Here is a 56,990-nt window from a genome sequence, read left to right on the forward strand (position 1 = left end):
CGGCTGACGGCGCTCTTCGGCTGACGGCGCTCTTCGGCTGACGGCGCTCTTCGGCTGACGGCGCTCTTCGGCTGACGGCGCTCTTCGGCTGACGGCGCTCTTCGGCTGACGGCGCCGTTCGACTGACGGCGGGCCGCCCGCTGACGCGGGCGGGTTCGCCGCCGGCCGTGACCAGTGGCGGATCAGGCCGGTGGCGGATCAGGCCAGGACGGCAATGGTGACCGCGACGACCACGATCAGCGGGATGACCGTCATGAGGATCAGAATCCACCAGGCGATCGGGTGGCCGAAGTTCAGCGACACCCCGCCCGCCTTGTTCGGCACGAAGACGCGCTTGTCGCGAGGGTTGTTGTAGAGCTTCACAGCAGCGTCGGCAGGTGTCGTTCGACCACCGGCATGACGTCCGCCACCGTCACCGGGCGGCCCAGCTCCGCGCTCAGCGACGTGACGCCCGCGTCGCGGATGCCGCAGGGGACGAAGCGGTCGAAGTTCGAGAGGTCGCAGTCGCAGTTGATCGCGAAGCCGTGCTGGGTCACGCCGCGGGCGACCCGGATGCCGATCGCCGCCACCTTGCGGTCGGGACCGCGGTCGTCGGCACGGACCCAGGCGCCGCTGCGGCCTTCGACACGGTCGACGGTCACGCCGAATTCCGCGCACACGTCGATGAGCATCTGCTCGATGCGGCGGACGTACGCGACGACGTCGACCGGGTCGTGGAGCTTGACGATCGGGTAGCCGACGAGCTGCCCCGGGCCGTGCCAGGTGATCTTGCCGCCGCGGTCCACGTCGACGACGGGGGTGCCGTCCATCGGCCGGTCCATCGGTTCGGTGCGCTTGCCGGCCGTGAAGACGCTGGGGTGCTCGAGCAGCAGGATCGTGTCGGGGCGCTCACCGGCCACGACGGCGTCGTGCAGCCGGCGCTGCTCGTCCCAGGCCTCGCGGTAGTCGACCAGGCCCGGGCGCAGGACCTGCAGCATGGAAGTCGTCACGAAGCCCAGCGTATCCCTCTAGTCGAAGGGGCGGCGGGGGCCGTCGTGCCCCTGGCCGCGTACGGGCCTCGGGTCGACGCCGGGCCGGACTTTCCACACCAGCACGTCGTCGACGCGCTCACCGGGCCCGAACAGATCGGTCATGTTGCGGACCAGCGACTCGTGGAAGAGCATGCCCTGCGAGCCGGTGATGCGGTCCGGGAGGAAGATGGCCCGGACCTTCCAGTACGCGAGGTCGCTGCGCACCTTGTAGCGCTCGGAGTTGTCGATGTCGTAGACGTACCCGGTGAACCCGGCCCTGCCCCACATGAACGTGGTGAACCGTCCGGGCGCACCGATGCGGCCTTTGCCGTTCTTGCCTCCCGGTCCCAGGAAGTAGCCCTCCGGGAGCCGGAACTGCTTGCCGCTGCGGGCCAGCGTGTACGCCTGCCAGCGCTGGCCGTCCGGGGCCGAGGCGGAGGCGGTCGGGAGGGCGGTGATGACGCCGCCGTTGCGGACGTACTGCTTCCAGGTGCCGTCGGCGATGAACCGGGGCTCCGGCGCGCGTTCGACGGTCAGCACCGGGGTCGGGATGAGCGGTACGAGCGCCAGCGCGAACGCCGCCCCCCACAGCAGGCGGCGGCGGGTCGGGGCCGGACGGGTCAGCGCGCGGTCGGCGAGCAGTGCCACGGTCGTACCGATCACGCCGGCGACCACGAGGGCGAGCCGGCCCGCCAGCGCCGAGTCGAAGAGCGGGACGTGGGTCAGCGGCGCGTACAGCAGAGGGACGTCGTACTCCTTGGTGAACCAGTTGAACCGCGGGCCGAGGGAGAGCAGCGTGAACAGCAGGCCGACGACCGTGAGGGCCCGCATCAGGGCCTTGCGGGCCGGGTCGGCCCGCCACCACAGCAGGACCGTGCCGACGACCACGAGCACCAGCAGTGGGAGACCGAAGAACGACGCGCCCTCGCTCTGGTTGGCCGCGAGGTCGCCGCGGCTCAGGCCCAGGAGGGCGCCGACCGAACGGTACGGGTAGAACAGGTACGCGGCCGCGTCCTCGACGTAGTTGCGCTGGATGAAACCGGTGCCCTTGAAGGAGCCGGGCCCGGCGAAGTGCATGTACAGCGGGTACGCGAGCAGGGTGCCCGCCACCGCCGCGCAGACGCCCAGCGCGGCGAAGGTGGTGGCCGCCGCCCGCCGTGCCATCGGCCAGGTGCCCCGGCCGGCGCTCCACGTCACCACGAAGACCGTGATGGCGAGCGCGGTGAAGAACAGCAGCTCGGCGGCGACGGAGAAGCCGATCGCGAGGAGCGCGCCGAGGACCGTACCGTTCAGCAGCCAGCGCCGGGAGGTGCGCAGCCGCAGCACCCACCAGAGGATCGCCGGGGCGACCCAGCCGGCCGTCCAGTTGAGATGGCCGTTGGCGTGCGAGATCCAGCCCGGGGCGAAACCGCAGAAGAGGCCCCCCAGAACGGCCGCCGCGCGGTGCTGCACCGCGTACCGGTGGAAGAGCAGGTACCACGCGAAGGCCGAGCCGGCGAGGTTGATCGTGAGGATCACGACGTAGCTGACCTGCGGGCCGGCCAGGTAGGTCAGGGGCGCGAAGAGGACCGCGAGCACGGTGATGGAGGTGTTGGCCGCAAGGTTCACGCCGTGCGGAGCGTTGAGCAGATCGGTGTAGAACGGGTCGGCGCCCGTACGCAGGACGTGCACGCCGTAGCCGAGCAGCCATTCGAAGAACGCGTGGTCGCCCTCGTTGTAGGCGACCGTACGCCCGAACGGGTCCGCCCACAGCCCGGAGGTGACCCAGTAGCCCATGCCGAGGCAGAGCAGCGCGACCAGCGTGTGCCGGAGCCATCCGTGACGGCGACTCGCCCGGCCGGCCGAGTCCTGTGGTTCGGCGACGGCGAGGGGAGCTGTTGTCGTTGCTACGGCCACCGGGCGAAGTTAGCAGTGCCGCGCGAACCGCGGGGACGCCGGCATCACGAACCCTGGGGATGCAGCGCCACCGGGTCCACGCCGGGCCGGATGCGCCACAGCAGCACCCCGCCGACGTGTTGCGGCTCGCCGAGCAGGTCTCGCGCGGTGGTCTCCACGGCCGAACGGAAGAGCGTGGTGTGCGAGCCGGTGATCTCCTCCGGCAGGAAGACGGCCTCCACCTTCCAGTAGGCGAGGTCCTCGCGGGCCTTCTTGCGGTCGAAGTCGTCGATCGGGACGACGGTGCCGTAGAAGGCGGCCTGGAAGAACAGCCAGTCGGTGGTGCGGCCCTCCGCCCCGATGCGCCCGGTGCCGTTCGGGCCGCCGGGACCGAGGAAATACCCGCCGGGGATGCGGAACTGCTTGCCGGCGCGGGCCATCGTGTACGCCTGCCAGCGCTGACCGTCGGGCGTGTCGGTGGTGGCGATCGGCAGCGCGGTCATCACCCCGTCGTCGCTCACGTAGTCGCGCCAGATCCCGTCGGCGATGAACGGCGGCTCCGGGGCCCGCGTCCGGGTCAGCACCGGCAGCGGGATCAGTGGTACGAGCGCCACGGCCAGCCCCGTCACCCAGGCGGCCCGGGCGGGAAACCGTGGCAGCGGCTCGCTGAGCAGCCGGTCGGCGAGGAGGGCGAGCAGGATGCCGATCACCGCGGCGACCACCAGGGCGAAGCGGGCGGGCAGCGCGGAGTCGAACAGCGGAAGGTGCCGCAGTGCCGCGTACGGAAGATTGATGCTGGTCTCGTCCTTGAAGATCTTGAGATGCGGTCCCCAGGAGAGCACCAGGAAGACCACGCCCACCGCGGAGAGCGCGGCCAGGGTCGCACGCCGGCCGGGTGCCGCGCGCCGCCAGAGCGTCACCACGGCCACGACCACCAGGATCATCAACGGTACGCCGAAATACGACGTCTCCTCGGTCGCGTTGGGGGCCAGCTTGCTGCCCAGCCCCAGCCACCCCGCCACGGACCGGTTCGGATACTCGAAGTACGCCGCCACGTCCTCGGCGTAGTGGAACTGGTTGAAGCCCGTACCGGTGAACGTCCGCGGGCCGGCGAAATGCATGTAGAGCGGGTACGCCAGCAGCAGCCCCGCCTGCACGGCGGTCACGGCGAGGGCGGCCAGCACCCGCGGCGCCGCGGCGCGGGCCTCGGCGCGCATCGCCGGCGCCAGCGACCGGACGAGCAGGAAGACGCCGCTGGCGAGCGCGGTGAAGAACAGGCCCTCGGCCGCGATGGAGAAGCCCACGGCGACCAGCAGCCCGAGGATCACCCCGTGCAGCAGCCACCGGCCGGGCTCGCGCAGCCGCAGCACCCACCAGAGCACCACCGGCGCGACCCAGCCGGCGGTCCAGTTGAGGTGCCCGTTCGCGTGCGAGATGAAGCCGGGGGCGAAGCCGCAGAAGAGCCCGCCCATCGCGGCCGCGACGGTGTGCCGGACCAGGAAGCGGCGCAGGAACAGATACCAGGCGAAGGCCGAACCGGCGAGGTTGAGGGTCAGGATCGTCGCGAAGCTGACCGGCGGCCCGGCCAGGAAGGTCAGCGGGGCGAACAGCGTCGTGTACACGGTGACGGAGGTGTTCGCGGCGAGATTGACGCCGAGCGGGGCGTTGAGCATCCACGTGTAGAACGGGTCGGCGCCGTGCCCGAGCGTGTAGACGCCGTAGCCGAGCAGCCACTCGAAGAACGCCTGGTCGCCGAGGTTCTCGGTGAGGCCGCGGCCGGCCGGGTCCAGCCACAGACCGCTGGTCACGTACGTGGCGAGGGCCAGCGCGGCGACGGCCACGGCGACATGCGGGCGCCAGGCCGCGGAGCCGCGGCGGGCCGGTGACGTTGCCGGCGGCTCGGCGGACTCGGACGGGGCTGCGGCGACGACGGACACCAGCGGCAGGTTAGCAAGGATCACCCAGCAGCGGCCGTCCCTCCCGGCGCGCGGGCCCGGCAGGGCTTCGTCAGGCGGCTGCGGGTGACTGGTCGTCGATCGCCGCCCGCAGGGCCGACTCGACGTCGGGGTGGGTGAAGGTGAAGCCGGCCCGGTTCAGCACCCCGGGCAGGACGCGCTGACTGCGCAGGGCCTCGTGGGCGAACTCGCCGAGCGCCACCTGCAGCGCGATGCCGGGCACCTGGAGCAGCGCCGGGCGGTGCAGCACCTTGCCGAGGGCCTGGGTGAGAGCGGCGTTCGTGACCGGCCGCGGCCCGACGATGTTGACCGGGCCCGCGAGGTCGTCGCGGGCGAGCAGGAACTCGGCGGCGTCCAGCCAGTCGGTGAGCGCGATCCACGGCACCCACTGCTTGCCGCCGCCCAGCTTGGCGCCGGCGCCGAGGCGGAAGAGCGGCATCTGGGGCTTGAGGAGACCGCCGTTCGCGTCGAGCGGCAGGCCGGTGCGGAGCAGCACCACGCGGGTGCCGGCGTCCTCGGCGGGGCGGGCGGCGGCCTCCCAGACCCGGCACACGTCGGCCAGGAAGCCGGTGCCCGCCGGGGCCTCCTCGGTGACCTCGCGGTCGCCGGTGTCGCCGTACCAGCCGACCGCGGAGGACTGGAGCAGGACCTCGGGGCGGTCCTCGGCCGGCAGCTGCCGGATCGCGCGGGCGATCGTGCCGGTGCTGTCCACCCGGCTGCTGCGGATGAGGCTCTTGTATCGGGCGGTCCAGCGCTTGTCGCCCACCCCCGCGCCGGCCAGGTTGATCACGGCGTCGGCGGAGACCAGCGTGGCCGGGTCGAGCTGCCCGGCGGACGGATTCCAGGTGATCTCGTCGGGGGCCTCGGCGGGCCGCCGGACGAGCCGGGTGACGTCGTGCCCGCCACCGCGCAGCCGCTCGGCGAGGGTGGTGCCCAGAAAACCCGACGCGCCGGCCATGACGATCCGCATGGGTCCATCATTCCCGACGGTGAACCGGCTCAAAACAGAAGAAGGGGCGCCGGAGCGCCCCTTCTTTGTGATCTTCCGCCTAGGCGTGCAGGCCGAGGTCGCCCTCGAACTGGCCGGCCTCCAGGCGCTCCTTGATCGTCACCAGGAAGCGGGCGGCGTCGGCGCCGTCCACGATCCGGTGGTCGTAGCTGAGCGCCAGGTACACCATCGAGCGCGGCACGATCAGTTCGCCCAGGTTGGGGTCGTCGACGACCACGGCGCGCTTGACCACCGCGCCGGTGCCGAGGATGCCGACCTGCGGCTGGTTGATGATCGGCGTGTCGAAGAGCGCACCGCGGCTGCCCGTGTTGGTCAGCGTGAAGGTGCCGCCCGACAGCTCGTCCGGGCTGATCTTGTTGTTGCGGGTCCGCTCCGCCACGTCGGCGATCCGCTTGGCCAGGCCGGCCAGGCTGAGGTCACCGGCGTCCCGCAGGACCGGCACGACCAGGCCCTTGGGCGTGTCCACCGCGATGCCCAGGTGCTCGCCGTCGTGGTACGTGACGGTGCCGGCCTCCTGGTCGATCGAGGAGTTGACCACCGGGTGCTGGCGCAGCGCCTCGACCGCGGCCAGGGCGAAGAACGGCAGGAAGGACAGCTTGACGCCGTGCTTCGTCTGGAAGTCCGCCTTGGCGCGGTTGCGCAGCTGGGCGATCTTCGTGACGTCCACCTCGACGACCGTGGTGAGCTGCGCCGAGATCTGCAGCGACTCCACCATGCGGCGGGCGATGGTCGCGCGGATGCGGGTCAGCTTCTCCGTGCGGCCGCGCAGCGGGCTGGCGGCGGGCTTCGGCGCGGGCGCCGCCTCCTGGGCCGCGGGAGCCTGCTGCTGGGCCGGAGCGGCCTTGGCGGCGGCGGCCTTGTCGGCGGCCTCGATGACGTCCTGCTTACGGATGCGGCCACCGACCCCGGTGCCGGTGATCGACCCGAGGTCGACACCCTTCTCCGCGGCGAGCTTGCGGACCAGCGGCGTCACGTAACCGGCGTCACCGGCGCCGTTGCCCTGCACCGTCTCGGCGGCGGGCGCGGCGGCCTGCGCCGGTGCGGGCTCGGCGGCGCGCTCGGCGGCCGACGGGTCCTTCGCCGTCTCGGCCTCGGGTGCCGGGTCCGCGTACGAGCCGCCGGGCTCGACCGACGGTGCCGGCTTGGACTCGATCCGGGGCTCCGGTGCCTGCTGCGGCGCCGGAGCGGACTCCTGCTTCGGGGCCTGCTGCTGCGGAGCCTCCTGCTGCTGCGGAGCCTCCTGCTGCTGCGGGGCCTCCTGCTTCGGTGCCGGGGACGACGCCGGGGCGCTACCCGGGGTGCCGATGATCGCCAGGTCGGCGCCGACGTCCGCGGTCTCGTCCTCCTGGACCTTGATCTCCAGGACCGTGCCGGCGACCGGCGACGGGATCTCGGTGTCCACCTTGTCGGTGGAGACCTCGAGCAGCGGCTCGTCGACCTCGATCGTCTCGCCGACCTGCTTGAGCCAGCGGGTGACCGTGCCCTCGGTGACGCTCTCGCCCAGGGCCGGCATCTTCACGGCCGTGCCCTCACCGCCCGTGGCCTCCCCGGTCTGCGGCGCGGGCGCCTCCTCCTCGACCGGCTTCTCGGTCGAGGGGGTGGTCAGCGCGGCCGGCTCGGGGTCGGGCTGCTGTTCCGGCGCCGGCGGCTGCTCGGCGGAGGTCTGCGGGGCGGAAGCCTGCTCGGCGGGCGCCGGTGCGGAGGAGTCCGCCTCCTCGCCGTCGCCCGCGATCACCGCGAGCTCGCTGCCGACGTCGGCCGTCTCGTCCTCGCCGACGACGATGCGTGAGAGCACACCGGCGGCCGGGGACGGGATCTCGGTGTCGACCTTGTCGGTGGAGACCTCGAGCAGCGGCTCGTCGGCCTCGACCCGCTCGCCCTCCTGCTTGAGCCAGCGGGTGACGGTGCCCTCGGTGACGCTCTCACCCAGCCGCGGCATGGTGACCGATACCGGCATGTCTTCGAACTCCTTGATGGCGTGGATCGGGACTTAGGCGTGTGCGTGGAGGGGCTTGCCCGCGAGCGCCAGGAAGGCCTCGCCGAGCGCCTCGTTCTGCGTCGGGTGGGCGTGCACCAGCTGGGCCACCTCCGCCGGGAAGGCCTCCCAGTTGTAGATGAGCTGGGCCTCGCCGACGAGCTCGCCCATCCGGGCGCCGACCATGTGCACGCCGACGACCGGGCCGTCCTCGACCCGTACCAGCTTCACGAAGCCCTGGGTCTTGAGGATCTGGCTCTTGCCGTTGCCGCCCAGGTTGTAGTTGTACGTCGAGACCTTGTCGGCGCCGTACTGCTCCTTGGCCTTGGCCTCGGTGAGGCCGACCGAGGCGACCTCGGGGTCGGAGTACGTGACGCGGGGGATGCCGGCCTCGTCGATGACCGCCGGGCGCAGGCCCGCGATCTCCTCGGCCACGAAGATGCCCTGCTGGAAGCCGCGGTGCGCGAGCTGGAGGCCGGGAACGATGTCGCCGACCGCGTAGATGTTGCCGACGCCGGTGTGCAGCCGCTCGTTGGTGATCACGAAGCCGCGGTCCAGGGTGACGCCCTGCTCCTCGTAGCCCAGGCCCTGGGTCGTCGGGCCGCGCCCGACCGCCACGAGCAGCACCTCGGCCTCGACGGTCTCGCCGCCGGCGATGGTGGCGCGCACGCCGTTCTCGGTGTGCTCGACCTTCTCGAACGGCTTGCCGACCTTGAAGTTGATCTTCCGCTTGCGGAACGCCCGCTCGACCGCCTTGGAGACCTCCTCGTCCTCGGCGGCGACGAGCCGGGGCAGCGCCTCCAGGATCGTCACGTCCGCGCCGAAGGACTTCCACACGCTGGCGAACTCGACGCCGATGACGCCGCCGCCCAGCACGATCGCCGAGCTCGGCACCCGGTCGAGCTTCAGGGCGTGCTCACTGGTCAGCACCCGCTTGCCGTCGACCTCCAGGCCGGGCAGGGAGCGCGAGTAGGAGCCGGTGGCCAGGATGACGTTGCGGCCGGTGTAGCGCTGCCCGTCGACCTCGACGGTGTCCTTGGCGACCAGCTTGCCGGCGCCCTGCACGACCGTGATCTTGTCCTGCTTGAGCAGGCCCTGCAGGCCCTTGTACAGCCGGGCGACGACCCCGTCCTTGTACGCGTTGACGCCGGCCATGTCGATGCCGACCAGGTCCGCCTTGACGCCGAACTGCTCGCTCTCGCGGGTCTGGTCGGCCAGCTCGGCGGCGTGCAGCAGCGCCTTCGTCGGGATGCACCCGCGGTGCAGGCAGGTGCCGCCCAGCTCCGCCTTGTCGATCAGTGCCACCGAGAGGTTCAGCTCGGCCGCGCGCAGGGCGGCCGCGTACCCGCCGCTGCCCGCGCCGAGGATCACGATGTCGAAGGTTCCGCCAGGCTGGCTCACGTCTACTCCCAGATCGCCTTTAGGCCAGAGATCTGCCGTCGCCACATGGGTCACATGGTGGAAACGGTCACAGCTGTCCAGCTCATCTTGTCACTTCAGGAACCGATGGATGCAGCCAGGTGCCCAACGACACGTGCGCGCCAAGTACCCTTGCGGCAACTTACCCGAAGGAGTTCCCCGGTGGCCTGGTTCCGGCGGCGCAGGGAGCAGCCCCGCACGAGCGGACGCGCCACTGATCGAGCCGACCTCGAGCATCTCGCCGAGTTCGTCCGGTCGCGCCGCGGCGTGGAGGCCTTCATCGAGCCTCGCACCACGGTGACGGAGACGACGATCCTGCTCATCGCGCACGACGGTGAATGGACCCGCCGGCGCATCGAGTCACCCGAGGCCGCCCGGCGCTTCGCCCACCAGCTGGCGATGCCGATCTACGACATCCGGCTCATGGGCTACCCGCAACGTATGCGCGACTACAACGCCCGCCAGAAGCGCCGCCCCGCCTGAGACCCGGCCGGCGGCGGCGTGATCGGGCCGGGACGGCAGGTGCGTGGCGTGTGCCACGCGAGCCTGCCGTGCCCGTACCCATGAAAGATCTCAGCCGTTGGCCGCGACGTCGTCGATCAGGGTGAGGAGGGTACGGACCGGGACGCCCGTGCCGCCCTTCGTCCAGTAACCCGTCGCCTCGCCGGTGTGGTACGACGGCCCGGCGATGTCGATGTGGGCCCACTCGACGCCCTCGGCGACGAACTCGCGCAGGAACACGCCGCCCTGGAGCATGTGCCCGGCGCGGTCCATGCTCGCGTTGACCTGGCTGATGTCGGCGATCTCCGACTCCATGCCCTTGCGGACGTCGTCCGGCAGCGGCATCGGCCACGCCGGCTCGCCGACCGCCTCGCCCGCCGCCTTGACCCGCTCGCAGGTCTCCGGGGTGCCCATGACGCCGGCGATGCGCTTGCCCAGCGCGACCACCTGGCCGCCGGTCAGCGTGGAGGTCTCGAAGACGTAGTCGGTGCCGTCGGCGCAGGCGCGGGCGATCGCGTCGCCGAGCACCATGCGGCCCTCGGCGTCGGTGTTGAGGACCTCGACCCGCTTGCCGTTGAACATCGTGATGACGTCGCCCGGGCGGTACGCGGTGCCCGACGGCATGTTCTCCGCCATGGCGAGGTAGCCGGTGACCGCGACCGGCGGCTTGAGGGCGGCGACCGCCAGCAGCGTGGCACCGACCGCGGCGGCGCCGGCCATGTCGGACTTCATCTCCCACATGCCGGCGGTCGGCTTGATGCTGATGCCGCCGGTGTCGAAGGTGATGCCCTTGCCCACCAGCGCGACCCGCTTCGGGTTCTCGACGCCCTCAGGCGTGTAGCTGAGCTTCACCAGCCGCGGCGGCGCCTCGGAGCCCTGGCCGACCGCCACGATGCCGCCGTAGCCGCCCGCCTTGAGCTGGTCGAAGTCGAGCACCTCGACCTGCAGGCCCGTGCCCTCGGCGGCCGCGGCGACCGCGTCGGCGAAGGCCGGGGGCCGCAGGTCGTTCGGCGCGGTGTTGACCCAGTCGCGGGTCAGGCGGACGGCATTGGCGACGGCCTCGGCGCGGGCGACCTCGGTCCGCGCGGCGGCGTCGGCCGCGTCCGGCACGACGACCTGCAGGGCCTTGACCGGGTCGCGGCGGGTCGGCTGGGGCTTGGTCTTGTAACCGGCGAAACGGTACGAGCCCAGCAGCGCACCCTCGAGGATGCCGCGCAGCGCCCCCGGGGCGTCGGCGTCGTCGGGCACCGGCAGGGCCAGCGCCACCGTCTCGCTGCCGGCGAGGGCGCGGACGGCGGCGCCGGTGCCGCGGCGCAGGGTCTCGGTGGCCGGTGCGGAACCGGACGGCTCGTCGCCGAGACCGACCGCGACGATCAGCGGCGCCGCGACGGTGCCGAGCGTGGCCAGCTTGGTGACCTCGCCGGGCGCGCCGGTCGCACCCAGCAGGGCCAGCGTCGCGGTCAGCTTGCCGTCGAAGGCGGCGGCGATGCTCTCCGCGCCGGCGGCCGGCAGCAGCGTGCCGCCCTCGTCCGGCTGGCTGTGCAGGCCGATGACGAGCGCATCGGCGGCCAGCTCGGCGGGGTCGCTGTCGACCAGGCTCAAAGAGGGGGCGGGGTGGGTCACTCGGGCTCTCCGCGACGGCTGGGGCCGGAGCTCCTTCGTGGGCGGCTCCGACGGCGTGGTCCGTCCGGCGCGGGTCGCGCCGGACGACGGTGGTGTCCCGCCGATGCTAACCACATGCAAGGTCACGGGTAAGTTGCCACTCATGTCCACCGACACCACGCCCCTGCTCCGTTCGCCCCTGCACGAGCGTCACCTCGCTCTGGGCGCCAAGTTCGCCGCCTTCGGCGGCTGGGAGATGCCGCTGGAGTACGCGGGAGGCGGTGTCCTGCGCGAACATGCCGCCGTCCGTGAGGCCGTGGGCGTCTTCGACGTGTCCCACCTCGGCAAGGCGCGGGTGACCGGGCCCGGCGCGGCGGACTTCGTCAACTCCTGCCTCACCAACGACCTGGGGCGCATCGCGCCGGGCAAGGCGCAGTACACGCTCTGCTGCGACGACGCGACCGGCGGGGTGGTCGACGACCTGATCGCGTACCTGATCGGGCCGGACGAGGTCTTCCTCATCCCGAACGCCGCCAACACCGCCGAGGTCGTGCGCCGCCTGGCCGCCGCGGCTCCTTCGGGCGTCACCGTCACCGACGAGCATCGCGGGTACGCCGTCCTCGCGGTGCAGGGCCCGCAGTCGGCCGAGATCGTCAAGGCGCTGGGGCTGCCGGTCGAGCACGGGTACATGTCGTTCTCCACGGCGAGCCTCGACGGGGCCGACCTGATCGTCTGCCGCACCGGGTACACCGGCGAGCACGGCTACGAGCTCGTGGTGCCGTGGGACGACGCGACGCGGGTGTGGGACGCGCTGGTCGCGGCGGGGGTGCGGCCGTGCGGGCTGGGTGCTCGCGACACGCTGCGTACCGAGATGGGTTATCCGCTGCACGGCCAGGAGCTCTCCCTGGAGATCACCCCGGTGCAGGCCCGGTCCGGCTGGGCGGTCGGCTGGTCGAAGCCGGCGTTCTGGGGCCGCGAGGCGCTGCTCGCCGAGAAGGCTTCCGGCCCCCGGCGGTCGCTGCGCGGCCTGGAGCTCACGGGCCGCGGCATCCCGCGGGGCCACATGCAGGTGTACGCGGGCGGCACGCTCGTCGGCGAGACGACCAGCGGCACGTTCTCGCCCACGAAGAAGGTCGGCATCGCGCTGGCCCTGCTGGACACCGCCGCCGAGCTCGCCGACGGCGACCTGGTGGAGGTCGACATCCGCGGCCGGCGTACCGAGGCCCGCGTGGTGAAGCCGCCGTTCGTGCAGACCTCCGTCCGCTGACATGGCCGTCACCTGGGCCGACCTGCGCGAGTGGGTCCTCGCCTTGCCCGGCGGCCAGGAGGCGTACGTCGAGAACTGGGGCGACTGGACGCTGCGCTGCGGTGCCAAGATGTTCGTGGTCGGCAGGCCGGACGCGTCCACCTGCACGGTGAAGGCGTCCAAGGAGGACCAGGCCGAGCTGATCGGCGCCGCCCCGGACGTCTACTCGGCGGCGCCGTACGTCGGCCGCTTCGGCTGGGTCAAGGTGGAGCTGGCCGCGGCGGACCCGGAGGAGCTGCGGCAGGTCGTGGTGGAGGCGTGGCGGCGTACGGCCCCGAAGAAGCTCCTGAAGGAGTACGACTCAGCTCAGGGCCAGGGCGACCAGGGCTAGGGTCGTCGCGAGTTCGGTCGTCGCGCCGAGCACGTCGCCGGTGACGCCGCCGAAGCGCCGCACCGCGTGGCGCAGCAGCAGGAGCACGACCACGACGACGCCGGCGACCGTGGCCGGGCCCGCCCACGGCCGGCCCGGCACCGCGGCGATCGCCCCGGCCGCCACCGCTGCGGTCAGCGCCGCCACCAGGGGAGTGGGCACCGTGGAGGCGACGAGGGCGCCGAGGCCGCCCGGACGCGCGGCCGGGATCCCGCGGCGGCAGGCCAGGGTGACGCCCAGCCGTCCGGTGGCCCACGCGGCGGCGATCGCCCACGGGCCCACCCGCGCCACCGCGGCCGTTTGCAGCAGCAGAGTCAGCGTGATCGCGGCGACGCCGAACGGCCCGATGTCCGGCTTTTTCATGATTTCGAGGGCGGCATCGCCGGACCGGTACGACCCCAGCGCGTCGACCGTGTCGGCCAGCCCGTCGAGGTGCAGGCCCCGGGTGAGCAGGACACCGGCGGCCACCGTGATCGCGGCGCTGAGCAGCCCGGAGGGCAGCAGCTCGTGAACGCCCGTGAGCGCCAGGCCGAGCAGGGCGCCGACGAGCGGGGCGAGGCTCATGGCCACGACGGCGGCCCGGCGGTCGATCCGCCCGGCGCGTACGGGCAGGACGGTGAAGGTGGTCAGGGCCAGGCGAAGCCCGTCAAGCACTGGCGGGGCCGGGGCCGCGCGGGTCGGGCTCGGCGAACGCGGCGTCCCCCGTGTCGTCCAGGCCGGCGTCGCCCGGGGCGGTCAGCAGGGCGGGGTGCACCGGCAGGGCCCCGGCCAGGGCGATCGCCGAGCGCAGCAGCGGCAGCGCGGCCAGGGCGTTCGCGCCCTCGCCGAGGTCGAGGCCGAGGTCGAGCACCGGGGTGAGGCCCAGCACGTCCGCGCCCTGCCGGACCAGCTGCAGGCGGCCCGCGTCGGCGAGCAGGCACCAGTGCCGGCTCTGCGAGGACAGGTCGCGGGCCACCAGCCCGGCCGCGATGCCCAGCGGACCGTCGAGGAACACCGGCATCCGCCGGGCCGCCGCACCGAGCAGCGCGCCGGCCGCCACGGCCAGATCCGCGCCGCCGACCTGGGCCAGGACGTCCTTGGGGCCGCGCGGCTCCTGGCGGATGCGGTGCATGGCGTCACGGACGGCCGCGCAGCGCCGCATCCACGCGTCGTCGTCGTAGCGGGCGCCGGGAACCAGCACGCGGGGCAGCGTCGCGACGGGTTCAGCGCCGGTGGTCGAAGCCATGACGGCCGTCGCGGCGGCCTCCGTACCGGTGCCGCACGCCCCGATGACCAGCGCCTCGCGGCCGTCCTCGGCGGCGGCCGCGGCGAGCTCCCAGCCCTGCCGCAGCGCCGCGTCGACGGTCGCGGCGTCCAGGACGGGACCGTCCTCCATGGCACCGGACGGCGGGACGCGCACGACCGTGACGTCGGCGTCCGCGGTGGCCGCCAGCCGGGCCAGCGCGCCCTCCCCGGCCTCGGCCTCGGCGGCCCGCCGGTCGGCCTCGGCGGGATCCGTCCCGGCCGCGGCGCCGCCGGCGTGCCGGCCGTCGATCAGCAGGACGCGTACGGGACCCCACGGCCGCGGCGTGGCGGTGCCCTGGGTGGCGGCGGCGAACTCGACCGCCTCGAGCAGCGCGCCGATGCCACCGCCGGGCAGGTCCAGGCGTTCCAGCCGGTCCCGGGCGTCGGGCCCGGCGTCGCTGTCGGGCAGCGGCAGGTCCATGCCGGCCTCGATGGCCGTGCCGGGGTCGACGGCCTCGAACGTCGCGGTGGAACCGGACGAGGCCGTCAGGGGAGCAGCAGCCGCGGCAGTGGTGACACGGGCCGCCGGAGCGGTCGTGGCCGGGGGCGGGGTGGCTGCCGCCATCGCGTCGTGCGAGGTGCTGACCTCCTCCGCCTTCAGCCAGGTGGGCCGGCCGGCGACCACGAAGGCCACGCGGTCGCACGCGTCGGCCAGGGCCTGGTTGGCCGTGCCGAGCGCGTCCGCGAACGCGCGGCCCACCGGCGTCGCCGGCACCAGGGACAGACCGACCTCGGGGCTGACCACGACGAGCCGCGCGGCGCAGGCACGGACCGCGTCGGCCAGGGCAGCCACCGTCGCCACGTCGTCGTTGGGCTGGTTCGCCGGGTCGAGCAGGGTGGCCACCCAGCCGCCCAGATCGTCGACGAGCAGCGTCTCGTCGGGCTTCGCCTCGGCCAGCAGGCCGGCGAGGCGGCCCGGGTCGGCGCCCGTCTCCTCGGTGGTCCAGGACTGCGGCCGGCGCCGCTGGTGCGCCTCGATCCGCCCGCGCCACTCGGGGTCGTCCTCGCCACCGGCGGAGGTGGCGACGTACCGCACCGAGGGCGCGCCGGCCACCAGGGACTCGGCGAACTCGGACTTGCCGGACCGGATCCCGCCGAGCACCAGGACCGAACTCCACCCGTCAGCAGACATGCCCCGTACCTTAGATCCGACCCCGGTGATCATGCGGCCCGACCCGGCCGGCTTCGGCGTGGATCGATCGGTTCGCGCGCGCCCACGCGGGCGGGAGCGCATGAACACCGTAGGGTGGGACGCAAACACAGTCGGACACCGAGGAGGGCGACCGCATGCCGTGGAGTTGGCGGTACGAGGGCGTCGACGGGCAGCCCGTGGCCGGGCCGGCCGAGACGTTCAGCAGCCAGGCAGACGCCGAGTCGTGGATCGGCCAGGCGTGGCGTGAGCTGGCCGCCGCCGGGGTCACCCAGGTCACCCTGGTCGAGGACGACCGGGTCGACTACAAGATGAGTCTGCTGCCGGCCGAGTGAGCAGCTTCCAGGTCAGCCGCGGCACGCCGCGCAGCGCCTTCGTGCCGAGCCCGGTCTTCATCGGCATCCTGGCGCTCGTGGCGGTCAGCGCCTGGATGACGTGGACCGGCTACGGCAACGTCCGGGTCGACGTCTTCCTGCTGGTCATCTCCGGCTGGGTGCTGTCGCTCTGCCTGCACGAGTACGCGCACGCCCTCGTCGCCTACTTCTCGGGCGACCGCGGCGTCGCGGACCGTGGCTACCTGCGGCTGAACCCGCTCAAGTACACCCACCCGCTGCTGTCCATCGTGCTTCCGCTGGTCGCCGTCGTCCTGGGCGGCATCGGCCTGCCGGGCGGCGCGGTCTGGGTGGATCACGCGTACGTGCGCAGCAAGCTGAAGCAATCCCTGATCAGCGCGGCCGGCCCGGCCACCAACGTGCTGTTCGCCCTGCTGCTCGCGGCGCCGTTCGCGCTCGGGGCGGGTGACGACGCGCTGGTCTTCACCGGCGCCGGCGTGACGCTGGGGCCGCACGGCTCCTTCTGGCTCGCGCTGGCGGCGCTCGGGTTCCTGCAGGTCACCGCCAGCCTGCTCAACCTCCTGCCGGTGCCCGGCCTGGACGGCGGCAACACCCTGCGGCCCTGGCTGAATCAGGCGTACCAGCGCGCGTACGACCTGTTCGCGCCGTACGGCTTCATGCTGCTGTTCGTGCTGCTCTGGCAGTCCCGCGTCAACGTGTGGTTCTTCGACGCCGTGGGCTGGCTGGCCTCGCTGATCGGGATGCCGGAGGACCTCGGCCGGCTCGGCATCGAGTACATGCGCTTCTGGAGCACCTGACCGGTCCGGCCGGCCGGAGCCGGCCGGACACCGAGATCAGGGACGGCGGGCCGGGCTGACCGTCTTCGCCGGGTCGCGCTCGGCGATGCCGCCGATCACCTCGTCGATCGCCTTCAGGAGATCCGCGTCGAGGCGCACCCCGGACGCCTTGGCATTGTCGTAGACCTGCTCCGGGCGCGACGCCCCGACGATCGCCGCCGAGACGTTCGGGTTCTGCAGCACCCAGGCGACCGCGAGCTGCGCCATCGACAGCCCGGCCTGGTCGGCGAGCGGCTTGAGCCGCTGCACCGCGCCGAGCACCTCGTCGGTCATCAGGCGCTGGATGAACTGGGCGCCGGACTTCTCGTCGGTGGCCCGCGAGCCCGCCGGGGGCTGCTTGCCCGGTTCGTACTTGCCGGTCAGCACGCCCTGCGCGATCGGCGAGAACACCACCTGGCCGAGGCCCAGCTCCTCGCACGCCGGCACCACCTCGGCCTCGATCACCCGCCACAGCATCGAGTACTGCGGCTGGTTCGACACCAGCTGGATCTTCAGGTCCTGGGCCAGCTCCCAGCCCGCCCGGATCTCCGACGCCGTCCACTCGGACACCCCGATGTAGAGCGCCTTGCCGGAGTGCACGATGTCGGCGAACGCCTGCATCGTCTCCTCGAGCGGCGTCGAGTAGTCGTAGCGGTGAGCCTGGTAGAGGTCCACGTAGTCCAGCTGCAGCCGGCGCAGCGAACCGTTGATCGACTCCATGATGTGCTTGCGGGACAGGCTGCGGTCGTTCGGGCCGGGCCCGGTCGGCCAGAAGACCTTCGTGAAGATCTCCAGCCCCTCCCGCCGCTCACCCTTCAGGGCGCGGCCGAGAACCTCCTCGGCGCGGGTGCCCGCGTACACGTCCGCGGTGTCGAAGGTGGTGATGCCCACGTCGAGCGCGGCCCGCACGCACGCGGCGGCGGCCTCCTCCTCGACCTGGGAACCGTGGGTGATCCAGTTGCCGTACGCGATCTCGCTGATGAGAAGGCCGGAACGGCCGAGGTGACGGAACTCCATGTCCGCGACCCTACCCGCGAGCTACAGAACCGGCCGGGTGTCCGAGAGGAGGCGGTCGATCTCACGCACCACGTCACCGGGCTTCGCGTACGCCACGTCGACGATCGGCTCGCCGTTGCGGTCCAGGGCACCCCAGCGACCCTGGTCGTCCCGGATCACGTACGCCACCGGATGGATGAGCACCTCGGCGTGCACCGGCGGAACGAGCAGCCGGCCCGTACGGTCGACGACCCCGAACCGCCCGGCCGCGTCCACCACCGCGAGCCCCTCCTCGGTGAACCCGTCGACGGCCCCGCCGGCGGTCAGCACCGTGGCCAACCCCCGGTACTTGAGCTGCACCACGACCCGCCCGTGCCGATCGAGGGCACCCCAGCCACCGCGCCGCACGGCCGCCACACCCCGCCGGAACGGCCGCACCTCGTCGAACCCGCCCGGCACGATCACCCGGTTGTGCCAGTCGACGGCGAACCACCCGCCGGCCGGATCCCGCGACACCCACGCCAGCCCGTCCGAGAACGGCATCACCTGCAGGTACGCCGACGAGTCGTCGAGCAGCCGCGCCCCACGCTCGTCGATCAGCTCCCACGCGGTGGCGTCGGGACGGCGGACCCAGGCGGCGCCCTCCTGGAACGGCTGGGCCTCGGCGTACACCTCGCCGATCACCACGTCGCCGTTGCTGTCGGCGTACCCGAGAAGACCGGTGTCATGGTCCCGAGCCGGCTGCGGCGGACGGCTCTGCTGAAGAATCTCCTCCCGCGTCCGCGGATAGGGCCCCCACCCGGTCTCCTGAACCCGCGCCATCACGGCATCGAGCGCCGCCTCCGTGCGAGCCACAAGATCGGGATCCTCGACCCGCCGCAACTCCAGCGCCAGCTCGAAGTGATTGCACGCCTCGAGATACCGCCCCTGCTCATAACAGGACGTCCCGGCGAGCACATGCATCTCGGCCCGCAGCCGCCCGGGCAGCTCGACGGAGTTCGCCTCCTCGTACAGCCGGTCGGCCTCGGCATAATCGCCCCGCCACTGCTGCACATGCGCCAGCCTCGCCTGCACGATGGCGATCCGCCGCAGCTCCCCGGTCGCCTCGGCATGCCGCAACGCCTCCCGGCCGTCGGCGAGGGCCCGGCCGTACTCACCGAGCACCCGGCTCACCACGGCACGCACACTGAGCAGGCGGGCCCGGACGGCGTCGCGCTCGGCGTACTCCAGCTTGTCGGTCAGCCGGTCCCGGACGGCCCGCAGCTGCTCCGGGTCGTCGGCGGTCTCCCGCAGGGTGACCGGATCAACCTTCCACGGGTACGCGGCAAGCACCTGCTCCGGGTCGGCCAGGCGGCGCTCGGGCTCGAGCTCCGGCTCCGGCGGGGGAGCGACGGAGAGGGTGGGCAGCTGCATGCTCGGCGTCCGAACCGCTTTTTCGGTACGCCGTGCAGCGGCTTGCTCCTGCGCGAGTGCCGGGTCGGGCCGGGGCTGGTCGGCGGCCGGTTCCTCGACCTCGGCCCGAGTAGTGGCGGGATCGTCCTCGGCGTCATCGGGTTCGCCGCTCGCCAGTCGCTCCGGTTCGGCGGCCGCTTCCCGCAGTGCGGTTGCGGTGTCGTCCGGACCGGCTGTCGCCTCTTCGGGTTCGGCTGCCGCTTCTTCGGGTTCGGCTGCGATGTCGTCCGAGCCGGCTGCCGCTTCTGCGGGTTCGGCTGCGATGTCGTCCGAGCCGGCTGCCGCTTCCGCGGGTTGGGCCGCGGTGTCGTTCGAGCCGGCGGGTGCATCTAGTTCGGCTGCCGTGTCCTCCGGGACGCCCGCTTCTTCTTCCGGAGCGGCCAGGGTGTCCTCGGCTCCGGCCGGCCTGTCCGTCGCTTCCTCGGCCGCGTCCTCCGTAACAACCGCAGGGTCGACAGCGGCGAGTGGTGCTTCGTCGGCCGGGTCGCCTGCCACCTCCTCGACGGTGTCCTGAGCCGGTTCCGCGGCCTCCGTCCGCCGTTCGACCACCTCGGTCTCGATGGAGGGGGAGAACCAATCGGTCCGCACCGGCACGGCACTCACCGGAGCATCCGCGGCGACGGGCGCACTGACAGGAGCCACCGGCGCAGGAGAGACCGGAACCGAATCGGCCGGCGGCGTGACGGCGCCCAGCCCGCTCATCGAGAGCAGCCAGCCGAGCCCACGCCCCTCCTCGGCCGCGTCTGTGTCGACCACCTCGGCGTCCGCCGGTTGCTGGCCGGCGCCCGATACGCCGTCGGCCACCTCGTCGACGATCTCGGCGTCTACGACCTCATCGCTCGCGCCGTTCCCGGCAATCTCACCGTCGAGCGAAACCTCGCTGCCCACGGTCGGCCCACTGATCGGCGCGCCGACAACCACTTCGGCGACAACCGGCACATCAAAAGGCTCCGCGCTGACCGGCTGTGCGCTGACCGGCTGTGCGCTGACCGGCTGTGCGCTGACCGGCTGTGCGCTGACCGGCTCCGCGCTGACCGGCTCCGCGCTGACCGGCTGTGCACTCACCGGCTCCGCGCTGACCGGCCGTGCACTCACCGGCTCCGCACTCACCGGCTCCGCACTCACCGGCTCCGCACTCACGGGCTCTGCGCTGACCGGCTGTGCACTCACCGGCTCCGCACTCACGGGCTCTGCGCTGATGGGCACAGCGCTGACCGGCGCCGGGCTGACCAGGGCTACGCTGACCGGCTCCGCGCTGATCGGTTCCGTGCTCATGGGCACGGCGCTGACAGGCTCCGGATCGGCGTCTTCAAGCGGGCCGACGGCTTCCACCCCGGGCTCCGGTCCCACCGGAGCAGGCTCGACAACCTCGGCATCGACCGGCGCGGGCACGACTTCGGCCGACCCGAGGGCGGCTCGCAGGTCGTCCGTGTCCGCAGCCTGAGGCTCCTGCACCGGCGCACCGGAGAACGGCTCCACCGGATAGGTCCCCACCGGGATACTCGCTGCGGGAGGGGGTGGCGCCCAAGGGCTCGGGGGCGCGACTACAGGCGGAACCGCCGGCGTGACAGGCGCGGTCGGGCCGACCGCAGGCGACGCTACCGGTGCCGACGCGGCCTCGTGCGTGACGAAAGGCGGACGGAGCGCCTGACGCTCGTCCGGCCTCGGCGCGTGCCGACGCTCGGGCTCGTAAGGATGCGCGGGCGGAGCCGCACGGAAGTGCGCCGGTTCGCCGGCCACCGGACCCCCGACCTGTGGCCCGGGCGGAGCAGGCACCGGACCACCGACCTGCGGTCCCGGCGGAGCCGAGATCGGGCCGCCGACCTGTGACTCGGGCTGAGCCGAAGGTGGGCCGCCGGCCTGCGACTCGGGCTGAGCCCAGGGTGGGCCGCCGGCCTGCGACTCGGGCTGAGCCCAGGGTGGGCCGCCGGCCTGCGACTCGGGCTGAGCCCAGGGTGGGCCGCCGGCCTGGGACTCGGGCTGAGCCCAGGGTGGGCCGCCGGTCTGCGACTCGGGCTGAGCCCAGGGCGGGCCGCCCGCCTGCGGCCCAGGCCGAGCCGGCGGCCGGCTGACGACCGGTGGCGCAGGCTGGGCAGACGTCGGGTGGGCGACCGGTGGCGCAGGCTCGGCAGACGCCGGGCGGATGACCGGTGGCGCAGGCTGGGCAGACGCCGGGTGGACGACCGGTGGCGCGGGCTCGCCGGACGCCGGGCGGATGACCGGCGGCGGAGGCTGCGCGGACATCGGTCGCACGACGGGCTGCGGGGGCTGGGCCGATGCGGGCCGAATGACGGGCGGCGCGGACTCACCGGACATCGGGCGGGCCACGGGCGGCGCGGACCGGGCCGGCATCGGTCGCACGACCGGCTGCGCGGGGTAGCCGGACGTGGGTCGGACGATGGGCGGCACGCTCTGATCCGGCATCGGTCGCACGACGGGCGGTGTCGGCTGCACCGACGTGGGTCGGGCGACCGGCGCCGGCGGCTGCTGAGCGGCCAACGGCGGTGCCCAGGCCGCCGGAGGCGGTGCCGCCTGGGTGTCGTCCGGCCGCACCCAGGAAGCCGGAGGTGCTGAGACCTGCGTGTCGTCCGGCTGCGCCCAGGAAGCCGGAGGCGGCGAACTTTGCCCGGCCGCCGGAGGCGGTGCGGCCTGCGTCCAGGCAGCCGCCGGCGGTGCTGCCTGCGTCCAGGATGCCGGGGACGGTGCTGCCTGCGTCCAGGCTGCCGGGGACGGCGCTGCCTGCGTCCAGGATGCCGGAGGCGCAGAAGCCTGAGTGTCCGCCGCCCGCTCCCAGGCCTCCGCGGCTGCCGCAGCGTGACCGTCCCCCGCCTGGCCCCGAGCCCCCGCCGGCCGGGACCGCGAAGGCTCCTGCCAGGCCGCCGGATTTTGCCCGGCCTGCCGTCGCGCATCCGGCTGAACCCACCCCGGAGCCGGGTGCGGCCCGCGGGGCAGCGACTGGTCGCCCTCGGGCGGGCGGGGATGCTGACCGGCCGGGGGAGAGGTCCGCTGGCCCTGCAGCGGTGCGGGGAACCGAGGATCGGTCGGCGGTTCGTCGCTGTGGCTGCGACGCCCCGGTGGCATGCGGCGTTCGTCCGGTGGCGGGGCCGGGACGGCACGCGGACCCTGCCGGTGGTCCGGCGCGGGATGCTGCGGGTACGGAGCCCGCCCCGGTTGAGGCGGCGGAAGAGTCTGACCCCGAGGATCACCCGCGCGAGGGTCGACCGGCCGCGGCCGGGGCGTGCCGTAGCGCGCCCCCGGGTCCGCGGGAGCGGCGGCCGCTCCCCGCCCGGGCAGGTGGTCCGGCAGCGGCACCGGCCGGTTCCAGGAGGGGCCGGGCTGTGCCGGTGGATCCGACGGTCCGGACCAGGACGGCGGTGGCTGTGGCGGGCGGCCCACCGTGGCGCGTCCCGCGGCGGGGGAGATGGGCCGGGCGGGCGACACGGGACCTGCCGGCGGGCCGGAGGCCTGGGCGATCGCCCGGAAGTCCGCGTCCCAGGAGGCGGCTGCTTCGGCTGCTGCGGCGGCGTCGTAGACCGGGTGGTGGACGGCTCGGCGGCGGCCAGGGTCGCCGGGGTAGCGCTGGCCGGGCTGGGGTTCCCATTCCCAGGTGATCTCGTACACCCAGGCGGGTTCGTCGTCCCAGCCGCCCGCGCCGCGGTGCGAGCTCCAGCCGTTCACCGGGCACCCCGCGGGGTACCGGATACGTGGCTACGCTGCGTCACGACGGCTTTCCACCTTGTCGGAAATTGCTCGGTGGCAGGGCGGCGCACCGGGTACAGTCGCCCGGCTCCAATGCGGGGGTTGTGAGAGGAGATTAACGGCGTGGACGGGCTCGACGCCAGGGTGCCTGTGATCTCTCCCCGCCGTCCGTTCCGGGACTTCGTCACTACGTTCGGTGCGCTTTCATCGTCGGGTTTCCGGAGGTACGCGACCTACCGGCAGGCGACCATAGCCGGATCGTTCACGAACATCGTCTTCGGGTTCCTCCGGTGTTACGTCCTCCTGGCGGTCGCGGCCGGGTCCGTCGCCCACCGGCCGGGCGGCTACGGCCCCGAGCAGCTGGCGTCGTTCGTGTGGCTGGGGCAGGGGTTGCTGACCGTAGTGTCGCTGTGGGGGTGGACCGAGCTCGCCGACCGGATCCGCTCCGGTGACGTGGCCGCCGACCTGCTGCGTCCCGTACCCCCGCTGGTCAGCTATCTCGCCGCCGACCTGGGGCGGGCCGGCCATGCGATGATTTTCCGGTTTCTGCCGCCGCTCGCGGTCGGCATGCTTTTCTTCGATCTGTACGCCCCCAGCCGCTGGTTCACCGTCCCGCTGTCCGCGCTCTCGATCGGGCTGGCCGTGGTCGCCAGCCTGGGGCTGCGTTTCCTGGTGAACGCCACCGCGTACTGGCTGCACGACGCGCGCGGGCCGATCACGCTGTGGACGTTGTCCGCGGGGCTGCTGGCCGGGCTGTACTTCCCGCTGCGCTTCCTGCCGAGCTGGCTCGCCGTCACCCTCTGGGTCGGTACGCCGTTCCCCGGCCTGCTGCAGACCCCGCTGGACGTGCTGGTGGAGCGGGACCCGGCGCCGGTCCAGCTGGGCCTGGTCGGGTTGCAGGCGGTGTGGGCGGCGGTGCTGCTCGCGCTGGCGGCCCTCGTCCAGCGGCGGGCCGAACGGCGGCTGGTGGCGCAGGGTGGGTGAGCTGCGGGCGTACGGGGCGCTCTTCTCGGGGCAGTGGCGGTCGGTGGTGTCGTACCGGGCGTCGTTCGTGGTGGAGCTGGTCACGAACATCTTCGGGACGCTGCTGGACGTGGTCGCCGTGCTGGTGCTGTTCCGGGCGACCCGCCAGGTGGCCGGGTTCACGATCCACCAGGGGCTGCTGATCGTGAGCCTGTCGTCGTGCGGGTTCGCGTGCGCCGACTTCGTGGTGGGCAACATCGACCGGCTGAAGACGTACGTGCGGGCCGGCACGATGGACGCCGTCCTGGTGCGGCCGCTCGGGGCGTTGCCGCAGCTGGTGCTCATGGATCTGCCGGTCCGCAAGGCGATGCGGGTGGTGGTGGCCGGCACGGTGCTCGGCATCGCGCTGCGGGTGAACCACATCGACTGGGATCCGTCGCGGGTGGCGCTGGTCGTGGTCACGCCGCTCGCGGGCGCGGTGTTCTTCGGGTCGATCTTCGTGGTGAGCGCAAGCCTCGCGTTCTGGTGGGTCGAGTCGGGGGAGATCGGCTCGGCGTTCACCTACGGCGGCCGGGATTTCACCGCGTACCCGACGCCGGTCTACGCAGGGTGGTTCCGGGGGGTCTTCGCGTACGCGATGGGTTTCGGTTTCGTGGCCTATCAGCCGGCGCTGACGCTGCTGAGCCGCCCCGATCCGCTCGGCATGCCCGCCTGGGCGGGCTTTCTCTCACCGTTGGTCGCCCTGGTCGCCGCGGGCGCCGCGGCCGTCGTGTGGCGCGCCGGGATCAGGCATTACCGGAGTACGGGCTCATGAGCGTGATCGAGATGCGGGGCCTTCGGAAGGATTTCACCGTACGGGTGCGTCGGGGTCCGTTGCGCCGGGATAAGCGGACGGTGACCGCGGTGGACGGCATCGACCTGGCGATCGACGGCGGCGAGATGGTCGGCTACATCGGCCCGAACGGGGCCGGCAAGTCGACGACGCTGAAGATGCTGACCGGGGTGCTGACCCCGTCGGCGGGCGAGGTGTCGGTGTGCGGGCTGGTCCCGGTGCCGCAGCGCACCCGCCTGGCGCTCACGATCGGCGTGGTGTTCGGGCAGCGTTCGCAGCTGTGGTGGGACCTGCCGCTGCGGGACTCGTTCGCCCTGCTGCGCCACGTCTACCGGGTGCCGGCGGACGCCCACGCGGCCCGCTTGCGGCGCTGCCGGGCGCTGCTGGAGCTGGACGAGTTCCTGGACACGCCGGTGCGGCAGCTGTCGCTGGGGCAGCGGATGCGCGGCGAGCTGACCGCCGCGCTGCTGCACGGCCCGTCGGTGCTGTTCCTGGACGAGCCGACGATCGGCCTGGACGTGGTGAGCAAGCAGGCGGTCCGCTCGTTCCTGGCCGAGCTCGGTGCGACCGGTGCCGTGACACTCGTGCTGACCACGCACGATCTCGCCGACATCGAGCGGCTGTGCCGGCGGCTGGTGGTGATCGACCACGGCCGGGTGGTGCACGACGGGACCATCGAGGCCCTGCACGCCCGGTACGGGTCCCGCCGCCGCCTGGTCGTCGACGTGGACACCCCACTGCCGCCGGGATTCTCCGTGCCGGGCGCCGAGCTGGTGGCGCTGGAGGCCGACGGGCACCGGGCGTCGTTCGACCTGTTGTCCTCGTCCGCCGGGGCGGTGGTCGCCGAGCTGGCGTCCCTGGCGTCCTTGCGGGATCTCTCCCTGGTCGAGCCGGACATCGAGGACGTGGTCGCCCAGCTCTACCGTTCCTAGCGGTGCTCCATCACCAGCACGGCCCAGGTGCCGGGCTCGAGCGCCTCGTAGTGGTGCGGCACGTCGCCGGGGAACGCCACATAGTCGCCGGGCCCCAGCTCGACCCGCTCGTCCGCCGGTCCGGTGCTGAGCCGTCCCGCGGCGACGACGACGTGCTCGACGCTGCCCGGGATGTGCGCCTCGGCCTCGCGGGGCTGCCCGGGTTCCAGCTCCATCACGTACAGGTCCCGGCGGGCGTGGGTGGATCCGGCCGCCAGCAGGCTGGCGGCGAAGTCCGCCTGGTCGGCCCGCAGGCGGGGTTTGTCGCCGGCTCTGATGACGCGTACGGCCGGGGCCGGCGGCTCGACGAGGCGGCTGAACGGCACGCCGAGCGCGACGCCCAGCGACCACAGCGTCTCGATGCTGGGGTTGCCCGTCCCGTTCTCGAGCTGGGACAGGGTGGACTTCGCCAGTCCGGCGCGGCGGGCGAGCTCCGCCAGGGAGATGCCGGCACGCTCCCGCTCCGCGCGCAGCGCTGCGGCGATGGTGGCGAGCGGAGAATCCATGTTCGCTCCGTCGATCGTTTCGTTCGGTTTGACGAACGCAAGCCTGGTCGTTCATTATTTTGAACCATGCGTACGCCACGCCGAACACCGGACCGGGCTCTGCTGCGGGACGCGGCCGCGATCGCCGCGGCGATGGTGGCGGTGGGCGCCTCTTTCGGCGCCATCGCGATCGCGTACGGGCTGCCGACCTGGGTGCCGTTCGTCATGTCGACGGTGGTGTTCGCGGGCGGCGCCCAGTTCCTGGCCGTGGGGCTGATCGCGGCCGGCAACCCGCTGGCGGCGATCGTCGCGGGGCTGCTGCTGAACGCCCGCCACCTGCCGTTCGGCCTGGCCGTCTCGGGGACCGTGGGGAACCGGTGGCGCGACCGGCTGGTCGGCAGTCACCTGATGACCGACGAGGTCGTGGCGTTCACGCTGCGCGAGGAGGATCCGGTCCGTCGCCGGCGCACGTACTGGCTGATCGGCATCACGCTCTTCACGTCGTGGAACGCCGGCACCGCGCTGGGCGTCCTGGTCGGCGGTGCCACCGGCGACCCGGCCGCCCTGGGGCTCGACGCCGCGTTCCCGGCGGGGCTGATCGCCCTGATCCTGCCGTCGTTGCGGGACCGGGCGACGCGCACGGTGGCCCTGACGGGCGCGGTCGTCGCGGTGATCCTGACGCCGGTCCTGCCGGCCGGCCTGCCCGTGCTGAGCGCGCTGCTGGGACTGTTCGCCCTCTTCGTGCCGCGCCGGCGCCGCGAGGAGACCCGGCGACTCGAGGAGGTCTCGTGCTGATCGTGTCCATCGTGGTGCTGGCCGTCGGGACGTACACGATGCGGTTGAGCGGTGTCCTGCTGCGCGACCGGCTGGAACTCTCCGACCGGCTCCAGCGGTTGCTGCCGATGGCCGCCACCACGCTGCTGGCGGCCCTGGCGGCGACCGCCGCGCTGATGGAGGGTCCCGCCCTCGCCGGGGTGGCGCGGCCGGCCGGGGTGGCGGTCGGCGCCCTGCTGGCCTGGCGCCGGGCCCCGTTCGTCCTGGTCGTGCTGGCCGCGGCGGGGACCGCGGCCCTGCTGCGCCTGGCGGGGATGCCCTGACTCAGACCTTGTCGCCGAGCTCGACCTGCGGCTTGGGCACGCGCATGCGGCGGAAGGTCAGGCTGCGCATGATCCCGTACAGGTAGAGGGAGCCCATCCGCTGGGTCGTCTTCGGGAAGCGCTCGGTGACGAGCTTCTTGATCCGGCGTGTGATCAGGATGCTGTCGCCGACGACCGCGACCGCCAGGATCGCCCACAAGAGCTGGGCGCCGATCTGCACCTGCATGGGCATCGCGCCGGTCGAGCCGATGAAGACGATGATGGCGCCGACGAAGAACCAGGTCCCGGCCGTGCGCCGGGAGTCGACGACGTTGCGCACCAGCGCCCGCTCCGGACCCCGGTCGCGGGCCAGCAGGTAGCGCTCGTCGCCCGCCCGCATCCCGGCCGAGGCCTCGGCGCGCTCGGTGCGCTGCCGTTCCCGCATCTGCTTGTAGGCCTCGCGGCGGTTCGCCGGGGCCTGCGCCGCGTCGTGGCGCCGCTGGACGCTCTGCCGCTTCGGGGTCTGGAGCCCGAGCTCCTTCTTCGAGGGCGTGTAGCCCTTCGGCTTCGGCGTGGCCGAGGTGGGCTCAGGGGTCACCTGCTCGACGGCGTCGGAGACGAGATCGGCGGACTTGCGGCGAAACAGCGAGGGCACCCCAGCAGCGTAGCCAAGTGCCGCCGCAAAGCCGAAACCGCGTGGCCGGGAAAGCGAACCGCGCCGCCGACCAGGTTCGATCGGCGGCGCGGTCGGTGTCGCGGTCCGGGCTCAGAGGCGTTCGGTGTGGGCGCCCAGGGCGGCCAGCTTGTTCTCGAAGTCCTCGTAACCCCGGTTGATCAGGTCGACGCCGTACACCCGGGAGGTGCCCTCGGCGGCCAGGGCGGCGATCAGGTGGCTGAAGCCGGCCCGCAGGTCCGGGATGACCAGGTCGGCCGCGTGCAGCTTGCTCGGGCCGGCGATCACGGCCGAGTGCTTGAAGTTGCGGCGGCCGAAGCGGCAGGGGGTGCCACCGAGGCAGTCGCGGTAGACCTGGATCGTCGCGCCCATCGCGTTCAGCGCCTCGGTGTAGCCCAGCCGCTGCTCGTACACCGTCTCGTGCATGATCGACAGGCCCCGGGCCTGGGTCAGCGCGACCACCAGCGGCTGCTGCCAGTCCGTCATGAACCCGGGGTGGACGTCCGTCTCCAGCGCCACGGCCTGCAGCTCGCCGCCCGGGTGCCAGAACTTGATGCCGCCCTCGACACCGGTGACACCGGGCCGTGACACCCGCGCGTCGGTGACCTCGAACTGGCCGCCGATCGAGCGGAAGACGTTGAGGAAGGTCATCATGTCGGCCTGCTGCGCGCCCAGCACCTCGATCTCGCCGCGGGTGGCGAGGGCGGCTGCGGCCCAGCTGGCGGCCTCGATCCGGTCCGGGATCGGCTTGTGGCTGTAGCCGTGCAGCTTCGGTACGCCGAGGATCTCGATGACCCGGTCGGTGTGCACGGTGATGATCGCGCCCATCTTCTGCAGCACGCAGATGAGGTCGATGATCTCCGGCTCGATGGCGGCGTTGCGCAGCTCGGTGACGCCCTCGGCGCGTACGGCGGTGAGCAGCACCTGCTCGGTCGCGCCGACGCTCGGGTACGGCAGCTCGAGCTTGGTGCCGTGCAGCCCGTTCGGGGCGGTGAGATGCATGCCCTCGGGCGTCTTGTCGACGACCGCGCCGAACTGCCGCAGCGCCTGGATGTGGAAGTCGATCGGGCGCGGGCCGATGTGGCAGCCGCCGAGGTCGGGGATGAACGCGTGCCCCAGCCGGTGCAGCAGGGGGCCGCAGAACAGGATCGGGATCCGGGACGAGCCGGCGTGCACGTTGATCTCGTCGCTGCTGGCGCTCTCCACATTCGTGGGGTCCATCACCAGCTCACCGTCGTCGGCGCCGTCGGACACCTTGACGCCGTGCAGGCCGAGCAGGCCGCGGACGACCTCCACGTCGCGGATGCGCGGCACGTCGAAGAGGCGGCTCGGCGTCTCGCCCAGCAGGGCGGCCACCATGGCCTTGGAAACCAGGTTCTTGGCGCCACGGACCCGGATCTGCCCGTGCAGCGGCGCACCGCCGTGTACGGCCAGGACGTCGTCGGTCAACGCAACCTCCAGAGGCGGGCGAGGAGGACCACGCCCGAAGCGAGTGAGGGGTGCTGCGCGGGAGGGGGACCCACGGCAGTCGCCGGGGAAGCATAGCCCTGCGTGACCATTCCAGAAATCATCACAACGCCCAGGGCGGCACGAATTGCTGATGATTAAGCCAACACAAAGGTACGGCGGAGCGCACGGCTCCATGGCAATCACCCAGAGTGATGAATTTAGGGGAGGGCGAGCATCTGGTCGAGGGCGATGCGGGCGTACTTCGCCGTGTCCTCGTCGACCGAGATCTGGTTGGGGACGCGCCCCGCCACAAGCTCCTCCAGCGCCCACACCAGGTGGGGGAGATCGATGCGGTTCATCGTCGAGCAGTAGCAGACCGTCTTGTCCAGGAACATGATCTGCTTGTCCGGGTGCGCCAGCGCCAGCCGGCGGACGAGGTTGAGCTCGGTCCCGACCGCCCAGGCCGATCCGGCCGGCGCGGCCTCCAGGGCCTTGATGATGTATTCCGTCGAGCCGACCTGGTCGGCGGCGCGCACGACCTCGTGCCGGCACTCCGGGTGGACCAGGACCGTGACCCCGGGAACCCGCTCGCGGACCTCGCGGACGCTGTCGAGCGTGAAACGCCCGTGCACCGAGCAGTGGCCGCGCCACAGGATCATCTTGGCGTCGCGCAGCTGCTCGGGAGTGAGGCCGCCGTGCGGCTTGTGCGGGTCGTAGAGCACGCAGTCGTCGAGCGAGAAGCCCATCTCCAGCACCGCCGTGTTGCGGCCGAGGTGCTGGTCGGGCAGGAAGAACACCTTCTGGCCCTGCTCGAAGGCCCAGGTGAGGGCGCGTTTGGCGTTGGACGACGTGCAGACCACCCCGCCGTTGCGGCCGACGAAGCCCTTGATGTCGGCCGAGCTGTTCATGTAGGTGACCGGGACGACGTCCGACGCGATGCCGAGGTCGGTGAAGTGGTCCCATGCCGTCTCGACCTGGCCCAGCACCGCCATGTCGGCCATCGAGCAGCCGGCCGCGAGGTCGGGGAGCACCACCTTCTGGGCGTCGCCGGTGAGGATGTCGGCGCTCTCGGCCATGAAGTGCACGCCGCAGAAGACGATGAACTCGGCGTCGGGGCGCGCGGCGGCCTCGCGGGCCAGCTTGAAGGAGTCGCCGGTGACGTCGGCGAACTGGATGACCTCGTCGCGCTGGTAGTGGTGGCCCAGCACGAAGACCCGGTCACCGAGCGCGGCCTTGGCGGCGGCGGCCCGCGCGACGAGGTCCGGGTCGCTGGGCGCGGGCAGGTCACCGGGGCAGTCGACGCCGCGCTCGCTGGCGGGGTCGGTGCCCTTGCCGAGCAGCAGCAGCGCGAGGGGGGTGTTCGCGGGTTCGGTCCAGGTCGACGTCACGCCGACCATGTTTCCACAACGCCGCCCCCCGTCGGCGGGCCCGAGCGGTGTTGTGGACCACTGTACGTTTCTCTCGTGCGCGTACTGATCTGCCCGGACAAGTTCGCCGGCACGCTGACCGCCTCGGAGGTGGCCGCGGCGCTCGTGGAGGGATGGCGGTCCGTAGCCCCGGAGGACGACTGCGTGCTGCGCCCGCTCTCCGACGGCGGTCCCGGCTTCCTGGAGGTGGTCGGCGCGGCGGTGGACGGCCGGCGGATCCCCGTCGCCACGGTCGACCCGCTCGGCCGCCCGGCCCACGGCGAGGTGCTCCTGGTGGGCACGACCGCCTACGTCGAGAGCGCGCAGGCCTGCGGCCTCCACCTGCTGGCCAGGGACGAGCGGAACCCCAACGCCGCCACCTCGTACGGCCTGGGCCTGCTGCTGGCGGCGGCCGTCGAGGCGGGTGCGGCCGAGGTGGTGGTCGGGCTCGGCGGCTCCGCCGTCAATGACGCCGGCGCAGGGATGCTGGCCGCGCTGGGTGCCGGCCCCGTCGACCAGAGCGGGTACGCGCTCCCGTACGGCGGCTCGGCCCTCGGCGTGGCGGCCCGCCTGGAGGGGCAGCCGCGGTTGCGTCAGGTGCGCCTGGTCGCCGCCACCGATGTCGACAACCCCCTGCTCGGCCTGCACGGCGCCAGCAACGTGTACGGCCCGCAGAAGGGCGCCACCAGGGAGGACGTGCTGCGGCTGGACGCCGCGCTGGAGCACTTCGCCGGCGTCCTGGAGCGGGCGTTCGAGGTCGAGGGCCTGGCGGCGATGCCCGGCGCGGGGGCGGCCGGCGGGATCGGCGCCGCCCTGCTGGCCCTCGGCGCCCGGGTCGTGTCCGGCATCGGCCTGGTCAGCCGCCTGATCGGCCTCGAGGAGCAGCTCGACCGGGCGGATCTGGTGATCACCGGGGAGGGGTCCTTCGACCACCAGTCGCTGCGCGGGAAGGTGGCGGCCGGCATCGCGAACGGCGCCCGCGACCGGGGCCTGCCCTGCGTGGTGGTCGCGGGGCGCAACGAGACCGGTTACCGCGAGGCCGCCAACGCGGGCGTCACGGAGACGTACGCCCTGGTGGAGCACTTCGGCTCGGAGGAACGGGCGCTCGCCGAGCCGGCCCGGGGCCTGCGCGAGGTCGGTGCCCGCCTGGCCGGGCAATGGAGCAGGTGACGGGCGGTGTCGGACATCTCGCCGTACCGAATTGGGAATAGGGCCCGGGAGAGCTAGCGTTGGCCGGTACGGCACATCACCGGACCGGCAGGGAGAACCGCACGTGTCTACTGAAGCGCACACCGAGTCGACCGAGGCCACCACGGCCGCGCCGACCGGCGTCATTTTGACCGATGTCGCGGCGACCAAGGTCAAGGCCCTGATCGAGCAGGAAGGCCGCGACGACCTGCGCCTGCGCATCGCCGTGCAGCCCGGTGGCTGTTCCGGCCTGCGGTACCAGCTGTTCTTCGACGAGCGCTCGCTCGACGGGGACATCGTCAGCGACTTCAACGGCGTCGAGGTCGTCGTCGACCGGATGAGCTCCCCCTACCTGGCGGGCGCCACCATCGACTTCGCCGACCGCATCGACGCGCAGGGCTTCACGATCGACAACCCGAACGCGCAGAACTCCTGCGCCTGCGGCGACTCCTTCCACTAGACGAGCTGGCGCAGCAGTTCCCATGACCTGCTGCGCAAGGCTTCGAGGGCCGTCGACCCGTTCTGGGTGGGCGGCCCTCCGCCGTGACGCGGGGATGTCCGGCGTGCGAACGGCCGGTAGGCTCCGGGGGTAATCGCACCCGACCCCCGAGGGCCGACATGAAGATCGCCGTCACCGGCTCGATCGCCACCGACCATCTGATGCACTTCCCCGGCAAGTTCGCCGAGCAGCTCATCGCCGATCAGCTGCACAAGGTCTCGCTCTCGTTCCTCGTCGACGACCTCGTCGTCCGGCGTGGCGGCGTGGCGTCGAACATCGCGTACGGCATGGGCAAGCTGGGCCTGCGGCCGATCCTGGTCGGCGCGGTCGGCGCCGACTTCGCCGACTACCGCTCGTGGCTCGAGCGGCACGGGGTCGACTGCGACTCGGTGCACGTCAGCGAGGTCGCGCACACCGCACGCTTCGTGTGCACCACCGATGACGACCTCAACCAGATCGCCTCGTTCTACGCGGGCGCGATGGCGGAGGCCCGCAACATCGAGCTGGCACCGGTCGCCGCCCGCGCCGGTGGCCTGGACCTGGTCCTGGTCAGCGCCAACGACCCGGCCGCGATGATCCGTCACTCCCAGGAGTGCCGTGCCCGCGGCTACGCGTTCGCCGCCGACCCGTCGCAGCAGCTCGCCCGCATGGACGGCACCGATGTGATGTCGCTCATCGAGGGCGCGGAGTATCTGCTCACGAACGACTACGAGCGCTCGCTGCTGGAGACCAAGGCCGGCCTGAGCGCCGACCAGGTCCTGCAGCACGTCAAGATCCGGGTCACCACGCTGGGCAAGGACGGCGTGGAGATCACCGGGCGGGGGATCGAACGCATCCACGTGCCGGTCGCCCGCGGCGTGGTGCCGGACGACCCGACCGGCGTCGGCGACGGCTTCCGGGCCGGGTTCTTCTCCGCCCTCAGCTGGGGGATCGGTCTGGAGCGCGCCGCGCAGGTGGGTTCTCTGGTCGCCGCCCTGGTGCTGGAGACCGTCGGCCCGCAGGAGTACGACGTCAAGGCCGACGAGTTCCTCAAGCGGCTCGCCGACTCGTACGGTGACGCGGCGGCCGCCGAGATCCAGCCGCACCTCCCCGCGTAACGCCGATGGTTCTCGCCGTCTTCGCCGGCCTGCCGGGCGTGGGCAAAAGCACGCTCGCGCACAAGGTGGGGACGGCGCTGCCCGCCGCCGTGCTCGCCGTGGACACCGTCGACTTCACGCTGCAGGCCTACGACGTCACCGAGCCCCGTCCCGGCTACGCCGCGTACGGGGTGGTGGCGGCGCTGGCCGAGACGCAGCTCACCATGGGCCACAGTGTGATCATCGACGCGGTCAACCCGGTGAAGGCGGCACGGCAGCTGTGGATCGAGCTCGCCGAGCGCCTCGGCGTGCCGCTGCGGGTCGTCGAGGTGGTCTGCGCCGACGACGCCGAGCACCGCCGCCGGGTCGAGGCCCGCTACGAGACCCGCGCGCACGACGGCATCCCCGACTGGGTGCGGGTCCTCGAACGGCAGAAGGAGTACGAGCCGTACCTGGGCCCCCGCCTGGTCGTGGACACGCACCTGGCGAAGGACCCGGTCGGGCCGGTCGTCGACTACCTCAGGTGAGCCGGCGCACATCGTAGGCGCCGGGGGCCGGGCTGCCGACGTACTCCTGGCCCTTCATCCGGCACCACGCCGGGATGTCGTTGGCCGCCGCCGGGTCGTCGGCCAGCACCCGCACCACCTCGCCGACCGCCACGGCCGGCATCCGCCTGGCGAGGTCGATGATCGGCAGCGGGCAGCGCCGGCCCCGCGAGTCCACCTCGATCACATCCCCGCCTCCTTCCGGATCTCCTCCACCACGCCGGGCAGCACCGCCAGAAACCTGTCGATGTCGGCCTCGGTGGTGCCCCGGTGCAGCGACACCCGCACGTTGCCGTGGCTGAGCACTCCCATCGCCTCGAGGACGTGGCTGGGCCGCAGCGTGGACGCCGTGCAGGAAGAACCCGACGACACCGCGAAGCCGCGCCGGTCCAGCGCATGCAGCAGCGCCTCGCCGTCGGCGTACAGGCACGAGAACGTCACCAGGTGCGGGAGCCGCTCCACCGGGTCGCCGACGATCTCGACGTCCGGCACGGTCGCCGCCACGGTCGCCCGGATGCGGTCGACCAGGGCGGACAGGCGTACGGCCTCGGTCTGCGCCTCGGCCAGCACGGCCCGCAGGCTCGCAGCGGCGGCGACCACCGCGGGCAGGTTCAGCGCACCCTGCGGGCGCGGTCTGTGAAGATCATCACTGGGGTACGGGGACAGCCAGCGGGTGCCCTTGCGGACCACGAGCAGCCCCACCCCGGCCGGCCCGCCCCACTTGCGGGCGCTGGCGGTGAGCAGGGACCAGCCCGGCGGCACCGGCGCGTGCCCGATCGACTGGGCGGCGTCCACGTGCAGCGGCACCCCGGCCTCCGCGCAGGCCTCCGCGGCGGCCGCGACCGGCTGCACCGTACCGACCTCGTGGCTGGCGCTGATCAGGCTCGCGAGGGCGACGCCGGGAGCGGCCACGGCGTTCGCCCAGACGTCCAGGTCGAGTCGGCCCAGCCGGTCCACGCCGACCTCCGCGCACGTGCCGTGCCGGGCCGCCGCGTGCAGCACCGAGGAATGCTCGATCGCCGAATGGACGAACGTCTGACCAGCTCGGACACGCCCGGCGAGCCCACCGAGGACGGCGGCGTGCACGGCGGCCGTACCGGAGGCGAGGAAGGTCAGCTCGTCCGGGCGTACCCCCAGGCATGCGGCCGCGGTGGCCGTCGCCGCCTCCCTCAGCTGCTGGGCCCGCCGGCCCGCGGAGTAGAGCCGCTCCGGGTCGGCCCAGCCGTCGTCGAGGGCAGCGAGCAGCGCCTGCCGCGCCACGGGATGCAGGGGTGCCGCGCCGGCCGCGTCCAGGTAGGCGGGTGCACCGGCTTGTTCCGCCGTGTATTCCACCTCGGGAACGGTATCGTCCACAGGATCGGGGGTATGCACGCCGGGCTTCAGGAGGTTCTCGGGCTCAGGCGAAGATCCGACCCCCGGTAACCGGACGGCCGGGCCAGGTCGAGTAGTGTGCGACCGTCGGTGACACCTTGCCGCCGGTGTCCGGATTCACTCGCACCGGGCGGTGCTCTAGGGAGGCAGGAGCAGGTGGTCTCAAGGAGTTCGGTCGCACGGCCCCGCGTCGTACGGCTCGCCGGGCTCGGTGTCGGCGGTGCCATGCTGCTGGCCCTGCTGTCCGGCTGTTCCGCCAACGCGATCGGTGACAAGCTGGGCGGCTTCGGCTGGCCCCGGCACGGCATCACGCTGCAGGCCCACAGGATGTACGACATGTGGATCGCCGCGACGATCGCGGCCCTGGTCGTCGGCTTCTTCGTGTGGGGCCTGATCTTCTGGTGCGTGATCCGCTACCGCAAGCGCGGCGACAACCTCCCCGTGCAGACGCGGTTCAACATGCCGATGGAGGTCCTGTACACGGTCACGCCGGTGCTGATCGTCGCGGTGCTGTTCTACTACACCGCCATCGTCCAGACCGATGTGGACAAGCTGTCGGCCAAGCCGGACCAGACCGTCGAGGTCGTCGCGTTCAAGTGGAACTGGCAGTTCAACTACCGTGACGCGCCCGGCGAGAACGCCCGCACGGTGGCGTCGACGCTCGGCTCGTCCGACGTCATCCCGCTGCTCGTGCTCCCCACCGGACGCAAGATCCGGTTCGAGGAGACCAGCCGCGACGTCATCCACTCGTTCTGGGTGCCGGAGATGCTGTTCAAGCGGGACGTCTTCCCCGGCAATACCCGCAACGTCTTCGAGGTGACGCTCGACCGCGAGGGTCGCTACGTCGGCCGGTGCGCCGAGCTCTGCGGCACGTACCACGCCTTCATGCAGTTCGAGCTCGTCGTGGTCTCCCCGGAGCGCTTCGACCAGTTCCTGCAGGCCAAGGAGGCCGGAAAGAGCACGCAGGACGCCATGGAGGCGATCGGCTTCACCGGTGACCAGCGGTTCGCCGTGACGACTCGCCCCTTCGACACGCGCCGCCACGGGCACTCGTGGAACCAGTCCGGCGAGTCCGCGTCCGCACGGAAGTAGGGGAACCGAGTTGAAGACCGAATACAAGATCTTCGCGGGCGTCTCCGCGTTCCTCTTCGGCGCTGCCATCGTCTACGGCTTCTACACCCGGGGCACCGGCGTCCACGTCGAGTGGGTCGGCACCGTGGCGCTCATCCTGTCCGGCCTACTGTGCGCGATGTGCGGAGGCTTCTTCTGGTTCGTCGCGCGGCGCATCGACCTTCGCCCCGAGGACCGGGCGGACGGCGAGATCGCGGAGGGCGCCGGCGAGGTGGGTTTCTTCAGCCCCGGCAGCTACTGGCCCTTCGGCCTGGCGCTGTCCGCGGCGACCGCCGCCATGGGCCTGGTGTACTGGCAGTGGTGGCTGATCATGGTCGGCCTGATCATGGTGATCTTCGCCGCCTGCGGCCTGCTGTTCGAGTACTACTCGGGAAGCCGGCACCCCGCCGAGCACTGAGCACCACCGACGTCGAAAGGCCCGCACCTCCTCGAGGTGCGGGCCTTTGCCGTGCTGACGGTCTGAGCGGCGCGCTGAGGGCCCCGCAGGGGCTCGGCGCCCCTGAACCAACCCTCAGGCCGCGCGGCGCTGCAGCGGGGCGATGCGGTCGCCGCCGGGCCGCAGCCAGACTCGGATCTCCAGCGGGGCCAGGATCTCGGCGGCGCCGCAGCGGGTGCACACCAGCTCGGGGCAGTCCTTGTCGTGGCCGTCGGCGCAGGGCGGCACCTCGAACGGCATCTCCGCATCGCAGATGATGCAGCGCAGCTCTCGTTCGTCCACGGGTGGCTCCTCTTCGTCGGAAGGTGGAATTACCCGAATGTCATTCAAACGTTGTCACGGGTTGGCCGGGCAGCGGTGGAAGCGCCCCGGCGTGTTGGGACAAAAGCCGTCCGGGCCCGGTCGGCGGCCGGGTCAGGCCTGCTCGGCGGCCTTGGCGGCCTTGGCCGCCTCGACCCAGCGGCCGAGCAGGGCGGTGGCCGCGCCGGAGTCGACGGTCTCGGCCGCCCGGGCGATGCCGGCCCGCATGGTGTCGGCGAAGCTGCCGGGGAACCCCGCGTGCGCCGCGAAGGCGGCCGCCGCGTTGACGAGCACCGCGTCGCGGACGGGGCCCTTCTCGCCGGCGAACGTCCGCAGCGCCGCGTCGGCGTTGAAGGCCGCGTCCCCGCCGCGCAGGTCGCCCGGGTTGCTGCGCGCGATGCCCAGGTCGACGGCGTCCACCACCGACTCGGTGACCGTGCCGTCCTTGACCGTCCACACGCGGGTCGGCGCGGCCGTGGTGAACTCGTCCAGGCCGTCCTCGCCGCGCATGACCAGCGCCGAGTCGCCGCGGCGGGCGAAGACCTCGGCCATCACCGGGGCCATCCGCCGGTCGAAGCAGCCGACGGCGGCGCTGCGCGGGCGGGCCGGGTTGGTCAGCGGCCCCAGCACGTTGAAGAACGTCGGGTGGCCCAGCTCGCGGCGGGTCACCGAGGCGTGCCGCATGCCCGGGTGGAAGCGGGCCGCGAAGCAGAAGCCGATGCCCGCCTCGGCCACCGTGCGGGCCACGCCCGCCGGGCCGAGGTCGAGCGGGATGCCGAAGTGCTCCAGCAGGTCGGCGGTGCCACAGGCCGAGGAGGCCGCGCGATTGCCGTGCTTGACGACCTTGACGCCGGCCGCGGCCACGATGATCGCGGCCATCGTGGAGATGTTCACCGTGTGGGCCCGGTCACCTCCGGTGCCCACCACGTCCACCGCGTCGGCTCGTATCGCCTCGGGGAGGTCGACCACCGTGGCGTTGGCCAGCATCGCCTCGACCAGGCCGGCCAGCTCCAGCGGCGTCTCACCCTTGGCGCGCAGGGCCACGGCGAAACCGGCCACCTGCACGGGCGTGGCGTTGCCCGCCATGATCTCGCCCATGGCCCAGGCGGTGTCCTGCGCCGGCAGCTCCTCGCCCCGCAGCAGGGCGCTCAGCAGATTGGGCCAGGTAGGTGCGCCCATGGGGGGCCTCCGAAGGGCGAGGGGTGTGTGCGGGGGGAGTGGGCGGTCAGCCCAGCGTGCCGAGGGTGCCCAGCGGGATCGCCCCGTTGCGGCGGGCCCGGAGCATGCCGGCGATCGTCTGGCCCGTCGTGACCGGGTCGAGCGGATACACCAGGGTCTCGTCGACCTGGGCGTACGCCGCCAGCCAGCGGTCGGCCGCGCGGGCGATCACCACGCAGGTGGGCGGCGGGTCGGCGTACTCGTCCTTGGTCTGGCGGGCGATGCCGAGCCCGCCGGCGGGGGTGGCCTCGCCGTCGAGGACCATCAGGTCGATCTCGTAGTCGTCGAGCAGGCGCCGGCACTCCTCCCAGGTGGAGGCGTCGACGAACTCGACGGACAGATCCACCGCGGGGCGTACGCCGATCGCGAGCCGGATCTTGTCGCGGACCTTGATGTCGTCGCTGTACAGCAGGACCGTGTACTTGTCCGGCTCACGCTTGGTGACGTCGCTCATGAATACGCCTTTAGTCCGGTCATGGGTGGTGGGTGGGGCGGTCGGATGGGCCCGGTTCCCACGCTGGTAGGTGCGAGCTGATCGTACCCAACCGGTCATTCGTGGTCCGGCTGTGGGCGTACCGTCGGGGTCTGGGTTGTGATCTTGGTCGCTGCCGGCGCAGCCGCGGCGCGCTCCTCGGCCTCCGCCCGGTCCAGGGCGCGGTCGATCCGCTTGGCCTCGCGCTCGGACTGCTTGATCCACTGGAGCACCAGGATGCCGAGCATCGTGACGCTGACGATCTCCCCGCCGGCCCACAGGATTCCGCCGGCCGTTACCTGGTCGTCGAAGGGCTTCACCCAGCTCAGGTGCAGGTTCGGATACCAGTCGCCGCCGAGCAGGGTCTTGCTCTGCATGATCGTCAGGCCCAGCACCGTGTGGAACGGCACCGACAGCACCATGAGCAGGGCTCTTGCCGGGTACGGCCACCGGTTCGGCAGCGGGTCGAGCCCCAGCAGCGGCCAGAAGAACAGGCAGCCGGTCACGATGAAGTGCGCGTGGATGAACTCGTGCAGCCAGGCGTGTTCCAGCGTGGCGCGGTACAGCCCGGTGAAGTAGAGGACGAACGGGTTCGCGATGAAGAGACCGAACGCGACCAGCGGAAACGTCAGGACGCGCACGACACCGCTGTGCAGGACGGCGAGCAGCATCTTGCGGTCGCGTACCGGCAGGGTGCGAAGCGCCAGCGTGACCGGTGCGCCCAGGGCCAGGAAAATCGGGCCCACCATGGACAACACCATGTGTTGCACCATGTGCACGCTGATCAGCGTGGTGTCGTACGCCTCGATGCCGGTCACCGTGACCGCCGCGAGCGAGCCGAGGCCGCCGACGAGGAACGCGACGGTGCGTCCGGCCGGCCAATGGTCGCCGCGCTGCCGGAGCCGGTGCACGCCGTACAGGTAGACGGCGGCGGCCACGAGGAGGAACAACGCGATCAGGCTGGTCAGCCGGACGTCGGTGAAGATCCGGGCGACGCTGAACGGGGGCGGGACAGTATCCCCCGCGGCGACCGCGAACAGGGGCGTTTCGGCGAGCTGCACCATTCGAGGCTAGGCCCATCCCGGTGGCCGGGCCGCTACCGGGCTGCGACACATGCCGGATTAGGCCCCCCGCGACATGTTGAGGTGATCGCGGGGCAATAATGAGCCCGTGACAGCGGCAGCCATCGACAAGAGCCGGATCCATTCGCTGACCCGACCCAACATGGTCAGCGTCGGGACCATCGTGTGGCTCTCCAGCGAACTCATGTTCTTCGCAGCCTTGTTCGCGATGTACTTCGCGATCCGCGCGGCGGACTACAGCATGTGGGAAGAGCACACCAAGGTTCTCAAGATTCCGTACGCGACGACGTTCACGGTGATCCTCGTGCTCTCGTCGGTCACGTGCCAGCTCGGCGTGTTCGCGGCGGAGAAGGGTGACGTGTTCGCGCTGCGACGCTGGTTCACCATCACCTTCGTCATGGGCCTGATCTTCGTGCTCGGCCAGGCGAACGAGTACCGCCACCTGGTCGAAGAGGGCATCAAGATCAACGGTGACGGCTACGGCTCGATGTTCTACCTCACGACCGGGTTCCACGGTCTGCACGTCACGGGCGGTCTCATCGCCTTCATCGTCTACATGATCCGCACCACCATGGGCCGGTTCACGCCGGCGCAGGCGACCTCGGCGATCGTGGTGTCGTACTACTGGCACTTCGTCGACATCGTGTGGATCGCGCTGTTCGCCATGATCTATTGGCTGCAGTAAACCCGCCGCCCGTCCGTGAGTTTCAAGGTCAAGACCCAGAGGGACACAGCCCATGACTTCTGACACCCCCGCCGGACGGCGTCTCCGGGTGTTCAACCGGCGGCGATCAGCGCCCAGCCGGGCGCGGCGGCGCCTCGGCGCGGCGGTCCGGATGATCGCCGCGCTCGCCCTGGCCGGCGGCATCTACACCGCCTTCGCCCCGGGCGCGTCCGCCGAGGACTCCCGCCAGCTGTCCTCCGCCGCCCAGGAGGGCAAGGCGCTCTTCGACAACAGCTGCATCAGTTGCCACGGCCGCAACGCCGAGGGTGTCGAGGGACGCGGCCCGAGCCTGATCGGCGTCGGCTCGGCCTCCGTGCAGTTCCAGGTGGGCACCGGCCGCATGCCGATGACCCGGCAGGAGTCCCAGGCGGAGCAGAAGCCGCCGCAGTTCGACGAAACGCAGACCAAGCAGCTCGGGCAGTACATCCAGGAGCTCGGCGGCGGTCCCCAGATCCCCAGCGGCAAGCTGACCGAGGACCTGGACCAGAACCCCGACGCGCTGGCCCGCGGCGGTCAGCTGTTCCGGATCAACTGCACCTCCTGCCACCAGTACGCGGGTGCCGGCGGTGCGCTCTCGTCCGGCAAGTACGCGCCGAGCCTGCACGACGCCACCGCGGAGGAGATCTACGCGGCGATGCTGACCGGCCCGCAGAACATGCCGGTCTTCGGGGACAACGAGATCACGCCGAATGAGAAGCGCGAGATCATCACGTACGTCACCCAGCAGATCCAGCAGGACAAGGCCCCGGGTGGCCTGTTCAACCTCGGCGGGTACGGTCCGGTGACCGAGGGTCTGGCCATCTTCCTGGTGGGGATCACGGTCCTGGTGTTCACGGCGCTGTGGATTGCGGGGAAGTCATGACGGTTACGAAGCACGGGGCGCACGGATCCGGCACCGAGCCGGTCGACGTCAACGACCCCCGGCTCTCCCGCTTCGACATCGTGCGGGAGGGCGCCCGGCGCGACGACATCGAGATCGTCACGTACGAGTCGCAGTTCGAGGGCACGAACTCCAAGGCGGAGAAGCGCGTCGTGCGCAACATCGCCCTGCTGTTCGTCATCTCCGGGCTGGCCGCCGCGGCGTTCGTGGTCTTCTACATCGTGTGGCCGTTCGAGTTCAAGCTCGGCAACGCCCGCAGCGACTACTTCACGCCGATCCTCGGCATCACGCTCGGCATCTCGCTGTTCGCGCTCGGCTTCGCGATCCTGGCCTGGGCCAAGAAGCTGCTGCCGCACGAGGTCTCGATCCAGGACCGGCACGCGAGCCCGTCCAGCGACGACGACCGGCTGATCGCGGGCCAGACCCTGGCGTACGTGGCCGACGAGCTGGGTGTGCAGCGCCGGCCGCTGCTCAAGGGCGCGATCGCCCTCGGCATGGCCCCCCTCGGGGTGGCCGCGGCGGCACCGCTCATCGGCGGGCTGATCCAGAACCCGCACAAGGACCCGCAGCCGATGATGTTCCACACCGGCTTCGACCCGGTGCCGAACAACGGTCAGCGGGTGCGGCTCACCCGCCAGGACGGCAGCCCGATCCGGCCCTCCGACGTCAGCGTCGGCGGCCAGATCACGGTCTTCCCCGGGATCCCCGGCGGCGCGACCAACCAGTACGCGGACTCGCCCACCCTGCTCATCCACCTGCGCGCGGACGACGCCGAGGTGGCCCGCAAGGCGAACGAGGCCGACCCCGTCAACAAGGGCGCGATGTGGGGCAACTACGTCGCGTACTCCAAGATCTGCACCCACGCCGGCTGCCCCGCCAGCCTGTACGAGCAGCAGACCAACCGTCTGCTCTGCCCGTGCCACCAGTCGCAGTTCCTGATCATCGACAACGCCCGTCCGATCTTCGGCCCGGCCAGCCGCCGCCTCCCCGCTCTGCCGCTCGAGGTGGACGCCGAGGGCTACTTCGTGGCAGCGTCTGATTACCGGGAGACCATCGGACCCGACTTCTGGGAGCGGCCATGAAGCGCCGAAAGCTGGACCTCGCACAGGTCCCCGCTGCCGTCGGCAAGGGAGTTGACGACCGTTTCCAGGCCGCGACCCCGTTGCGGGCCCTGCTGAACAAGGTTTTCCCCGACCACTGGTCGTTCCTGCTGGGCGAGATCGCGCTGTTCTCGTTCATCGTGCTGCTGCTCAGCGGCGTGTTCCTGACCCTCTTCTTCGACCCGTCGATGAAGGAGGTCGCGTACGACGGCCCGTACACCGCGCTGCGCGGCGTCGAGATGTCGGCGGCGTACGAGTCCTCGCTGCACCTGTCGTTCGAGGTGCGCGGTGGTCTCTTCATGCGTCAGATGCACCACTGGGCGGCGCTGCTGTTCATGGCGTCGATCGTGGTGCACATGGCGCGCGTCTTCTTCACCGGCGCGTTCCGCAAGCCGCGTGAGGCCAACTGGGCGATCGGCGTCGCGCTGTTCCTGCTCGGCTTCCTCGCCGGCTTCACCGGCTACTCGCTGCCGGACGACGGCCTCTCCGGCACGGGCCTGCGCATCGCCTCGGCGATCATGCTGTCGATCCCGGTCGTCGGCACCTGGCTCTCGGCGTCGATCTTCGGCGGCGAGTTCCCGGGTGAGCTGATCATCGGCCGCTTCTACATCGCGCACGTGCTGCTCATCCCGGGCGGCCTGCTCGCCCTGATCAGCATCCACCTGGGCCTCGTCTTCAAGCAGAAGCACACCCAGTGGCCCGGCCCGATGCGGACCAACGACAACGTCGTGGGCGAGCGGATGTTCCCCCGCTACGCGCTCAAGCAGGGCGGCTTCTTCATGGCCGTCTTCGGCATGATCGCGCTGATGGCCGGCCTCTTCCAGATCAACCCGATCTGGCTGTTCGGGCCGTACCGGGCGTCCGAGGTCTCCGCGGCGAGCCAGCCCGACTGGTACGTCATGTTCATGGACGGCCTGGTCCGGCTCATGCCCGCCTGGCAGATCAACCTGCCGTTCGGCGACGGGTACGTGATCCCGCCGCTGTTCTGGCCCGCGGTCGTCGGCCTGGGCGCGCTGACCACGGTCCCGATGTTCTACCCGTTCATCGAGGCGCGGCGGCTGAAGGACAAGCAGTCGCACCACCTTCTGCAGCGGCCCCGGGACGCGCCCGAGCGCACCGGTGTGGGCGCGATGGCCTTCACGTTCTTCATCATCGCCACCCTCTCCGGCGGCAACGACGTGATCGCCGACAAGTTCCACATCAGCCTCAACGCGATGACCTGGGCCGGCCGCATCGGCCTGGTGATCATGCCGCCGCTGGCGTACTACGTCGCGGTCCGCATCTGCCTGGGTCTTCAGCAGCACGACCGCGAGGTCCTCGCCCACGGCGCCGAGACCGGCATCATCAAGCGGCTGCCCGACGGGCGGTTCGTGGAGGTGCACCAGCCGCTCGGCCCGGTCGACGACCACGGCCACCCGCTGCCGCTCGACTACGCGGGCTGGGTCGTACCGAAGAAGATGAACCGCCTCGGTGCCCTGGCGCCCGCGGTGAAGGGCTTCTTCTTCCCGGTGGAGAAGCCGGCGGAGGCGCCGGTGTCGCCGGCGGTCGCGCCGCTGACCAGCCGGGACGACCGCGAGGAGATCACCTCCGGCCGCTGAGCCGAGAAGCACGGAAAAGGGGGCCCGGCCGGGCCCCCTTTTTCCTGTCATCCGGCCACCGTCAGTCGGCGTCGGGCAGACCGATCGCGAAGGCATCCTCGAGGTCGTGCTTCGAGTACGCCCGGAAGGCGATGTGCGACTCGGTGTTGAGCACACCCGGCGTCTTGGAGATCCGCCCGGCGATCACCTCGGCGATGTCGTCGAAGTGCGGCACCCGCACGATCGCGATGAGGTCCACGTTTCCGGCGACGGAGTAGACCTCGCTGATCCCGGGCAGCGCGGCGAGCGCCTCGGCGACCTCCGGGATCGAGTCGGTGGCGCAGTCGATGTGCACGATCGCGGTGTTCACGCAAGCTCCCTCGGGTCGGCGTCGGTTCATGCTAGCGATTCCCGCCGCCCGCCCCGCGACGAGCTTCCGGGTGTCGCGTCACGCCGCCACCGTCATGTCGGCTCCGGCGCGCACGACGTCGGCCAGCTCCTCGCCGGCGGCCACCCGGGCGCCCGGCCAGACGACGCAGCGGCACACCCGGCCCTCGACCACGGCGCCCGCACCGATCACCGAATCGTCGGCGTGGCCGGTGACCGTGGCCGTGGGGTCGATCAGCCCGCCGGCGGCCGCGTGCAGGTTCGCCGCCAGGTAGGTGGCCGGCGTGCCGGTGTCGATGTAGGTGCCCTCGTACGGGATCAGCTCCAGCTCGCCCGCCGCTTCCGCCGGCCGCCACACCGTACGGACGAGGTCGGAGAACTCAGGGGCGAGGTCGCGGACGTACCGCCACGGCAGCAGCGAGAAGCCGGCGAAACGGCGCCCGCTGAAACCGCCTGTGTCGCCCGGCGGGACGGGCTTGGTCAGCATGCGTACGGTATCGCCGCTCCACCCCTCCAGCAGCGCGGCGATGTCCTTGCCGGGCTCCCGGAGCGGGTCGGCGAGGTAGGCGTCGGCGTTGCCCACCAGCGCGCCGCGGCCGTCGATCCACGCCCGGAGCCGGCCCACGCCGCCCGACGTGCCCACGGGCCCGTCCGGCTCGACCGAGAGATGCGCGCGCGTCCCGACGTGGGAGACGATCTGCTCTGCCAGGTATGCCGCGTTGACCGCCACCGTGGACGGTCCGCGAAGCCCGAGGGCGGCCACCCGTGCCAGGGCCCGGTCGAGCAGCGCGACGTTGCCGACGGGACACAGCGCCTTCGGTACGAGATTCGTCAGCGGCCGCAGCCGTTGCCCCTCCCCGGCGGCGAGGATCACGGCGGCGACGGGATTCGCGGTCACGGCGTCTGCCGGGCCGCGCGGGGGCCGATGCCGTAGGTGCCGAGCAGCAGGGCCGTGTTCGGGGTCAGGGACGGGAGGTCGTCGAGGGGGAACCAGCGCGCCTCCAGCACCTCGCCGCCGTCCACGACCAGGTCGGTGGTGGAGGCGGGGACCGTACCCAGGAAGACGGTGTCGATCCAGCCCTTGGGGTGCACGATGGCGTTGGGAATCGCCGGCGTGAGTTCGTCCGGATCGATGACCACGCCGGACTCCTCACGGAGCTCGCGGGCGGCGCCGACGGCCGGGGACTCGGCCTTCTTGAGCAGGCCGGCCGGCAGGCCCCAGCCGCGGCCGGGCGGCTGGCGCAGGAGCAGCAGCCGGCCGGGCTCGGGCGCCTCGGCATCCCGCACGATGCAGACGGCGCCGACGAGGTACTTCGGCACGATGAGCCGCACGATCCGCCGGCGGACCCGGTGCGGCAGGCGGTAGAACGCCTGGTACGCGGCGCCGCGCAACCGCCGAGGAATCTTCACGCTTCACAGGCTATCGGGGCGTCGCCCACCATTCGGGGCGGGTAGCGCGGCCCGGGAAGGATCGGCTCAGTCCGGGTGGTCGACGAGGGCGATGAGCTGCTCCACCACCTGGTCCGGCTCCAGGTTGCGCTCGGTCACCGCCACCAGCATGGTCTCCAGGTCGGGGTAGCCGAGCTCCTCCGCGAGGCGCCGCAGCGGCACCTCGCTGGCCAGGCCGCGGTCGTGCTTGCGCAGGGTCAGGCCGATGGTCGCGCGGCCGAGGCGCACCTTGTCGGCGATGCTGATGCCCGGCGCGTTCTCCTCCGCGAAGTAGCGGTTGATCTGCATCTGGGCCTGCGTCGACTTGACGAAGCCCAGCCACTCCTTGCGCGGGCCGCGCGGGGCGATGCCCGGCTCGACCTCGACGTGGCCGTCGCTCTCGGTGAAGATCTCCACCACGTCCCCGTCGCGCAGCTGGGAGCCGAGCGGGGCCAGGCGGCCGTTGATGGTCGCGGCCAGCGTCTGGTCGCCCTTGTCGGGGTTCAGCTCGTACGCGAGGTCGACCGGCGTGGAACCGGCCGGCAGCTCGACGGTGCGGCCCTTCGCGAAGACGGTGATCTGGGCCTCGGCGAGGTCGCAGCGCAGCGAGTCGAGGAACTGGCTCGCATCGGTGGTGTCCTGCTCCCAGTCGAGCACCCGTTTGAGCCAGGTGAGCTGGTCGGTGGCCGGCGACGACTCGGACGCCGACTTCGGATAGCGGTAGCCGGTGGCGACGCCGTACTCGGCGCAGCGGTGCATCGAGACCGTGCGGATCAGCACCTCGACCAGGCGGCCCTCCGGGCCGGTGACCGTCGTGTGCAGGGAGCGGTAGAGGTTGTTCTTGGGGGAGGCGATGAAGTCCTTGAACCGGCCGGCCACCGGGCGCCACTGGCCGTGGATCGCGCCGAGCGCGGCGTAACAGTCGGTCTCCGGGCCGTCGACGACGACGGCGAGGCGGGGCAGATCGAACGGCACGGTGTGACCGCCCGCGACCGTGTCCTTCCAGATCGAGTAGTAGTGCCGGGGCCGCGGTTTGACGTCGGCGCTGACCCGCAGGCGGCGCAGCGCCCGCTGGGCCTGGACCGACACCGAGTTCAGATATTCGTCCCAGCCCGGGCGGTTCTTCACGTGCTCGTCGATACGGGCGAACGACTCCGGCTCCAGGTGGTAGAGCACCACGTCGTCGAGGTCGCGCTTGAGGGCCTGGATGCCGAGCCGGTCGCAGAGCGGGACGAGCACGTCCAGCGTGGCCGTCGCGATGCGGGCCCGGGAGGCGGGGGAGCGGGCGTCCAGGGTGCGCATGTTGTGCAGCCGGTCGGCCAGCTTGATCACCAGCACCCGGACGTCCTTGCCGGCCGCGACGATCATCTTGCGGATGGTCTCGGCCTCGGCGGCCTTGCCGTAGAACGCCTTGTCGAACTTGGTCACGCCGTCGACGAGGTGAGTCACCTCCGGCCCGAAGTCGCCGTGCAGCGTCTCCAGGGTGTAGCTGGTGTCCTCGACCGTGTCGTGCAGCAGCGCCGCGACCAGGGTGGTCGTGTCCATGCCCAGCTCGGCGCAGATCTGCGCGACAGCGAGCGGGTGGGTGATGTACGGGTCGCCGCTCTTGCGGAACTGGCCGCGGTGCATGTTCTCGGCCACGGCGTAGCTGCGCCGCAGGATGCCGGCGTCGGCGGACGGATGGATCGCGCGGTGGGTCCGGGTCAGCGTGGTGACCGGGTCGTCGTCGTTGCCCTGGAAGCTCAGGAACGACTTGAGCCGCTGGGACAGCGGCGCCGGGAGGGCACGTCCAAGGGCGGCGCCGTGGCCGGCGTCGACGTCCACTCGGACACCCCCTCACGGATCGACCGCACATTACGCGCGGATCCCACCGATTTCTCGGCTTTGCCGCCGCGTGCCCTACAGCCTAAGCGAGCGAGCGTCATCCGAACGGTCAGTTACCGATGAGCGAACGTACGAGTCTCGTCTCGACGCTGCCGCTTCTGCCCTGGTGAGCAGGGTAGTGAACCGCGCTGCGCCACGCGCCGGTGACACCCAGTCGCCAGAAGTTTCCACCAGCCGGGTGTCAGGACGTTCGAGCCACGCCAGGATCCGCTCGGTCTCCTCCGCCGAGGCGGCCGGCACCGGACCCGGTCCGGGTAGGACCGTCTCGGCGGTCGCCCGCGCCAGATCCAGGGTCGGCCGCGGATGCAGCCGCGGCGGCGAGGTGGCCGCGGCCGCCAGGCGCCCGTGCCGGACGACGACGATCTCCCATCCGTACGCGTCGTTGCGCCGCGCCGCCACCAGCTCCCCGAGCCGGGTGAGCGCCCCCAGCTTCTGCATCCGCACGGTGGCGCGCAGCAGCGCCACGAGGCGGGACCGGACGACCGCCGCCTCCTCGTAACGCCGGCGGTCCGACAGCGCCTCGATCCTCGCCATGAGGGCCTCCACCAGGGGCTCCGGGTCGCCGTGCATCGCGGTGCGCAGCGGTAGCGCGGTGCTCTGTGCGTACTCGTCGGGGGTTATCCGGTGCTCGCAGGGCGCCGGGCATCTGTCCAGCTCGGCCAGCGCGCAGGCCGGCGTGGTCGTCCGGACGGAGAGCTTGTGGGTGCACTGGCGCAGCGGCACGGCGTCGTAGACCCCGGCGGCGGCCAGTTCGGCGGTGCGCCGCGAGGAGAACGGACCCAGATAGGCGGCGTCGTCGTCGGCGAGCTGCCGCACCACCGACAACCGCGGGTACGCCTCCGCGGTGAGCTTCAGCCACACGACCCGCTCGGGATACTTCGAGCGCCGGTTGTACGGCGGGGCGTGCGACGCGATGAGCCGCAGCTCCCGCACCTCCGCCTCCAGCGAATGGGCGCACTCGACCGCCTCCACCCGGGTAGCGGCGGCGATCATCTCGGACATCCGCGCCCGCTTCTCGCTGGCGGTGAAGTAGCTGCGCACCCGCGTGGCGATGTCCACCGAGGTGCCCACATAGAGCGGCCGGTCGTCGGCGGCACGGAACACGTAGACGCCGGGGACGTGCGGCAGATCGTCGGCGAGGTGGCGTTTGCGCCGCTGGGTGGGGGTCACGGCCTTGGCGAACTCGACCGCGTCGCCCAGCGTGTGCACCTTGAAGCTGCCGAGCCGCTCGATCAGCCCGTGCAGGACGTCGACGGTGGCCTTGGCGTCGTCGAGGGCCCGGTGGGTGGGCTGGACGCGGGCGTGGAAGAACTGCGCCAGCGTGCCGAGCTTGCGGTTGGGCACCTCGTCGCGGGTCAGCGCGCGGCGGGCCAGGGCGGCGGTGTCGAGCACGCGCAGCTGGGGCCACGCGTATCCGTGGCGGGCGCAGGCGGCCTTCAGGAAACCCACGTCGTAAGGAGCGTTGTGGGCCACCAGGACCGACCCCCGCAGAAACTCCAGCAGGCTCGGCAGAACGACCTCGATCGGCGGCGCCGGCGCCAGCATCGCCTCGGTGATGCCGGTCAGCACGGTGATGAACGGCGGGAGCCGCTCACCCGGGTTGACCAGGGTGCCCAGCACACCCAGCTCCTCGCCGCCACGAACCTTGACCGCGCCGATCTCCGTGATGCCACCGCCGTCCGGCGCGCCGCCGGTCGTCTCCAGATCGAGGACCACGAACGTCGTGTCCCGCAGCGACAGAGCGGCCGGATCGACGGAGCCGTCGGCGCTCAGGAGGGTGTCCAGAGTGCCTTGGACATATGCCGGTTGTGCCACGGCGGGCAATCTAGGGCGGGGGTACGACATTCTCCGGGTCCGTACCCGAAAAGATCACTTGGCTCCGCGGGCCTTTCCGCTGCCCACGGTGGGAGAATGGAAAAATGTCGGCGCCGCGGGAGTTCCATGATCGCCCCTCCGAGGGGGCGGCCTCCGGCGTGTCCGGCGCGGACGACCTCGGCGCGGGCGGCGCTCATGCCGGCCCGCGCGGCGGCGGTGTCGGGGGTGAGGGTGCCGAGCACGGGGGAGCGGGCATTGATGCCGGCTCTGCCGGCTCTGCTGTTCCCGCCGGCTCGGCCGGTTCCGCTGTTCCCGCCGGCTCGGCCGGTTCCGCCGGTTCCGCCGGTTCCGCTGGCTCGGCGGGGTCCGCTGGTTCCACTGGCTCTGCCGGTTCCTCCGGCTCGGCCGACGGCGATCGCGGAGGTGATGAGGGCGCGGACGATGATGCGGGCTCGCCGGAGCCGCTGCTGCCGGAGCCCGTCCGGCAGCGGATCACGGTGCTGACCGCGGCCGCGCTGCCCGGCATGCCCGCCGACGAGATCCCCGTGCCGCTGCGGCGCGTGGCCCGCTTCGCCCCGAACCGGCGGGCCCGGCTCGGCGCGGCGGCGCTCGCCGCGCAACTCACCGCCGACCCGCTGTTCCGCCAGCGCATCGGCGCCCGCGTCGTCACCGAGACGGGTGACCTGGGCGCCGCGGTCGCCGCGGGGATGGCGCCGGCCGCGGCGGATCCCGTCGAGGTCGCCGCCGTCGCATACCTGGCCCGGCCCGGCGGCTGGCGCGACCTGGTCGAGGCGGCCGGGCAATCCGTGCGCGCGGAGGCCGACAGCGCGGCGGTGATTCACCAGGTCCGGGAGGCGGAGCAGCGTGCGGCCCGGGCCGAGCACGACCGCGCGGTGGCCAAGGTCGAGGCGGACAAGCTCCGTGACGAGCTCGCCCGGGTGCGTGAGGAGCTCGGCCAGCTCCGCGAGGAGGCCCGGACCACGGCGCGCGCCCTGCGGGAGACGCAGGCGGCCCACAAGCGGGCCAGCGACCTGCTGGCCACCGAGAAGGGCCGCGCGGCCAAGGTGGCGACAGATCATGATGCGGAGGTACGCCGGTTGCGCACGCGACTGGCGGAGGCGGAAGCAGCGGCGGCCTCGGGCAAGCAGAGCGCGAAGGACGCCCGCGCCGCCGACGACGCCCGCCTCTGGCTGCTGCTCGAGACGATCGGACAGGCCGCCTCGGGGCTGCGGCGCGAGCTGGCTCTGGGACCGGCGGACAAGCTGCCGGCGGATTTCGTCGCCGACGCGTCCGCCGACCGGCCCGGGGCACAGGAGCGGTCCCGGCCGCGCGCCCAGGACACCGACGACCCCGGCCGCCTGGACCAACTGCTCGCGCTGCCACGCGCCCACCTCATCGTGGACGGCTACAACGTCACCAAGCGCGGCTTCGCCGAGATGTCGCTCGAGCAGCAGCGCAAGCGCCTCATCACCGGCCTCGGCGGCATCGCCGCGCAGACGGGCGACGAGGTCACGGTGGTCTTCGACGGCGCGGAGCGCGTGCATGGGCTGCCACCGGCGCCGCGCGGCGTACGCGTGTTGTTCTCGCGCAAGGGCGACACCGCCGACGAGCTGATCCGGCAACTCGTCCGGGCCGAACCGGCGGGCCGCCCGCTCGTCGTGATCTCGTCGGACCGCGAGGTCGCCGACGGCGTACGGCGGCACGGTGCGTACCCGATGGGAGCGGACTCACTGCTGCGCCGGCTCTCCCGGTCCTGATTTTTGTCGTACCCCCTCCATAGCGTGACTGTCACCGATGGTGGTCGGTCCGCGACAGGCACTTCCCCCGGATCGCGGCCGCACCACCGTCGGCACGAGGAGGAAGTGATGATCATCGACTGCGGCCGCTGCCCCGGTCGAGGACGCGGGTGCGAAGGATGCCTGATCAAGGCGATGGCGGACACGCCGGACGGCATCGCCGACCTGACCCCGGGCGAACTGCGCGCGATCGAGTTGTTCGAGATGGCGGGCTTCGACGTGGAACTGCTCGAGACGCCGGAGCCGCCGGTCGTCGTGCCTCTGGTCCGCCGCCGGGGTCACGTGGCGTGATCATGGGGACGGCCCCGGTGGGGTCGATCCGGAGGGGTCGCTGAGGGGCCGGGACGCCGCGCTCCTCGGCCCGATCGCGCACGCTGCCGGTCCGTCGTTCGGCCTGCTTCCGGGCGGCCGCCTGCCTGCGTCCCAGCCCCGTCGGTCGGCCCGCCCCAGGCCGCTGCGAGGCCGCCTGGGTTGCCGGCAGTGTGCGCGGAATGCCGGCGGTGCGTTGCGGCCGAGGCGGTGTGTCGGGGCTGCCGGTCGTGCGGTCCGAGCCGTCGGTGGTGCGGTCCAGGGTGCCGGTGGTGCGCCCAGACCGTTGGCGGTCCGGGCTGGCGGTGGTGCGCCCGGGCCGTTGGCGGTCCGGGCTGGCGGTGGTGCGCCCGGGCCGTTGGCGGTCCGGGCTGGCGGTGGTGCGCCCAGCCCGTCGGGCGGGCGGGACGCGGAAGCCGCGGCGTCGCGGGAGCAGGCACGCCGCCCGCCTAGGATGGGCGATCACGGCGGGAGCCCGACGAGCTCCCGAAAACCGAGCGGAACGGAGGCACGGGCGCGTGACACCTCGGCTGTGGGCCGCATGCACGCTGGCCGTGCTCATCGTGGCCCTGGCGGTCTACGCCGCCGTCACCATCCCGTGGCACCGCCCGCCCGCTCCGCGGGCCGATCAGCTGGCCGCGCTGGGGCAGTTTCCCGCCGACCAGCTGGCCCGTGCCCGGGAGTTCCATTCCGCGTTGCGGCCCGGGGCGTACGGGGGGATGGTCATCGGGCTGGCCGGCGCGCTGGTGCTGGGGTTCACGCCGCTGGGCTCGCGGCTTGTGGCGTTCGCCGGGCGCCCGTTCGGCGGGCATTGGATCGCGCAGGCGGTGCTCGGCGGGCTGCTGGTCGTCCTCGTCGCCGAGGTGTTGACGTTGCCTTTCGCCGCGTGGCGGCACACCGTCGTCGTCCGGTACGGGATCTCGACCCAGTCCTGGGGCGCGTGGGCGGTCGACGTCGCCAAGTCGTTCGCCGTAGGGGCGGTGATCGGGGCCTTGGCGCTGCTCGGGTTCTTCGCCGTCACTCGTTTGGCGCCGCGGTGGTGGTGGGCGTACGGGGCCGTGGGGGCTGCCGCGCTGGTCGTTCTGCTGTCGTTCGTGCTGCCCGTGGTGGTCGAGCCGATCTTCAACAAGTTCACGCCGATGGCCGCCGGGCCGTTGCGGACCGAGTTGATGGATCTGGCTGCGCGGGACGGCGTACCCGTCAAGGATGTTCTGGTCGCCGACGCCTCGCGCCGGACGCGGGCGGTCAACGCCTACGTCTCCGGGTTCGGGCCGACGCGGCGGATCGTCGTGTACGACACGATGCTCACCGAGGCGACGCCGGCCGAGGTGGTGTCCGTGGCGGCTCACGAGCTGGGCCACGCCAAGCGCAGCGACGTGCTCACCGGTACGGTCATCGGCGCGCTCGGGGCGGCGGCCGCGGTGATCGCGCTGTATCTGCTGGGGTCCGCGGGCTGGCTGCTGCGCTGGGCCGGAGTCGATGCCATGGGTGAGCCCCGGGCGATCGCGCTCGTCATCGCCCTCGTCACGCTGGCCGGGCTGGTGGGCGGGCCGGTGCAGGCGCTCGTCTCGCGCCGGGTGGAGGCCCGGGCCGACGCCCATGCTCTGGAGCTCACCGGGGACCCGGCCGCCTTCGAGGCGATGCAGCGCCGCCTCGGCACCGTCAATCTGTCCGATCCCGATCCTCCGGCCTGGGAGTACGTCATGTCCGCCTCGCATCCGTCCACGGTCGAACGGATGGCCGCCGCGCGCGCCTATGCGAGAGGCGAGCGGTGACCGGGAGGACCTTGCTGGTCACCAACGACTTTCCGCCCCGGCCCGGTGGGATCCAGCAGTTCGTGCACAACCTGGCCGTGCGTCAGCCGGCGGACTCCGTCGTCGTCTACGCCTCGACGTGGCGGGGCGCCGGGAAGTTCGATGCCGAGCAGCCGTTCGAGGTCGTCCGCGAGCAGACCGGCGTGCTCCTGCCGACGCCCGCGGTGGCGCGGCGGGCCGCCGAGCTCGCGCGGTCGTACGGGTGCGACAGCGTCTGGTTCGGTGCCGCCGCTCCGCTCGGGTTGCTGGCCGACGGGCTGCGGCGGCGTGCCGGGATCGAGCGGGCCGTCGCGCTGACCCACGGGCACGAGATCGGGTGGGCCGCGCTGCCCGGCGCCCGGCAGCTGCTGCGGCGCATCGCCCGGGGCAACGACGTGGTGACCTTCCTGACGGAGTTCCAGCGGGTACGCCTGGACCGGGCGCTGCACGGGCTCACCAGCCTGGAACGGCTCACCCCGGGCGTGGACGTGGACGCGTACCACCCGGACGTCGACGGGTCGCAGGTGCGGGCGAGGCACGGGCTCGGCGACCGGCCGGTGGTGGTGTGCGTGTCGCGGCTCGTCGCCCGCAAGGGCCAGGACATGCTGATCCGGGCGCTGCCGGCGATCCGGCGGCGGGTTCCTGACGCGGCGCTGCTGGTCGTGGGCGGTGGACCGTACAGGGAGAAGTTGCAGGCTCTGGCCCGCGCGGAGGGCGTGGAGGCCGACGTCGTCTTCACCGGCTCGGTGCCGTGGGAGGAGCTGCCGGCGCACTATGCCGCCGGCGACGTGTACGCGATGCCGTGCCGCACCCGTGGCGCCGGCCTCGACGTCGAGGGCCTGGGCATCGTCTACCTCGAGGCGTCGGCGACCGGGCTGCCGGTGCTCGCGGGTGACTCGGGCGGCGCGCCGGACGCGGTGCGTGACGGCGAGACCGGGTACGTCGTCGGCGGCCGGGACGTGCCGGCGATCGCCGACCGGCTGGCCGGCCTGCTGTCCGATCCCGAGGCGGCGCGGCGGATGGGCGCGGCCGGACGGTCCTGGGTGGAGCGGGAGTGGCGCTGGGAGACCAAGGCCGCGAAGCTGAACGACCTGCTGAATGACGTGAGTGAATAGACACGTTCCGTGAAGGCGGGGTAGGAACGGCTACATGCAGGACGCCACCCCGGAGGAGACCGAGACCGGCACCGGCCTGGCCGGCGAGGAGAGCGGCGAGCTGGCCCTGCCGTACTGGCTCACCAGCACCGAGGAGGCCGCCAACACCAGCTTCCTGCAGATGTTCCGTCGGCTTCCCAGGCTGCTGCGGGCCGCCTGGTCGCTGGCGTGGCGGGCCAGCCCCGGCACCACCACCGCGGTCGTCGTGCTGCAGCTGCTGGGCGGGCTCGCCAGCGCCGTGGGACTGATCAGCGTGGTCGGCGTCTTCGACGGGCTGCTGCGGGAGGGGCCGACGCCGGAACGGGTGCGGGCCGCCGTACCGTCGCTGGTTCTGCTCGTGCTCGCCCTGGCCGTGCGGGGCGCGCTCACCTCGGCCGCCGCAGCGGCCAACGGCCGCCTGTCACCCAGGGTCTTCGAGGCCGCGGAGATGCGGCTGCTCGAGCTGACGACCAGCGTGGAGCTGTCCACCTTCGACGACCCCGGCTGGCGCGACGCCATGGAACGGGCCCGGGACCGGGGGATCGACGCCGCCCAGATGCTCGTCGACCGCGCGATCGAGCTCGGCACGAACTTCATCGGGCTGGCCGCGGCGGCCGGGGTGCTGGCCGTGCTGCATCCGGTGCTGCTGCCGTTGCTGGTGCTCGCCGTCGTGCCGATCGCCTGGGCCGCCGTGCGCTCCGCCCGCCTCGGCTACCGCCAGGTGCTGCGTTTCATCGCCGTCTGGCGGCGCCAGCGGATGCTCGCCCACCTGCTCGCGGACCGGGAGTCGGCGGCGGAGCTGCGGGCCTTCACGGTACGCGGATACCTGCTGACCGAGATCAAGCGCCTGCTGTCGGCGGCCACCCTCGAGGAGATCAGGCTCGCCGAGCGCCAGGTGAGCACCACGCTGGTCGGCAACGCGCTCAGCGGCCTGGCGACCGGGCTGACGTACGCGGTCCTGCTCTGGCTGCTGTGGACCGGGCGGATGGAGCTGGCGGCGGGTGGCGGTGCCGCGTACGCGATCAGCATGGGGATCGGCAAGCTGACCGAGCTCGCCTACAGTGCCAACCGGGTCTTCGAGCAGGGGCTCTACTTCGCCGACTTCCAGGGCTTCTGCGACCTCTCCCGGTCCCGCGACGAGACCGCCACCGGGCGTGCCGCGCCGGCCGGGTTCGCCGAGCTCCGCCTCGACGAGGTCACCTTCGCCTATCCGGACGCGGATCGCCCGGCCGTCCGTGACGTCAGCATGACCCTGCGCCGCGGCGAGATCATCGCGCTGGTGGGGGAGAACGGTTCGGGCAAGTCGACACTGGCCGGCCTGCTGGCGGGCCTCTACCGGCCGCAGTCGGGGCGGATCCGCTGGGACGGGCGTGACGTCACCGCCTACGACGCGGAGTCGCTGCGCCGCCGGGTCGCGGTGGTCATGCAGGAACCCACCCGGTGGCCGCTCTCCGCGCGGGTCAACATCACGATCGGACGGTACGAGCGCAGCCCCCGCCTCCCGGACATCCACGAGGCGGCCCGGGCCGGCGACGCCCACGACTTCGTGATGGAGCTGCCCCGCCGGTACGAGACGCTGCTGTCCCGCCACTTCACCGACGGCGCCGACCTGTCCGGCGGCCAGTGGCAGCGGCTGGCGGTGAGCCGCGCCTTCTACCGCGACGCGCCCCTGCTGATCTGCGACGAACCGACGGCCAACCTCGACGCACGCGCCGAGCACGACGTGTACGTCCGGCTCCGCGAGCTGGCGGCCGGCCGTACGGTCGTCCTGATCACCCACCGGATGGCGAGCGTGCGGGAGGCGGACCGGATCTACGTCCTGGACCACGGGTCGGTGGTGGAGGAGGGCGACCACCGCAGCCTGATGGCGGCCGACGGCATCTACGCGCAGCTGTTCACGCTGCAGGCCAGCGCGTACCAGCCGGCGTCGTAGCTCACATCGCGGCGCCGCGGCGGCCGTGCCAGAGTGGGCTCATGGACACCGCCGGACCGGCCACCGCTGCCGCGGTCGTCGCATTGGGTGTCGTGATCGGGTTGTGGCGGCGCGGCACCGAAGGCCGCCTTCGAGCGTCCGGCCGCGGGGCTGCCGAGGCGGAGGGTGCGGTGGAGGAGCGGATCGATCCGGCGCTGCTGGCCACGCTGGGCGTGGGGCCGGCGCAGGCCACGCTGCTCCAGTTCTCGTCCGCGTTCTGCGCGCCGTGCCGGGCGGTGCGGCGGATC

The 56,990-nt window shown here is 72.3% G+C and carries 54 protein-coding genes (1 of these 54 running past the window's edge); 27 read left to right on the forward strand and 27 right to left on the reverse strand.

Annotated elements, in window-relative coordinates; all coding sequences use genetic code 11:
* Window positions 1–198: 198 nt before the first annotated feature.
* From ACIBO8_RS06930 to lpdA, 7 genes are all read right to left on the reverse strand, one after another.
* The gene (locus ACIBO8_RS06930; RefSeq protein ID WP_396114182.1) at window positions 199–363 is read right to left on the reverse strand and encodes a peptide ABC transporter substrate-binding protein; all 165 of its coding nucleotides are present in this window, start codon (window positions 361–363) and stop codon (window positions 199–201) included.
* Window positions 360–977: a lipoyl(octanoyl) transferase LipB gene (gene lipB / locus ACIBO8_RS06935; protein WP_396114737.1), complete on the reverse strand. Its 618-nt coding sequence runs from the start codon at window positions 975–977 to the stop codon at window positions 360–362. The genes ACIBO8_RS06930 and lipB overlap by 4 nt, the downstream gene beginning before the upstream one ends.
* A 30-nt stretch (window positions 978–1,007) precedes the next feature.
* Window positions 1,008–2,906: a DUF2079 domain-containing protein gene (locus tag ACIBO8_RS06940; protein WP_396114183.1), complete on the reverse strand. Its 1,899-nt coding sequence runs from the start codon at window positions 2,904–2,906 to the stop codon at window positions 1,008–1,010.
* 44 nt (window positions 2,907–2,950) lie between these two features.
* A complete protein-coding gene (locus ACIBO8_RS06945) occupies window positions 2,951–4,822 on the reverse strand; it encodes a DUF2079 domain-containing protein (RefSeq protein WP_396114184.1) in 1,872 nt (623 codons plus the stop codon).
* A gap of 70 nt (window positions 4,823–4,892) precedes the next feature.
* Window positions 4,893–5,810, reverse strand: coding sequence for a TIGR01777 family oxidoreductase (locus tag ACIBO8_RS06950; protein ID WP_396114185.1), 918 nt, complete (start codon window positions 5,808–5,810; stop codon window positions 4,893–4,895).
* 79 nt (window positions 5,811–5,889) lie between these two features.
* The gene (sucB, locus tag ACIBO8_RS06955) at window positions 5,890–7,806 is read right to left on the reverse strand and encodes a 2-oxoglutarate dehydrogenase, E2 component, dihydrolipoamide succinyltransferase (protein WP_396114186.1); all 1,917 of its coding nucleotides are present in this window, start codon (window positions 7,804–7,806) and stop codon (window positions 5,890–5,892) included.
* Between the two features lie 33 nt (window positions 7,807–7,839).
* Window positions 7,840–9,225: a dihydrolipoyl dehydrogenase gene (gene lpdA, locus ACIBO8_RS06960; RefSeq protein WP_396114187.1), complete on the reverse strand. Its 1,386-nt coding sequence runs from the start codon at window positions 9,223–9,225 to the stop codon at window positions 7,840–7,842.
* Between the two features lie 180 nt (window positions 9,226–9,405).
* Here lpdA and ACIBO8_RS06965 point away from each other — a divergent pair, with 180 nt between their 5' ends.
* A complete protein-coding gene (locus ACIBO8_RS06965; RefSeq protein WP_396114188.1) occupies window positions 9,406–9,726 on the forward strand; it encodes a hypothetical protein in 321 nt (106 codons plus the stop codon).
* Window positions 9,727–9,816: 90 nt separating this feature from the next.
* Here the strand turns inward: ACIBO8_RS06965 and ACIBO8_RS06970 are convergent, their stop codons facing one another.
* Complete coding sequence (locus tag ACIBO8_RS06970) at window positions 9,817–11,367, reverse strand: leucyl aminopeptidase (protein WP_396114189.1); 1,551 nt, start codon at window positions 11,365–11,367, stop codon at window positions 9,817–9,819.
* Between the two features lie 142 nt (window positions 11,368–11,509).
* Between ACIBO8_RS06970 and gcvT the strand changes: the two genes are divergently transcribed.
* Window positions 11,510–12,613 (forward strand): glycine cleavage system aminomethyltransferase GcvT, encoded by a 1,104-nt coding sequence (gene gcvT, locus ACIBO8_RS06975; RefSeq protein ID WP_396114190.1) that lies wholly within the window; start codon window positions 11,510–11,512, stop codon window positions 12,611–12,613.
* Window position 12,614: 1 nt separating this feature from the next.
* Window positions 12,615–12,983, forward strand: a complete 369-nt coding sequence (locus ACIBO8_RS06980) for an MmcQ/YjbR family DNA-binding protein (RefSeq protein WP_396114191.1) — start codon at window positions 12,615–12,617, stop codon at window positions 12,981–12,983.
* Here ACIBO8_RS06980 and ACIBO8_RS06985 read toward each other — a convergent pair.
* Window positions 12,954–13,676: an adenosylcobinamide-GDP ribazoletransferase gene (locus ACIBO8_RS06985; RefSeq protein WP_396114192.1), complete on the reverse strand. Its 723-nt coding sequence runs from the start codon at window positions 13,674–13,676 to the stop codon at window positions 12,954–12,956. The two genes, ACIBO8_RS06980 and ACIBO8_RS06985, sit on opposite strands and share 30 nt — an antisense overlap.
* Window positions 13,669–15,438 (reverse strand): bifunctional adenosylcobinamide kinase/adenosylcobinamide-phosphate guanylyltransferase, encoded by a 1,770-nt coding sequence (locus ACIBO8_RS06990; protein WP_396114193.1) that lies wholly within the window; start codon window positions 15,436–15,438, stop codon window positions 13,669–13,671. The genes ACIBO8_RS06985 and ACIBO8_RS06990 overlap by 8 nt, the downstream gene beginning before the upstream one ends.
* A gap of 155 nt (window positions 15,439–15,593) precedes the next feature.
* On the opposite strand from ACIBO8_RS06990, the gene ACIBO8_RS06995 reads away from it, so the two are divergent.
* The gene (locus ACIBO8_RS06995; protein WP_106126848.1) at window positions 15,594–15,791 is read left to right on the forward strand and encodes a hypothetical protein; all 198 of its coding nucleotides are present in this window, start codon (window positions 15,594–15,596) and stop codon (window positions 15,789–15,791) included.
* On the forward strand, window positions 15,788–16,606 hold the full coding sequence (locus ACIBO8_RS07000) for a site-2 protease family protein (protein WP_396114194.1): 819 nt from the start codon (window positions 15,788–15,790) through the stop codon (window positions 16,604–16,606). Before ACIBO8_RS06995 ends, ACIBO8_RS07000 begins: the two co-directional genes overlap by 4 nt.
* A 36-nt stretch (window positions 16,607–16,642) precedes the next feature.
* On the opposite strand, the gene ACIBO8_RS07005 is transcribed toward ACIBO8_RS07000, so the two are convergent.
* Entirely contained in the window at window positions 16,643–17,641 is a 999-nt protein-coding gene (locus ACIBO8_RS07005; protein WP_396114195.1) for an aldo/keto reductase family protein, read from the reverse strand.
* Window positions 17,642–17,662: 21 nt separating this feature from the next.
* Window positions 17,663–19,828 (reverse strand): WG repeat-containing protein, encoded by a 2,166-nt coding sequence (locus ACIBO8_RS07010; RefSeq protein WP_396114196.1) that lies wholly within the window; start codon window positions 19,826–19,828, stop codon window positions 17,663–17,665.
* On the opposite strand from ACIBO8_RS07010, the gene ACIBO8_RS07015 reads away from it, so the two are divergent.
* From ACIBO8_RS07015 to ACIBO8_RS07030, 4 genes are all read left to right on the forward strand, one after another.
* Window positions 19,818–20,516, forward strand: coding sequence for a pentapeptide repeat-containing protein (locus ACIBO8_RS07015; protein WP_396114197.1), 699 nt, complete (start codon window positions 19,818–19,820; stop codon window positions 20,514–20,516). The genes ACIBO8_RS07010 and ACIBO8_RS07015 overlap by 11 nt on opposite strands.
* 2,378 nt (window positions 20,517–22,894) lie before the next feature.
* Complete coding sequence (locus ACIBO8_RS07020; protein WP_396114198.1) at window positions 22,895–23,755, forward strand: ABC transporter permease; 861 nt, start codon at window positions 22,895–22,897, stop codon at window positions 23,753–23,755.
* On the forward strand, window positions 23,748–24,548 hold the full coding sequence (locus tag ACIBO8_RS07025) for an ABC transporter permease (RefSeq protein ID WP_396114199.1): 801 nt from the start codon (window positions 23,748–23,750) through the stop codon (window positions 24,546–24,548). Before ACIBO8_RS07020 ends, ACIBO8_RS07025 begins: the two co-directional genes overlap by 8 nt.
* The gene (locus tag ACIBO8_RS07030; protein WP_396114200.1) at window positions 24,545–25,498 is read left to right on the forward strand and encodes an ATP-binding cassette domain-containing protein; all 954 of its coding nucleotides are present in this window, start codon (window positions 24,545–24,547) and stop codon (window positions 25,496–25,498) included. The genes ACIBO8_RS07025 and ACIBO8_RS07030 overlap by 4 nt, the downstream gene beginning before the upstream one ends.
* Here the strand turns inward: ACIBO8_RS07030 and ACIBO8_RS07035 are convergent.
* Window positions 25,495–26,043 carry a helix-turn-helix domain-containing protein gene (locus ACIBO8_RS07035; protein WP_396114201.1) on the reverse strand — a complete coding sequence of 183 codons (549 nt, stop codon included), beginning with the start codon at window positions 26,041–26,043 and terminating at the stop codon, window positions 25,495–25,497. The two genes, ACIBO8_RS07030 and ACIBO8_RS07035, sit on opposite strands and share 4 nt — an antisense overlap.
* Before the next feature lie 66 nt (window positions 26,044–26,109).
* Between ACIBO8_RS07035 and ACIBO8_RS07040 the strand changes: the two genes are divergently transcribed.
* A complete protein-coding gene (locus ACIBO8_RS07040) occupies window positions 26,110–26,817 on the forward strand; it encodes an AzlC family ABC transporter permease (RefSeq protein WP_396114202.1) in 708 nt (235 codons plus the stop codon).
* A complete protein-coding gene (locus ACIBO8_RS07045) occupies window positions 26,811–27,119 on the forward strand; it encodes an AzlD domain-containing protein (RefSeq protein ID WP_396114203.1) in 309 nt (102 codons plus the stop codon). Before ACIBO8_RS07040 ends, ACIBO8_RS07045 begins: the two co-directional genes overlap by 7 nt.
* A 1-nt stretch (window position 27,120) precedes the next feature.
* Here the strand turns inward: ACIBO8_RS07045 and ACIBO8_RS07050 are convergent, their stop codons facing one another.
* From ACIBO8_RS07050 to nadA, 3 genes are all read right to left on the reverse strand, one after another.
* A complete protein-coding gene (locus ACIBO8_RS07050; protein ID WP_396114204.1) occupies window positions 27,121–27,753 on the reverse strand; it encodes a DUF3043 domain-containing protein in 633 nt (210 codons plus the stop codon).
* A 111-nt stretch (window positions 27,754–27,864) separates the two neighbouring features.
* Window positions 27,865–29,220, reverse strand: a complete 1,356-nt coding sequence (gene murA / locus ACIBO8_RS07055) for a UDP-N-acetylglucosamine 1-carboxyvinyltransferase (protein ID WP_396114205.1) — start codon at window positions 29,218–29,220, stop codon at window positions 27,865–27,867.
* A 218-nt stretch (window positions 29,221–29,438) separates the two neighbouring features.
* The gene (nadA, locus tag ACIBO8_RS07060) at window positions 29,439–30,608 is read right to left on the reverse strand and encodes a quinolinate synthase NadA (RefSeq protein WP_396114206.1); all 1,170 of its coding nucleotides are present in this window, start codon (window positions 30,606–30,608) and stop codon (window positions 29,439–29,441) included.
* Window positions 30,609–30,683: 75 nt separating this feature from the next.
* Between nadA and ACIBO8_RS07065 the strand changes: the two genes are divergently transcribed.
* The 4 genes from ACIBO8_RS07065 (at window position 30,684) to ACIBO8_RS07080 (ending at window position 33,916) form a co-directional block, all read left to right on the forward strand.
* Entirely contained in the window at window positions 30,684–31,796 is a 1,113-nt protein-coding gene (locus tag ACIBO8_RS07065; protein WP_396114207.1) for a glycerate kinase, read from the forward strand.
* A 103-nt stretch (window positions 31,797–31,899) separates the two neighbouring features.
* Window positions 31,900–32,274 carry an iron-sulfur cluster insertion protein ErpA gene (erpA, locus tag ACIBO8_RS07070; RefSeq protein WP_396114208.1) on the forward strand — a complete coding sequence of 125 codons (375 nt, stop codon included), beginning with the start codon at window positions 31,900–31,902 and terminating at the stop codon, window positions 32,272–32,274.
* Between the two features lie 158 nt (window positions 32,275–32,432).
* The gene (locus ACIBO8_RS07075) at window positions 32,433–33,410 is read left to right on the forward strand and encodes a carbohydrate kinase family protein (protein WP_396114209.1); all 978 of its coding nucleotides are present in this window, start codon (window positions 32,433–32,435) and stop codon (window positions 33,408–33,410) included.
* Between the two features lie 5 nt (window positions 33,411–33,415).
* The gene (locus ACIBO8_RS07080) at window positions 33,416–33,916 is read left to right on the forward strand and encodes an AAA family ATPase (protein ID WP_396114210.1); all 501 of its coding nucleotides are present in this window, start codon (window positions 33,416–33,418) and stop codon (window positions 33,914–33,916) included.
* Here ACIBO8_RS07080 and ACIBO8_RS07085 read toward each other — a convergent pair.
* Together ACIBO8_RS07085 and ACIBO8_RS07090 are read right to left on the reverse strand one after the other, a co-directional pair.
* On the reverse strand, window positions 33,909–34,121 hold the full coding sequence (locus tag ACIBO8_RS07085) for a sulfurtransferase TusA family protein (protein WP_396114211.1): 213 nt from the start codon (window positions 34,119–34,121) through the stop codon (window positions 33,909–33,911). The genes ACIBO8_RS07080 and ACIBO8_RS07085 overlap by 8 nt on opposite strands.
* Window positions 34,118–35,266, reverse strand: a complete 1,149-nt coding sequence (locus tag ACIBO8_RS07090) for a cysteine desulfurase family protein (RefSeq protein WP_396114738.1) — start codon at window positions 35,264–35,266, stop codon at window positions 34,118–34,120. The genes ACIBO8_RS07085 and ACIBO8_RS07090 overlap by 4 nt, the downstream gene beginning before the upstream one ends.
* A 264-nt stretch (window positions 35,267–35,530) precedes the next feature.
* On the opposite strand from ACIBO8_RS07090, the gene coxB reads away from it, so the two are divergent.
* The gene (gene coxB / locus ACIBO8_RS07095; protein ID WP_396114739.1) at window positions 35,531–36,397 is read left to right on the forward strand and encodes a cytochrome c oxidase subunit II; all 867 of its coding nucleotides are present in this window, start codon (window positions 35,531–35,533) and stop codon (window positions 36,395–36,397) included.
* Between the two features lie 10 nt (window positions 36,398–36,407).
* Window positions 36,408–36,833, forward strand: coding sequence for a cytochrome c oxidase subunit 4 (locus ACIBO8_RS07100; RefSeq protein ID WP_396114212.1), 426 nt, complete (start codon window positions 36,408–36,410; stop codon window positions 36,831–36,833).
* A gap of 114 nt (window positions 36,834–36,947) precedes the next feature.
* On the opposite strand, the gene ACIBO8_RS07105 is transcribed toward ACIBO8_RS07100, so the two are convergent.
* The 4 genes from ACIBO8_RS07105 to ACIBO8_RS07120 form a co-directional block, all read right to left on the reverse strand.
* Window positions 36,948–37,154, reverse strand: coding sequence for a hypothetical protein (locus tag ACIBO8_RS07105; protein WP_396114213.1), 207 nt, complete (start codon window positions 37,152–37,154; stop codon window positions 36,948–36,950).
* Window positions 37,155–37,286: 132 nt separating this feature from the next.
* A complete protein-coding gene (gene trpD, locus ACIBO8_RS07110) occupies window positions 37,287–38,351 on the reverse strand; it encodes an anthranilate phosphoribosyltransferase (RefSeq protein ID WP_396114214.1) in 1,065 nt (354 codons plus the stop codon).
* 46 nt (window positions 38,352–38,397) lie between these two features.
* Window positions 38,398–38,844: a hypothetical protein gene (locus ACIBO8_RS07115; protein WP_396114215.1), complete on the reverse strand. Its 447-nt coding sequence runs from the start codon at window positions 38,842–38,844 to the stop codon at window positions 38,398–38,400.
* A gap of 95 nt (window positions 38,845–38,939) precedes the next feature.
* Window positions 38,940–39,926 (reverse strand): cytochrome c oxidase assembly protein, encoded by a 987-nt coding sequence (locus tag ACIBO8_RS07120; RefSeq protein WP_396114216.1) that lies wholly within the window; start codon window positions 39,924–39,926, stop codon window positions 38,940–38,942.
* Window positions 39,927–40,032: 106 nt separating this feature from the next.
* Between ACIBO8_RS07120 and ACIBO8_RS07125 the strand changes: the two genes are divergently transcribed.
* Genes ACIBO8_RS07125 through ACIBO8_RS07140 form a run of 4 tightly spaced genes read left to right on the forward strand, consistent with a single transcriptional unit; the run spans window position 40,033 to window position 44,246 of the window.
* Window positions 40,033–40,629, forward strand: coding sequence for a heme-copper oxidase subunit III (locus ACIBO8_RS07125; RefSeq protein WP_366155918.1), 597 nt, complete (start codon window positions 40,033–40,035; stop codon window positions 40,627–40,629).
* 52 nt (window positions 40,630–40,681) lie between these two features.
* A complete protein-coding gene (locus ACIBO8_RS07130; RefSeq protein ID WP_396114217.1) occupies window positions 40,682–41,530 on the forward strand; it encodes a c-type cytochrome in 849 nt (282 codons plus the stop codon).
* On the forward strand, window positions 41,527–42,630 hold the full coding sequence (locus ACIBO8_RS07135) for a ubiquinol-cytochrome c reductase iron-sulfur subunit (protein ID WP_396114218.1): 1,104 nt from the start codon (window positions 41,527–41,529) through the stop codon (window positions 42,628–42,630). Before ACIBO8_RS07130 ends, ACIBO8_RS07135 begins: the two co-directional genes overlap by 4 nt.
* Entirely contained in the window at window positions 42,627–44,246 is a 1,620-nt protein-coding gene (locus ACIBO8_RS07140) for a cytochrome bc complex cytochrome b subunit (RefSeq protein ID WP_396114219.1), read from the forward strand. The genes ACIBO8_RS07135 and ACIBO8_RS07140 overlap by 4 nt, the downstream gene beginning before the upstream one ends.
* A gap of 61 nt (window positions 44,247–44,307) precedes the next feature.
* Here the strand turns inward: ACIBO8_RS07140 and ACIBO8_RS07145 are convergent, their stop codons facing one another.
* The 5 genes from ACIBO8_RS07145 to ACIBO8_RS07165 all read right to left on the reverse strand — a co-directional run bounded on the left by ACIBO8_RS07145 (window position 44,308) and on the right by ACIBO8_RS07165 (window position 49,739).
* Window positions 44,308–44,595: an Lrp/AsnC family transcriptional regulator gene (locus ACIBO8_RS07145; RefSeq protein ID WP_396114220.1), complete on the reverse strand. Its 288-nt coding sequence runs from the start codon at window positions 44,593–44,595 to the stop codon at window positions 44,308–44,310.
* Between the two features lie 78 nt (window positions 44,596–44,673).
* The gene (locus ACIBO8_RS07150; RefSeq protein ID WP_396114221.1) at window positions 44,674–45,510 is read right to left on the reverse strand and encodes a sugar phosphate nucleotidyltransferase; all 837 of its coding nucleotides are present in this window, start codon (window positions 45,508–45,510) and stop codon (window positions 44,674–44,676) included.
* Window positions 45,507–46,022, reverse strand: a complete 516-nt coding sequence (locus ACIBO8_RS07155; protein ID WP_396114222.1) for an NUDIX hydrolase — start codon at window positions 46,020–46,022, stop codon at window positions 45,507–45,509. The genes ACIBO8_RS07150 and ACIBO8_RS07155 overlap by 4 nt, the downstream gene beginning before the upstream one ends.
* A gap of 66 nt (window positions 46,023–46,088) precedes the next feature.
* Entirely contained in the window at window positions 46,089–47,864 is a 1,776-nt protein-coding gene (locus ACIBO8_RS07160) for a RelA/SpoT family protein (RefSeq protein ID WP_396114223.1), read from the reverse strand.
* A 75-nt stretch (window positions 47,865–47,939) separates the two neighbouring features.
* Window positions 47,940–49,739: a DEDD exonuclease domain-containing protein gene (locus ACIBO8_RS07165; protein WP_396114224.1), complete on the reverse strand. Its 1,800-nt coding sequence runs from the start codon at window positions 49,737–49,739 to the stop codon at window positions 47,940–47,942.
* Window positions 49,740–49,993: 254 nt separating this feature from the next.
* Here ACIBO8_RS07165 and ACIBO8_RS07170 point away from each other — a divergent pair, with 254 nt between their 5' ends.
* The 6 genes from ACIBO8_RS07170 to ACIBO8_RS07195 form a co-directional block, all read left to right on the forward strand.
* The gene (locus ACIBO8_RS07170; protein ID WP_396114740.1) at window positions 49,994–51,496 is read left to right on the forward strand and encodes an NYN domain-containing protein; all 1,503 of its coding nucleotides are present in this window, start codon (window positions 49,994–49,996) and stop codon (window positions 51,494–51,496) included.
* Between the two features lie 174 nt (window positions 51,497–51,670).
* Window positions 51,671–51,826, forward strand: a complete 156-nt coding sequence (locus ACIBO8_RS07175; protein ID WP_396114225.1) for a hypothetical protein — start codon at window positions 51,671–51,673, stop codon at window positions 51,824–51,826.
* 536 nt (window positions 51,827–52,362) lie between these two features.
* Window positions 52,363–53,619, forward strand: a complete 1,257-nt coding sequence (locus ACIBO8_RS07180) for a M48 family metallopeptidase (protein WP_396114226.1) — start codon at window positions 52,363–52,365, stop codon at window positions 53,617–53,619.
* Window positions 53,616–54,752, forward strand: coding sequence for a glycosyltransferase family 4 protein (locus ACIBO8_RS07185; RefSeq protein ID WP_396114227.1), 1,137 nt, complete (start codon window positions 53,616–53,618; stop codon window positions 54,750–54,752). Before ACIBO8_RS07180 ends, ACIBO8_RS07185 begins: the two co-directional genes overlap by 4 nt.
* Window positions 54,753–54,786: 34 nt before the next feature.
* Window positions 54,787–56,703 (forward strand): ABC transporter ATP-binding protein, encoded by a 1,917-nt coding sequence (locus ACIBO8_RS07190; RefSeq protein WP_396114228.1) that lies wholly within the window; start codon window positions 54,787–54,789, stop codon window positions 56,701–56,703.
* A 41-nt stretch (window positions 56,704–56,744) separates the two neighbouring features.
* Window positions 56,745–56,990, forward strand: partial view of a TlpA family protein disulfide reductase gene (locus tag ACIBO8_RS07195; RefSeq protein ID WP_396114229.1) — the 5' portion only. Its footprint extends 210 nt past the window's final position; the window shows 246 of its 456 coding nt (coding positions 1–246); the start codon lies at window positions 56,745–56,747; the stop codon falls past the right edge of the window.

The sequence above is a fragment of the Actinoplanes sp. NPDC049681 genome (assembly GCF_044465265.1).
Classification (GTDB): Bacteria; Actinomycetota; Actinomycetes; order Mycobacteriales; family Micromonosporaceae; genus Actinoplanes.

Excerpts from the sequence above, each read along its gene's own strand:
- lipB (WP_396114737.1), bottom strand. The coding sequence starts at position 977 with ATGCTGCAGGTCCTGCGCCCGGGCCTGGTCGACTACCGCGAGGCCTGG.
- ACIBO8_RS06950 (WP_396114185.1), bottom strand. The coding sequence starts at position 5,810 with ATGCGGATCGTCATGGCCGGCGCGTCGGGTTTTCTGGGCACCACCCTC.
- sucB (WP_396114186.1), bottom strand. The coding sequence starts at position 7,806 with ATGCCGGTATCGGTCACCATGCCGCGGCTGGGTGAGAGCGTCACCGAG.
- gcvT (WP_396114190.1), top strand. The coding sequence starts at position 11,510 with ATGTCCACCGACACCACGCCCCTGCTCCGTTCGCCCCTGCACGAGCGT.
- ACIBO8_RS06980 (WP_396114191.1), top strand. The coding sequence starts at position 12,615 with ATGGCCGTCACCTGGGCCGACCTGCGCGAGTGGGTCCTCGCCTTGCCC.
- ACIBO8_RS06990 (WP_396114193.1), bottom strand. The coding sequence starts at position 15,438 with ATGTCTGCTGACGGGTGGAGTTCGGTCCTGGTGCTCGGCGGGATCCGG.
- ACIBO8_RS06995 (WP_106126848.1), top strand. The coding sequence starts at position 15,594 with ATGCCGTGGAGTTGGCGGTACGAGGGCGTCGACGGGCAGCCCGTGGCC.
- ACIBO8_RS07005 (WP_396114195.1), bottom strand. The coding sequence starts at position 17,641 with ATGGAGTTCCGTCACCTCGGCCGTTCCGGCCTTCTCATCAGCGAGATC.
- ACIBO8_RS07030 (WP_396114200.1), top strand. The coding sequence starts at position 24,545 with ATGAGCGTGATCGAGATGCGGGGCCTTCGGAAGGATTTCACCGTACGG.
- ACIBO8_RS07035 (WP_396114201.1), bottom strand. The coding sequence starts at position 26,043 with ATGGATTCTCCGCTCGCCACCATCGCCGCAGCGCTGCGCGCGGAGCGG.
- ACIBO8_RS07040 (WP_396114202.1), top strand. The coding sequence starts at position 26,110 with ATGCGTACGCCACGCCGAACACCGGACCGGGCTCTGCTGCGGGACGCG.
- ACIBO8_RS07075 (WP_396114209.1), top strand. The coding sequence starts at position 32,433 with ATGAAGATCGCCGTCACCGGCTCGATCGCCACCGACCATCTGATGCAC.
- ACIBO8_RS07080 (WP_396114210.1), top strand. The coding sequence starts at position 33,416 with ATGGTTCTCGCCGTCTTCGCCGGCCTGCCGGGCGTGGGCAAAAGCACG.
- coxB (WP_396114739.1), top strand. The coding sequence starts at position 35,531 with ATGCTGCTGGCCCTGCTGTCCGGCTGTTCCGCCAACGCGATCGGTGAC.
- trpD (WP_396114214.1), bottom strand. The coding sequence starts at position 38,351 with ATGGGCGCACCTACCTGGCCCAATCTGCTGAGCGCCCTGCTGCGGGGC.
- ACIBO8_RS07115 (WP_396114215.1), bottom strand. The coding sequence starts at position 38,844 with ATGAGCGACGTCACCAAGCGTGAGCCGGACAAGTACACGGTCCTGCTG.
- ACIBO8_RS07120 (WP_396114216.1), bottom strand. The coding sequence starts at position 39,926 with ATGGTGCAGCTCGCCGAAACGCCCCTGTTCGCGGTCGCCGCGGGGGAT.
- ACIBO8_RS07130 (WP_396114217.1), top strand. The coding sequence starts at position 40,682 with ATGACTTCTGACACCCCCGCCGGACGGCGTCTCCGGGTGTTCAACCGG.
- ACIBO8_RS07135 (WP_396114218.1), top strand. The coding sequence starts at position 41,527 with ATGACGGTTACGAAGCACGGGGCGCACGGATCCGGCACCGAGCCGGTC.
- ACIBO8_RS07140 (WP_396114219.1), top strand. The coding sequence starts at position 42,627 with ATGAAGCGCCGAAAGCTGGACCTCGCACAGGTCCCCGCTGCCGTCGGC.
- ACIBO8_RS07175 (WP_396114225.1), top strand. The coding sequence starts at position 51,671 with ATGGCGGACACGCCGGACGGCATCGCCGACCTGACCCCGGGCGAACTG.
- ACIBO8_RS07190 (WP_396114228.1), top strand. The coding sequence starts at position 54,787 with ATGCAGGACGCCACCCCGGAGGAGACCGAGACCGGCACCGGCCTGGCC.